The 57,405-nt window shown below is 45.2% G+C and carries 57 protein-coding genes (1 of these 57 only partly in view); 33 read left to right on the top strand and 24 right to left on the bottom strand.

The features are described 5' to 3' along the window. The 9 genes from ACHA99_RS21410 to ACHA99_RS21370 all read left to right on the top strand — a co-directional run. Window positions 1-402: the 3' portion of a conjugal transfer protein TraG N-terminal domain-containing protein gene (locus ACHA99_RS21410; protein ID WP_393944856.1), read on the top strand. 3,003 nt of this gene lie to the left of the window's left edge; only the last 402 of its 3,405 coding nucleotides appear in the window; its start codon lies off the left edge, out of view; it ends in the stop codon at window positions 400-402. Continuing rightward, entirely contained in the window at window positions 402-656 is a 255-nt protein-coding gene (locus ACHA99_RS21405; RefSeq protein ID WP_000091004.1) for a hypothetical protein, read from the top strand. The genes ACHA99_RS21410 and ACHA99_RS21405 overlap by 1 nt, the downstream gene beginning before the upstream one ends. Window positions 657-1,152: 496 nt before the next feature. Continuing rightward, on the top strand, window positions 1,153-1,362 hold the full coding sequence (locus ACHA99_RS21400) for a hypothetical protein (RefSeq protein ID WP_393944854.1): 210 nt from the start codon (window positions 1,153-1,155) through the stop codon (window positions 1,360-1,362). Continuing rightward, complete coding sequence (locus tag ACHA99_RS21395) at window positions 1,362-1,973, top strand: hypothetical protein (protein ID WP_393944852.1); 612 nt, start codon at window positions 1,362-1,364, stop codon at window positions 1,971-1,973. The genes ACHA99_RS21400 and ACHA99_RS21395 overlap by 1 nt, the downstream gene beginning before the upstream one ends. 2 nt (window positions 1,974-1,975) lie before the next feature. After that, a complete protein-coding gene (locus ACHA99_RS21390; protein ID WP_393944850.1) occupies window positions 1,976-2,509 on the top strand; it encodes a FlhC family transcriptional regulator in 534 nt (177 codons plus the stop codon). A 96-nt stretch (window positions 2,510-2,605) separates the two neighbouring features. Next, window positions 2,606-5,305, top strand: coding sequence for a conjugal transfer mating pair stabilization protein TraN (gene traN, locus ACHA99_RS21385; protein ID WP_393944848.1), 2,700 nt, complete (start codon window positions 2,606-2,608; stop codon window positions 5,303-5,305). A 147-nt stretch (window positions 5,306-5,452) separates the two neighbouring features. Beyond that, on the top strand, window positions 5,453-5,680 hold the full coding sequence (locus ACHA99_RS21380; protein ID WP_237584756.1) for an AlpA family transcriptional regulator: 228 nt from the start codon (window positions 5,453-5,455) through the stop codon (window positions 5,678-5,680). Continuing rightward, on the top strand, window positions 5,667-6,620 hold the full coding sequence (locus ACHA99_RS21375; protein ID WP_046821264.1) for a replication protein RepA: 954 nt from the start codon (window positions 5,667-5,669) through the stop codon (window positions 6,618-6,620). The genes ACHA99_RS21380 and ACHA99_RS21375 overlap by 14 nt, the downstream gene beginning before the upstream one ends. A gap of 360 nt (window positions 6,621-6,980) precedes the next feature. After that, window positions 6,981-7,307 (top strand): helix-turn-helix domain-containing protein, encoded by a 327-nt coding sequence (locus ACHA99_RS21370; RefSeq protein ID WP_001158411.1) that lies wholly within the window; start codon window positions 6,981-6,983, stop codon window positions 7,305-7,307. Between the two features lie 30 nt (window positions 7,308-7,337). Here the strand turns inward: ACHA99_RS21370 and ACHA99_RS21365 are convergent, their stop codons facing one another. The 6 genes from ACHA99_RS21365 to rpmH all read right to left on the bottom strand — a co-directional run bounded on the left by ACHA99_RS21365 (window position 7,338) and on the right by rpmH (window position 12,523). Further along, window positions 7,338-8,495, bottom strand: a complete 1,158-nt coding sequence (locus ACHA99_RS21365; RefSeq protein ID WP_393944845.1) for a site-specific integrase — start codon at window positions 8,493-8,495, stop codon at window positions 7,338-7,340. Between the two features lie 197 nt (window positions 8,496-8,692). Then, window positions 8,693-10,054, bottom strand: a complete 1,362-nt coding sequence (gene mnmE, locus ACHA99_RS21360) for a tRNA uridine-5-carboxymethylaminomethyl(34) synthesis GTPase MnmE (RefSeq protein ID WP_131524518.1) — start codon at window positions 10,052-10,054, stop codon at window positions 8,693-8,695. Between the two features lie 106 nt (window positions 10,055-10,160). After that, a complete protein-coding gene (yidC, locus tag ACHA99_RS21355; protein ID WP_105250801.1) occupies window positions 10,161-11,789 on the bottom strand; it encodes a membrane protein insertase YidC in 1,629 nt (542 codons plus the stop codon). A gap of 3 nt (window positions 11,790-11,792) precedes the next feature. Further along, the gene (gene yidD / locus ACHA99_RS21350; protein ID WP_006083829.1) at window positions 11,793-12,047 is read right to left on the bottom strand and encodes a membrane protein insertion efficiency factor YidD; all 255 of its coding nucleotides are present in this window, start codon (window positions 12,045-12,047) and stop codon (window positions 11,793-11,795) included. Next, window positions 12,014-12,370, bottom strand: coding sequence for a ribonuclease P protein component (gene rnpA, locus ACHA99_RS21345; RefSeq protein WP_105250802.1), 357 nt, complete (start codon window positions 12,368-12,370; stop codon window positions 12,014-12,016). The genes yidD and rnpA overlap by 34 nt, the downstream gene beginning before the upstream one ends. Before the next feature lie 15 nt (window positions 12,371-12,385). Then, window positions 12,386-12,523: a 50S ribosomal protein L34 gene (gene rpmH / locus ACHA99_RS21340; RefSeq protein ID WP_006083827.1), complete on the bottom strand. Its 138-nt coding sequence runs from the start codon at window positions 12,521-12,523 to the stop codon at window positions 12,386-12,388. A 445-nt stretch (window positions 12,524-12,968) separates the two neighbouring features. Between rpmH and dnaA the strand changes: the two genes are divergently transcribed. The 5 genes from dnaA to gyrB are packed head-to-tail and all read left to right on the top strand — an operon-like array spanning window position 12,969 to window position 19,195. Beyond that, on the top strand, window positions 12,969-14,357 hold the full coding sequence (gene dnaA / locus ACHA99_RS21335; RefSeq protein WP_113941415.1) for a chromosomal replication initiator protein DnaA: 1,389 nt from the start codon (window positions 12,969-12,971) through the stop codon (window positions 14,355-14,357). A gap of 19 nt (window positions 14,358-14,376) precedes the next feature. Further along, window positions 14,377-15,477, top strand: coding sequence for a DNA polymerase III subunit beta (gene dnaN, locus ACHA99_RS21330; protein WP_105250803.1), 1,101 nt, complete (start codon window positions 14,377-14,379; stop codon window positions 15,475-15,477). Beyond that, complete coding sequence (locus tag ACHA99_RS21325; RefSeq protein ID WP_393944841.1) at window positions 15,452-15,682, top strand: hypothetical protein; 231 nt, start codon at window positions 15,452-15,454, stop codon at window positions 15,680-15,682. The genes dnaN and ACHA99_RS21325 overlap by 26 nt, the downstream gene beginning before the upstream one ends. Then, window positions 15,679-16,761: a DNA replication/repair protein RecF gene (gene recF, locus ACHA99_RS21320; RefSeq protein WP_105250804.1), complete on the top strand. Its 1,083-nt coding sequence runs from the start codon at window positions 15,679-15,681 to the stop codon at window positions 16,759-16,761. Before ACHA99_RS21325 ends, recF begins: the two co-directional genes overlap by 4 nt. Before the next feature lie 16 nt (window positions 16,762-16,777). After that, window positions 16,778-19,195 (top strand): DNA topoisomerase (ATP-hydrolyzing) subunit B, encoded by a 2,418-nt coding sequence (gene gyrB, locus ACHA99_RS21315; protein ID WP_113941413.1) that lies wholly within the window; start codon window positions 16,778-16,780, stop codon window positions 19,193-19,195. Between the two features lie 112 nt (window positions 19,196-19,307). Here gyrB and ACHA99_RS21310 read toward each other — a convergent pair whose 3' ends face one another. Continuing rightward, entirely contained in the window at window positions 19,308-19,970 is a 663-nt protein-coding gene (locus ACHA99_RS21310) for a glutathione S-transferase family protein (protein ID WP_393944838.1), read from the bottom strand. A gap of 240 nt (window positions 19,971-20,210) precedes the next feature. Here ACHA99_RS21310 and ACHA99_RS21305 point away from each other — a divergent pair, with 240 nt between their 5' ends. The 4 genes from ACHA99_RS21305 to ACHA99_RS21290 are packed head-to-tail and all read left to right on the top strand — an operon-like array spanning window position 20,211 to window position 22,456. After that, window positions 20,211-20,513 (top strand): hypothetical protein, encoded by a 303-nt coding sequence (locus tag ACHA99_RS21305; protein ID WP_006083821.1) that lies wholly within the window; start codon window positions 20,211-20,213, stop codon window positions 20,511-20,513. A gap of 1 nt (window position 20,514) precedes the next feature. Continuing rightward, window positions 20,515-21,741 (top strand): sulfite oxidase, encoded by a 1,227-nt coding sequence (locus tag ACHA99_RS21300; RefSeq protein WP_393944837.1) that lies wholly within the window; start codon window positions 20,515-20,517, stop codon window positions 21,739-21,741. Then, entirely contained in the window at window positions 21,741-22,124 is a 384-nt protein-coding gene (locus tag ACHA99_RS21295) for a cytochrome C (RefSeq protein ID WP_393944835.1), read from the top strand. Before ACHA99_RS21300 ends, ACHA99_RS21295 begins: the two co-directional genes overlap by 1 nt. Further along, complete coding sequence (locus ACHA99_RS21290; RefSeq protein ID WP_173496103.1) at window positions 22,121-22,456, top strand: c-type cytochrome; 336 nt, start codon at window positions 22,121-22,123, stop codon at window positions 22,454-22,456. Before ACHA99_RS21295 ends, ACHA99_RS21290 begins: the two co-directional genes overlap by 4 nt. Before the next feature lie 93 nt (window positions 22,457-22,549). Here the strand turns inward: ACHA99_RS21290 and ACHA99_RS21285 are convergent, their stop codons facing one another. After that, the gene (locus tag ACHA99_RS21285; RefSeq protein WP_393944833.1) at window positions 22,550-23,470 is read right to left on the bottom strand and encodes a biotin-dependent carboxyltransferase family protein; all 921 of its coding nucleotides are present in this window, start codon (window positions 23,468-23,470) and stop codon (window positions 22,550-22,552) included. Between the two features lie 333 nt (window positions 23,471-23,803). Between ACHA99_RS21285 and ACHA99_RS21280 the strand changes: the two genes are divergently transcribed. Then, a complete protein-coding gene (locus ACHA99_RS21280; RefSeq protein ID WP_393944831.1) occupies window positions 23,804-24,844 on the top strand; it encodes an HDOD domain-containing protein in 1,041 nt (346 codons plus the stop codon). 102 nt (window positions 24,845-24,946) lie between these two features. Here the strand turns inward: ACHA99_RS21280 and glyS are convergent, their stop codons facing one another. Both glyS and glyQ read right to left on the bottom strand, forming a co-directional pair. Further along, a complete protein-coding gene (gene glyS, locus ACHA99_RS21275) occupies window positions 24,947-27,016 on the bottom strand; it encodes a glycine--tRNA ligase subunit beta (protein ID WP_393944829.1) in 2,070 nt (689 codons plus the stop codon). Between the two features lie 10 nt (window positions 27,017-27,026). Then, a complete protein-coding gene (glyQ, locus tag ACHA99_RS21270) occupies window positions 27,027-27,932 on the bottom strand; it encodes a glycine--tRNA ligase subunit alpha (protein ID WP_006084781.1) in 906 nt (301 codons plus the stop codon). Between the two features lie 117 nt (window positions 27,933-28,049). On the opposite strand from glyQ, the gene ACHA99_RS21265 reads away from it, so the two are divergent. Next, complete coding sequence (locus ACHA99_RS21265; protein ID WP_393944827.1) at window positions 28,050-28,646, top strand: DNA-3-methyladenine glycosylase I; 597 nt, start codon at window positions 28,050-28,052, stop codon at window positions 28,644-28,646. Window positions 28,647-28,833: 187 nt separating this feature from the next. Here the strand turns inward: ACHA99_RS21265 and ACHA99_RS21260 are convergent, their stop codons facing one another. From ACHA99_RS21260 to fadB, 6 genes are all read right to left on the bottom strand, one after another. After that, window positions 28,834-32,022, bottom strand: a complete 3,189-nt coding sequence (locus ACHA99_RS21260) for an amidohydrolase family protein (RefSeq protein WP_393944825.1) — start codon at window positions 32,020-32,022, stop codon at window positions 28,834-28,836. A 243-nt stretch (window positions 32,023-32,265) separates the two neighbouring features. Further along, on the bottom strand, window positions 32,266-32,712 hold the full coding sequence (locus ACHA99_RS21255; RefSeq protein WP_113941403.1) for an MOSC domain-containing protein: 447 nt from the start codon (window positions 32,710-32,712) through the stop codon (window positions 32,266-32,268). A gap of 48 nt (window positions 32,713-32,760) precedes the next feature. Further along, entirely contained in the window at window positions 32,761-33,006 is a 246-nt protein-coding gene (gene tusA / locus ACHA99_RS21250) for a sulfurtransferase TusA (protein WP_338258956.1), read from the bottom strand. Between the two features lie 175 nt (window positions 33,007-33,181). After that, the gene (locus ACHA99_RS21245) at window positions 33,182-34,348 is read right to left on the bottom strand and encodes a diguanylate cyclase domain-containing protein (RefSeq protein WP_105250818.1); all 1,167 of its coding nucleotides are present in this window, start codon (window positions 34,346-34,348) and stop codon (window positions 33,182-33,184) included. 243 nt (window positions 34,349-34,591) lie between these two features. Then, window positions 34,592-35,755 (bottom strand): acetyl-CoA C-acyltransferase FadA, encoded by a 1,164-nt coding sequence (fadA, locus tag ACHA99_RS21240; RefSeq protein ID WP_393944821.1) that lies wholly within the window; start codon window positions 35,753-35,755, stop codon window positions 34,592-34,594. Between the two features lie 22 nt (window positions 35,756-35,777). Beyond that, window positions 35,778-37,928, bottom strand: a complete 2,151-nt coding sequence (gene fadB / locus ACHA99_RS21235) for a fatty acid oxidation complex subunit alpha FadB (protein ID WP_393944819.1) — start codon at window positions 37,926-37,928, stop codon at window positions 35,778-35,780. A gap of 490 nt (window positions 37,929-38,418) precedes the next feature. Between fadB and pepQ the strand changes: the two genes are divergently transcribed. From pepQ to hemG (ACHA99_RS21215), 4 genes are all read left to right on the top strand, one after another. Then, window positions 38,419-39,741 (top strand): Xaa-Pro dipeptidase, encoded by a 1,323-nt coding sequence (pepQ, locus tag ACHA99_RS21230; protein ID WP_393944817.1) that lies wholly within the window; start codon window positions 38,419-38,421, stop codon window positions 39,739-39,741. Between the two features lie 27 nt (window positions 39,742-39,768). After that, window positions 39,769-40,383: a YigZ family protein gene (locus ACHA99_RS21225; RefSeq protein ID WP_105250820.1), complete on the top strand. Its 615-nt coding sequence runs from the start codon at window positions 39,769-39,771 to the stop codon at window positions 40,381-40,383. A gap of 77 nt (window positions 40,384-40,460) precedes the next feature. After that, window positions 40,461-41,918 (top strand): TrkH family potassium uptake protein, encoded by a 1,458-nt coding sequence (locus tag ACHA99_RS21220; RefSeq protein ID WP_105250821.1) that lies wholly within the window; start codon window positions 40,461-40,463, stop codon window positions 41,916-41,918. Window positions 41,919-41,920: 2 nt separating this feature from the next. Continuing rightward, window positions 41,921-42,445: a menaquinone-dependent protoporphyrinogen IX dehydrogenase gene (gene hemG, locus ACHA99_RS21215; protein WP_263183818.1), complete on the top strand. Its 525-nt coding sequence runs from the start codon at window positions 41,921-41,923 to the stop codon at window positions 42,443-42,445. A 63-nt stretch (window positions 42,446-42,508) separates the two neighbouring features. Here the strand turns inward: hemG (ACHA99_RS21215) and ACHA99_RS21210 are convergent, their stop codons facing one another. After that, window positions 42,509-42,817, bottom strand: a complete 309-nt coding sequence (locus tag ACHA99_RS21210; RefSeq protein ID WP_105250823.1) for a metalloregulator ArsR/SmtB family transcription factor — start codon at window positions 42,815-42,817, stop codon at window positions 42,509-42,511. A 199-nt stretch (window positions 42,818-43,016) separates the two neighbouring features. Between ACHA99_RS21210 and hemG (ACHA99_RS21205) the strand changes: the two genes are divergently transcribed. Further along, a complete protein-coding gene (hemG, locus tag ACHA99_RS21205; RefSeq protein WP_105250824.1) occupies window positions 43,017-43,571 on the top strand; it encodes a menaquinone-dependent protoporphyrinogen IX dehydrogenase in 555 nt (184 codons plus the stop codon). 54 nt (window positions 43,572-43,625) lie between these two features. Here hemG (ACHA99_RS21205) and ACHA99_RS21200 read toward each other — a convergent pair whose 3' ends face one another. Genes ACHA99_RS21200 through def form a run of 5 tightly spaced genes read right to left on the bottom strand, consistent with a single transcriptional unit; the run spans window position 43,626 to window position 49,280 of the window. After that, window positions 43,626-45,068: a TrkH family potassium uptake protein gene (locus tag ACHA99_RS21200; protein ID WP_113941395.1), complete on the bottom strand. Its 1,443-nt coding sequence runs from the start codon at window positions 45,066-45,068 to the stop codon at window positions 43,626-43,628. Between the two features lie 20 nt (window positions 45,069-45,088). Continuing rightward, on the bottom strand, window positions 45,089-46,498 hold the full coding sequence (trkA, locus tag ACHA99_RS21195) for a Trk system potassium transporter TrkA (RefSeq protein ID WP_105250826.1): 1,410 nt from the start codon (window positions 46,496-46,498) through the stop codon (window positions 45,089-45,091). Window positions 46,499-46,513: 15 nt separating this feature from the next. Next, window positions 46,514-47,800, bottom strand: coding sequence for a 16S rRNA (cytosine(967)-C(5))-methyltransferase RsmB (rsmB, locus tag ACHA99_RS21190; protein WP_286992716.1), 1,287 nt, complete (start codon window positions 47,798-47,800; stop codon window positions 46,514-46,516). A 2-nt stretch (window positions 47,801-47,802) separates the two neighbouring features. Further along, window positions 47,803-48,759, bottom strand: coding sequence for a methionyl-tRNA formyltransferase (gene fmt, locus ACHA99_RS21185; RefSeq protein WP_131524501.1), 957 nt, complete (start codon window positions 48,757-48,759; stop codon window positions 47,803-47,805). An 8-nt stretch (window positions 48,760-48,767) separates the two neighbouring features. After that, window positions 48,768-49,280 carry a peptide deformylase gene (def, locus tag ACHA99_RS21180; RefSeq protein WP_263238753.1) on the bottom strand — a complete coding sequence of 171 codons (513 nt, stop codon included), beginning with the start codon at window positions 49,278-49,280 and terminating at the stop codon, window positions 48,768-48,770. A 125-nt stretch (window positions 49,281-49,405) separates the two neighbouring features. On the opposite strand from def, the gene ACHA99_RS21175 reads away from it, so the two are divergent. The 6 genes from ACHA99_RS21175 to hemF all read left to right on the top strand — a co-directional run bounded on the left by ACHA99_RS21175 (window position 49,406) and on the right by hemF (window position 54,443). Then, window positions 49,406-50,536, top strand: a complete 1,131-nt coding sequence (locus ACHA99_RS21175; protein ID WP_393944812.1) for a LysM peptidoglycan-binding domain-containing protein — start codon at window positions 49,406-49,408, stop codon at window positions 50,534-50,536. An 83-nt stretch (window positions 50,537-50,619) separates the two neighbouring features. Then, complete coding sequence (gene dprA, locus ACHA99_RS21170; protein WP_393944810.1) at window positions 50,620-51,636, top strand: DNA-processing protein DprA; 1,017 nt, start codon at window positions 50,620-50,622, stop codon at window positions 51,634-51,636. A 2-nt stretch (window positions 51,637-51,638) separates the two neighbouring features. After that, on the top strand, window positions 51,639-52,112 hold the full coding sequence (locus tag ACHA99_RS21165; RefSeq protein WP_006083793.1) for a DUF494 family protein: 474 nt from the start codon (window positions 51,639-51,641) through the stop codon (window positions 52,110-52,112). 119 nt (window positions 52,113-52,231) lie between these two features. Then, window positions 52,232-52,795 (top strand): type I DNA topoisomerase, encoded by a 564-nt coding sequence (locus ACHA99_RS21160; protein WP_105253028.1) that lies wholly within the window; start codon window positions 52,232-52,234, stop codon window positions 52,793-52,795. Between the two features lie 147 nt (window positions 52,796-52,942). Continuing rightward, window positions 52,943-53,509, top strand: a complete 567-nt coding sequence (locus ACHA99_RS21155; protein ID WP_168827564.1) for an L-threonylcarbamoyladenylate synthase — start codon at window positions 52,943-52,945, stop codon at window positions 53,507-53,509. A 25-nt stretch (window positions 53,510-53,534) separates the two neighbouring features. Beyond that, window positions 53,535-54,443, top strand: coding sequence for an oxygen-dependent coproporphyrinogen oxidase (gene hemF / locus ACHA99_RS21150; protein WP_393944807.1), 909 nt, complete (start codon window positions 53,535-53,537; stop codon window positions 54,441-54,443). Window positions 54,444-54,477: 34 nt separating this feature from the next. Here hemF and ACHA99_RS21145 read toward each other — a convergent pair whose 3' ends face one another. After that, entirely contained in the window at window positions 54,478-54,915 is a 438-nt protein-coding gene (locus ACHA99_RS21145) for a group II truncated hemoglobin (RefSeq protein WP_263183830.1), read from the bottom strand. Between the two features lie 153 nt (window positions 54,916-55,068). Here ACHA99_RS21145 and aroE point away from each other — a divergent pair, with 153 nt between their 5' ends. Next, window positions 55,069-55,917: a shikimate dehydrogenase gene (gene aroE, locus ACHA99_RS21140; RefSeq protein ID WP_113941388.1), complete on the top strand. Its 849-nt coding sequence runs from the start codon at window positions 55,069-55,071 to the stop codon at window positions 55,915-55,917. 5 nt (window positions 55,918-55,922) lie between these two features. Next, the gene (locus ACHA99_RS21135; protein WP_113941387.1) at window positions 55,923-56,198 is read left to right on the top strand and encodes a DUF1488 domain-containing protein; all 276 of its coding nucleotides are present in this window, start codon (window positions 55,923-55,925) and stop codon (window positions 56,196-56,198) included. A gap of 134 nt (window positions 56,199-56,332) precedes the next feature. Here the strand turns inward: ACHA99_RS21135 and ACHA99_RS21130 are convergent, their stop codons facing one another. Beyond that, window positions 56,333-56,881, bottom strand: coding sequence for a gamma carbonic anhydrase family protein (locus tag ACHA99_RS21130; RefSeq protein WP_173248524.1), 549 nt, complete (start codon window positions 56,879-56,881; stop codon window positions 56,333-56,335). Window positions 56,882-57,405 lie beyond the last annotated feature (524 nt).

Here is a 57,405-nt window from a genome sequence, read left to right as displayed (position 1 = left end):
TCAGATCTTTCAGAGGCAGCACAGGGAATGTCTGTTAGAGAAAGAGGGATGTTTTTTGCTTCGGCATTAGCAAGTGCAAGCGAGGCTGGAGCTGGAAAGGCGGCTGAGTTTGTTCAGCAATATGGTGACGAATTCAGGCAGATAGCAATGGATACTGCAAGATATGATTATGGTTTGAATAGTCAGGCAGGAGCAGAATTGTTTGCTGCATCGTTGATGGGCGGCGATTCATCGCGCTCTGGAGAACTAAGAGAAAATCTCAGAGAAGAGGTTGGTGATAACGCATTGGCAGATAAAATGGCTGCGATTATTGAAAGTTCTGCGGGGGCAGGTAAAGACCAAGCGGGCGGATATTTAGCGCCTGTATCAAGGTATTTGTCCGTAGCCAAAGGAGGCCGTTAATGAGCAGACGAGCTGAATATAGACGCGCAATTAAAGAGCTTAAAGTGATGATATTACTGGGGGAAGGGAGATGGCTAAACGAAAAGCCAATCTCCTGTGGAAATAAAAAATTTATCGTCGATGGTTCGGTGTTGAACAATGTAATCAGAGAGCATCCGGAACTTAATAAACACATTTTGATAGGTTTTTTTTCGTCGCCTCAACGGTATCCGTTATTAAGATATAAAGATAGGCAGTTAACGTTAAGTCTATAATTAATAAAAACAAAGGCTCTCAGGAGCCTTTGTTTTTATTCAATCCATAAAAGCTTCCGGATACATCTACGTCACTTACCATTGGAGATCCTGTGGCAGGGTTGTATGTGACGTCTGCAAACAGATCTAGCCCAGATAATGTGTTCGTTTTACTCCCGGAATTACTGATTAGATAGGCTCTTCTACCAATCTTTAAAGATGCCAGCAGAGAAACTCCGACTACAAAAAATATGAGCGACCATAGGCCAAGAAGTTTGTACGAATAGAACAAACTTACGATTAAAAACAAAGAGAATAGCGCCTTTTTCATTTACGCCTCCTGATTAATATGTAACCGATTATAGATTATCGTTCAGAAATGCAAATCTTCATAGCACCATAAAATGATACTGTAAAAAAACACAGTGTTTGGCGTTGCATTATCAAAAAGTCATGGTATTTATGATTGATAACAAAGTTAATCAGTGAATAAATCAGGTGTGTTATGGAGAAAGATATGAAGCATTTAGATCGTGAAACTGAAAAGCGATTAAACATCGTCGTTAAGGCAATCGGAACGTTGTTTATTCTAAGCTTTCTTGCTCACTTAGTTATCTCGTCGTGGAGAGATGACCAATATGGATTTACCTTACTAGCGTTGATTGCAGGGGGCGCGTTAGTTTCAATCAATCTGGGCCGCAGAAAAAAAGGTAAGGAGAGCTGCTGATGTATGCGCTAGAGCCGCTAGAACGTGATGTAATTGGTAGATTTGACAGATTTGCTGTTCAATTGAGCGAAGAGAAGCCAGATCAAGATGTTCTTGAGTTCGATTTAACTCTATGGACGCTGCTAAAGCTCCTATCAGCCAATGCGCCATACGAGGTGAGCAATCATTTTTCTATTCCAGAAGATCTTGTTAAAAAACTGGCCTCAGCTCCTGACAGTAGTATTTTACAGTTAGCGAGTGGAGTTCTATTAAGCTTTAAACTTGAAACAGATCAAATAGAAGTGATCGACAAACTTACCGGTAGCTACGATTCTGTAATATGCCTAAGAAATGTTGTGGACGACTTTGACGCAGCGTACTGGCTATTGCTTAATAAGTTAGCTAGTAGAAACTTGGACATGGCGATGCAAATTTTTGGTGTATCTTCTGGTCTTGCTTCCTCAGTCGCCGCCTCCTCAAACAGCCAGTTAAGGTCGTTATCGCATAGGGTCGTTATTAGATTTTCATTGAGATTTGATATTGGCGTACTCGATCAATTCTTATCAGCAGCTCTTGCCGATACAACGCCGATTTTATTAAAAAAAATTCAGCAATCTTTGGTGTGGAGATAATCATGAGTGAATGTTTTACATCTGGTTCGTTATCTCGCTGGGTAAAAGCAAGGCACATGGCATTGGCGGGTTATATCACAAAGATAATTATCCTAGAGACTGGTTTGACTTATAAGCAAGTTCGCAGGCTGTACGCTGAGCTTGAATATTCCGGATATGATGTGAAGGATAAGAAATCCAGGACATTCCGTGGTGGAGCGACGCTGATCCACAGTCAGACATCTAAAATTCAAGCATCGATTTTAATGCAGCTCTATGCAAATCTTGGAGGGGAAAAGGTTAAGCGTTCTGTAGATATTAGCGCTCTGAATAAAGCGTTTAGGATGTATCACGCTATCCGTAAAGAAGTACCGGGTATGAAGGGAGGGAAATGGGAGCCCTTCGATATTACAGACGCTTGGTGTCTTGCCTCTGAACTGCGCAGTGAAGAAGGAATGATAGAGTACTGTGAGCAATGCCAATGCACTTTCTTCACGTCAATTAATCAACGAACATGTGTTGAATGCCCATTCTGTCGGGTCTCAAAAGCTGCCTGAATACAGCCGCGTATGCCGCAAAAGGGCAAATAGCGATGCTAATTTTTATGAGAGAGCGACATAGCATTATCCAAACTAAAAAGCTGGAGAAATGCTATGTCCACTATGCCGCCCATCATGACGAGGTTTGTTGCCTCGCTCCTATGTTTAACCATCTCAGTTCTTCCGATACATTCTTATGCGGGTAATCAGGAACCTAACATCGGAGCTGTTGGTCGTGATGCCAAACAATTTGGTTTATCTATTGCGAACGGAGTTAAGCAAAACTCTGCTCAGATTCAAGATGGTAAAATTTCTCTACCAGTCGGTAATGGCCAATCAACATCCATAAACATAAATGAACTGTTTCCTGGAGTTCAACCTGGGCAAAATACCGCAGAGTATTTCCCTGATGCAGCATCTCAGGAGGAGCTAGAACAGATATTCAGTGATGCTGATGCTATGGATCAGTTTGGTAATGAGGCAAAAGCCAATTTATTCCAAGACGCCAACAGCTCCAATCCCTCAATATCAGGTTCTGCATATCAAGTTCTTATGGATGCGGCCAATCGCTCACGCCCTGATTTCAGTAATGACCCGGTACTAAATCTAAGCAAAAAGACCTATGAGGATATGGACCTCATCGCAGATGGCTTTGGGGATTGTTCTGCCGAAACAACTATCAGCAAAGGGAATATAAAAGCTCATATTCCTGATTATGAGCGATGCCAGCGAGTAATTAAACCAACAGGGGACTGCGATATAATTCACTCTCTTGGGATCAGTAGCACAGTTGAAAATGTTTACGTCGCCTCACAAGGTAGAACATGGTACACGGTAAAATTTGATCTAAAAGATGGGTCATGGAAGGCTATATCCCCATCAGATGGGGAACATAAGGTTGCCCAGATACCTACTGTTGATTACAACGCTATGTGCAGCGGAGCTGTAAATTTCAAAACAGATCTCATTGGTTCCTGGGACTGGCCTGAGCACGGTATTCCCGGAAAGATCGATTCCACTGTTATTTATAGGGTAAATCAGTATCCCACTTGTGATAATGGGTTGGTCGGGATCGTTCAAATACAAGACACGACGGCCTCTGATGACCTTGATTGGGTTCTTGGGGGGCGATTTTCATTTAGATTCACAAAGCAAGAAGAGGATAAATGGATACCGCAATCTTGCATTGACGACGCTCAAAAACTACAAGACGGTTTTTGCACCGGCTCACTGAATGTGGTTGAAGGTGCTCAGAATGATGTTGATTGTATTGTTGTTAATGGTGCAACGATATGTCCTGAAGATTCCTTTTACAACACGTTAAAACCCTCGCCACTTCCTGGTGTTCCGAGGCTAGCCCAAAAAGTTCGTCTGTCTAAATTGCAGTGCGATTTTAACGTCGGTCAGATGGAATGTTGGACAGACCCTCAGGGTGTCGAACACTGTCCAAGTAATGATGGCTCTAACTTAAACTCTTGCGCTGCACTGGAAAGTAACCCTCAGTGTGGTTTCATCAGCTCTGAATGTGTTGATGGTGCCGCAGGTTCTTCGGGGCAATGTTATGTATTCAAAGACACCTATGATTGCGGTACCAATGTTGATGTTCCTACATTAGAGAAAAATACTGAGTATCAATGTGGCGGACCTATACGTTGCATGGGGGATGATTGTCTTGATGTGACAAAAACTCAAAGTGCAGATTTTGCAAGGGCAACAGCTCTGCTTAATGCGGCTCAATTCATGACTCAGGACATGAGTTGCACTGATAGTGCAACAGAAGAAGGAGGGGATCAAAATATAGACCAGGGATGCGCCGTATTTGGAGGGGAGTCTGGAGAATGCAAAATTGCTGTCGGTGGTGTTTCAGATTGTTGTGAGAAACCGACGAATATTTCGTTTGCTGATTATCTCAATTTGATTATGGCCGTGCCTAAGCTAGACGGTGCCGTTATGGGACTCTCTGATGGCAGTGCCGTGAAAGGAGCATACCAAGTATTAAGAGACCCCGTAATGTCTGGCTGGACCGAAATAACACAGCCTTTTGCAAGTTATATAGAAAATATTAGTGGAGCGGTTGATAGTTTTCTCCAGCCTGTTCAACAGTTTGCTGAGGAGACTATTGGCGCATTAAAGGAGCAAATTACCAAGCTGACTTCTGAAGCTCTAGGAAATGCTTCTGCGACGGGAGCCGCTGGCGTACCTGCAGGGGCTCCTGAATCAATGACTGAACAAATCCTCGGCCAACAAGGTGCCGCCATGCTAAGCACCGTCATGACTGTTTACACAGTGTATGTTGTGTCGATGGTCATGATCCAGATGATATGGAAGTGTGAGGAAAAGGAATTCACCATGAATGCTAAAAGGGCGCTGAATAGCTGCACATACGTTGGTTCTTACTGCAAGTCCAAAGTATTGGGAGCGTGTGTCGAGGAGAGAGAGTCCTATTGCTGTTTCAACTCGCCACTGTCTCGAATCATCCAAGAGCAAGTTCGGCCACAACTTGGCCTTAACTTTGGTGATGCGCGCGCACCTCAATGCGGCGGAATTCCATTGGATCGAATAGCGGATATTGATTGGAGTAAGGTCAACTTGGACGAGTGGTTGGGGATACTTCAGCAAAATGGAAAACTTCCTGATCCCGCATCGTTAAACTTGGACGCTTTAACGGGAGCTGGAAGTGATTTTAATATTGATGGTACTCGGCAAGACGCATCGCAACGAGTCATGGAGCGGCTGGAAGGGATTAATGTAGACAAAATTAGAAACGACAAAGCGCGTGAAATTTTTCCTGACTTGGATGGCAATGGTGGTTGATGTTTATCAATAAGAAACTTTCACATGTGAAAGTTTTTGTGCCGGAATAAATCGCCTAGGTGCCCAAATAGGGCACTTCCAGAGGCCATGTTTACGGGGTTTCACCCTCAAAATTTCTCCAGTAAATCAATGATGCTGGAGAAAATTATGCAGCAAACTTTAAATGAAAAAGATTACAGTCACCTGCAGATGGTCTCTGTTTACGAGGTGACTGCCCTTCTTAAAATATCTGCGCCAACGCTTCAAAGGATTCGCACAAATGACCCATCATTCCCTAAACCATATAAGATTAGTGGTGAGAAAACACTCAGATACAGATTAGATCAGTTGGAAGCATGGCTTGATTCACGCAGGATCAGTAATGAAGTCATTTAGCCAACTTTTTTCACAGTATCAGTCAGATATTGAAGTAAAAAATAATAGTAGACCACAAGGCTTGAGTAGGGCTGAGTCTGAATTAATAGATGCATCTGTAAGGATCAAATCAGATCCGCCCTCGTCCAATGATTTCACTTTTATGCACTCAATAATGTGCCAAGTTGGTTTACCTCGCTCACGAGTTAACGGAACAGAGTTTGAGAGACGCTGCGGTGCTGTTGGTCTGTATGTTCGTGCAGGCAAAATTTGGGACGGTAAACAGTTTGTTCAGCAGCCCGTTCCTTATGGGCCAATGCCCCGTTTGGTAATGGCGTATCTGAACACTCAGGCGTTGCGTTCAAAATCACCAGAAATTGATGTAGGCAATAGCGCCAGAGGCTTCCTTAAACAACTGGGTAAGGAGTCATCAGGAGGCAAAAACGGGAGCTATACAAACTTCCGTAAACAGCTTATGGCGTTGTCTGCTTGTAGTATTACGCTGGGTTTTAGTACCGCTGAAAAAGCGATTACTTACGATGGTAAACCAATCCAAAAGTTTGAGGCTTGGATTGGTAACAATGATAATCAAGGTGCATTATGGCCCGGTGTTATTACATTTTCGCAAGAGTACTTTACGACGCTAAGCGAACATGCTGTACCGCTTGATTTAAGAGCTATAAATGAGCTTACCACCAGTGCTCTTGCTATGGACATTTATGCCATGCTTGCGGATAGATTGCATCGAATTAGTGGTAGGCCTGTTGTATTACACTGGCATAATTTGCGGGAGCAGTTTGGTCAAGAATATACTGGAGAAGAGGCAGACAAGAATTTTAAGAAAAAATTCCTTCCTGCACTACAGCGAGTTCTTGCTGTTTATCCGGATGCAAAAGTTAAGAAAGTGACAGGCGGGATTTTGATGATGTCCAGCCCCCCACCAATACCCTATCGTGATTGAATTAATAACCGGCCAATGTGCCGGTTTTTTTATCTTATTGCTCAACAAAGTTGTGGAAAACCCTGTTGGTTTGAATTTTATCCACGCATAGTTAGACCCCCCTTGTTACGCATAGTTAGACCCCAGTAAGTTAAATTTTTACGCATAATCGGGCCCCCTTACCGCGCATAATTGGCCCCCCCCTAAACCTATAGGTATTGCCTTTAAAAAATATCCTATAAATATCCCTATAGTTGAACCATGTTAAGGTGTTAATAACTCTCTTTGCGCCCTAAAAGGGCAGTTCCAGAGCCGAGGATCTGAAACCTGTGTTGGTAGACTAAACCAGTCGATTATTTATGGGTTTCAGTAGATATGACTATGCAAGAGACAGAGTTGCTTAATAGTGTTTTGAAAGAACTGGCTGAGATAAAAAACATGCTCGCTAGATCGTCAGGAGCAGACAAAGTTAATTTGGAAAAGGTAATGCTGAACATTGATGACTGTGCTGAGCTGACAGGGTTGTCAAAAGGTCATTTATATAAGTTAACCAGTCAAAATGTTATTCCGTTTTACAAACCAAATGGTTGTCGGATTTATTTTAAGCGGGAAGAAGTGATCGATTGGCTGCAGTCCAACCGGGTCAAGACAAACACAGAAATTTCAAAGGAAGTGAGTTCGAGAATAATCAGGGGCCAAAGAAATTAATTTTTTTGGCCCTATGTCTATTGTTCTGTTTTAAAGACTGTCGGCAAAAATATCAGGAAAGCTCCGCATTGCGTCCCTTCTTCTTTGATCTAAGATATCAGCATAAATCTCAGTTGTTTTCAGTTCACTGTGGCCCAGCAAGCGTGATAATGAATAAATATCTAAGCCCCGCGCAAGCTGGTTAACTGCAAACGAGTGGCGACCGGCATGGAAAGTTACATGTTTGGTTATTCCAGCAAGCATTGCCCAATGAAGTAGCGCTACGTTGGTATAGCTGCTGTATCGCAATGCTTTAAACACGCGTTCATCGTTATCCTTGCGCTCTCCCATCAACCTTACCGCTGAATCTGGTAAGTCGAGGTATTGAAGTGCCGTTCCTCTATTCTGGATTTTTTTCTGCTTAAAAATGATTCGAAAATGGCCTTGCTCAAATTCTTCCACTTCTGACCAAACTAGCTTCTGTATGTCAGACCAGCGCAGTCCTGTTGTGCAGCTAAACAGAAAGGCTCGTTTGAGGACGTCGTAGCGACATTCAGCTTTTGCCATAGCCTTTATCTCTTCCAGAGTCAGATAAACCCTTTGGTTTGTTTCTGGTTTAACGCTTTTCACAGTCCGAACAGGGTTATCTCTGATAATCCCATCTTGGTATGCCTGGTTCAGGGCCGCCCTTATTTTATTGAAGTAACTGCTTACTGTATTTCTTGACAGCAGTTGATCAGATTTCGTCGTTGCACTTTTCAAAAGATGAGTTTTAAAACCCTCAAGAAAGGCTCTATCAATATCTTCGAATGTGAGTTCTGCTCGCCCATGGTAGCGTCTTAGATGATGTCCGGCTGAGACCCAAATTGAATAATTGGATTTACTGCCAGAAGCTTTGCTATCAGTAACTGAATCGTAATAATCGAAGAAACTGGCAGACAGTTTAGTTCGATCCTCCAGCTTATGCCTTGATGTTTCGCTTTCAAGCAGTCTCTTAGAGCGCACCGCTTCAGCGATCCTTAATGCTTCTTTATTGTGCTCTCGCTCAGATGGAGACCGTGGTTTGTCATAGATGAAGATGTCTAATGGCTCGTGTGAGCGTTTCAGTTTACGTTGCCCGTCTTCAACGCTGGAACCGTAGTAATACACCAAGCGCAAGGAGCGTTTTCCTTCGCGGTCTGGCTGTCGCTTTTCGATAGATACTTTCATTGATGGTTTTCCCCCATGTTCCCCACGATTATATGGCTGGGGAACAAGCAGGGCAATATATGACCAAAAGAACATAGTAAAAGTAAAAAGAAAACCAATAAAATGCCGTTACATTTTTAATTTATCAATCTAAATCAATTATTTATATTGTTTTCTTTTGGTGTCTTTTGACTTCTTTTTCTTTAAAGTCTATTGCTTCACTTCCCGATACAGAAAGAGCTGAAAATCTTGCCTAAGAGATCATCTGAGGTGAAGCGGCCAGTGATTTCCGATAGCGCTAATTGGCACATGCGTAACTCTTCTGCCAGCAGTTCTCCAGCTAGGTACACTTCTAACTGTTCTTTCCCCAATTGCAGATGGCTTGCGGCGAGTTCAAGGGCTTCTAAGTGACGACGACGGGCGATAAAGCCACCTTCGAGGTTACTCTGGTAGCCCATGAGTGACTTTAAATGCTGCTTTAACTGTTCGACACCTAAGCCCGTTTTAGCCGAGATCCGGTAAACACTATAACCTTGTTCCTCTGTCATCATTAAGTCTTCGCCAGTGAGATCGGCTTTATTGCGGATCACTGTCACACCTAAATTTGAGGGCAGGCGATCGACAAAGTCAGGCCAAATATCATGGGGATTAACGGCGGCAGTGGTGGTGCCATCAACCATAAATAACACCCGATCGGCACTGTTTATTTCATTCCAAGCGCGTTCTATACCAATTTGTTCAACGGTATCTGTCGTATCACGTAGGCCTGCAGTATCGATAATGTGCAGCGGCATGCCATCTAAGTGGATGTGCTCGCGTAATACATCCCGTGTTGTACCAGCAATTTCGGTAACGATAGCCGATTCTTTACCGGCTAAGGCGTTTAATAAGCTGGATTTTCCAGCGTTAGGACGACCCGCGATCACGACTTTCATGCCTTCGCGGATGATAGAACCTTGTTTAGCACTGGCTTGCACTAGGTCAAGTTTGTCGATGATTTTGTAGAGTGCATTGGCAATTTTACCATCACTTAAAAAGTCGACTTCTTCATCGGGGAAATCAATCGCAGCTTCTACATATAAACGTAGGTTAGTGACTTGATCCACCAGCTCATGGACTTCCTTAGAAAATTCACCCTGGAGTGATTGCAGCGCACTTTTAGCCGCTTGCTCACTGGTGGCATCGATAAGATCGGCAATCGCTTCGGCTTGGGTCAAGTCTAGCTTATCGTTCATAAAGGCTTGTTCGCTGAACTCACCGGGTTTGGCTATTCGAATACCACCGACTTCCATTACACGTTTGATCAGCATGTCTAGAACGATTTGGCCGCCGTGGCCTTGAAGTTCTAATACATCTTCGCCAGTAAAGGAATTGGGGCCTTTAAAAAACAGCGCTATGCCTTGGTCGATTACTTGGCCTGTTGCACTTTTAAAGTCGCAATAATCGGCATATCTTGTTTTAGGAAGATGACCCAATACGGCCATAGCTACATCACTGGCCTTGTTGCCTGAAATTCGGATGATGCCAACGCCGCCACGTCCGGGCGCGGTGGCTTGAGCCACGATAGTGTCAGTTGTCACGGAAATACCCACCAAACTAATATCTACCAAATCATGTAAAGGAAAAGGCGGCTAATTAAGCCGCCTTTAGTATTATTTTCACTTTATGCTTTGCTAAAGGTAGGGCTTATTTTAAGCCTTTTTTCTCAAGACCTGCATAAATAATCTTCTGCTGCGTGATGGCAACTATGTTACCTACTAACCAGTACAGTACTAGACCTGATGGGAACCACAGGAAGAATACGGTAAAGATTACTGGCATCCATTGCATCATTTTCACTTGCATTGGATCCATTGTCGGCGCAATTGGCTGCATCTTCTGCATTACAAACATGGAGACGCCCATCAGCAGCGGCAGTATGTAGTAAGGATCTTGTACCGATAAATCGTGGATCCACAGCATAAATGGTGCATGACGTAATTCGAAGCTTTCTAGCAATACCCAGTATAAGGCAATGAAGATTGGCATCTGTAAAATAATAGGTAAACAGCCACCCATAGGGTTAACTTTTTCTTTCTTATACAGTTCCATCATGGCTTGACCCATCTTTTGACGGTCATCACCAAAGCGTTCTTTCAAATCTGTCAGCTTAGGTTGCAGATTACGCATCTTAGCCATTGAGGTGTACTGCGCTTTTGTCAGCGGGAACAGTAAACCACGAACGGTTAATGTGATCAGAATAATTGCCACACCCCAGTTACCGACGAATGATTGATAGAACATCAATAGCCAGTGAATAGGAACCGCTAACCACCATAAGAAACCGTAATCGACCACTAGATTTAAGGTTTCAGAAATCGCTGACAGTGCCGCTTGATCCTTAGGACCAACATAGAACTGTGAGCTAATTTCTTGGCTGGCACCAGGTGCAATATCGTATACCGCGCCGCGGAAACCAATATTAGCTAAACCACCAGCACTGACACTAGAAAAAATGGTGTTGCTGTCAGTTGCGGGTGGTACCCAAGCTGAAACGAAATAGTGTTGTAACATGGCTGCCCAACCGCCTAAAGTGGCTTGGTTCAGGTTACTTTTGGCCATGTCGTCAAAGTTGTATTTTTCATAGCGCACATCATTCGTTGAGAACGCACCACCACGATAGGTAGGCATCATCATGCTGCTTTCAGATGGCTTGATCGTTTGTTTAATCTGACCGTACATCTGAACTTGCAGCGGTGCTGCTGAAGTGTTGTTGATTTTATAGTCAACATCTATGTTGAACTTACCGCGATGGAATACGAACACTTTAGTGTAAGTCACACCATTGTCAGCGATATAAGTTAACGGTACTTCTAAGGTATCTTGGCCTTCGGCTAAGGTATATTCAGTTGCCGTTGTGCTAAATGCGGCACGGCCTTTTGCGCTGCTATCGATACCATCGCGACCAATTAGGCCGCTTTGAGCGATATAAGTGAAATCATTCGTTTGCTCAAGCAATACGAATGGTTGATCTTTCTCTAGTTCTTTTTTGTGCGAAACTAACGCAGCAAAAACGATGTCACCACCCACTGGATTGATTTGAATGTCTAACTGATCTGTTTTTACCGTAATCAGTTTGCTGTTTGCAGTAACTGCAGCAGCAGGAACACCTGTATCAGCTTCTGGAACATCGGCACTGTGCGAACTTGCCGCGTTCGCCACTAAGGACGATTCGGTTGCAACGGGTTTAGGAGCTTTGTCTGCTTGCCACTGTTGCCACAGCAAAAAGCTGACAAACAGTAGTCCTATGAGCAATATATTGCGTTGAGATTCCATAGCCTATTTATTACACCTATCATTTTTAGGGGGGACGGGATCACTACCGCCGGGATGTAAAGGGTGACATTTTAATATGCGTTTCAATGCAAACCAACAACCTTTCGCGGTTCCATGCACTTTTATTGCTTCAATAGCGTAGTGAGAGCAGGTGGGATTGAAACGGCATCGAGGGCCCAGTATAGGGCTTATGAATACTTGATAGCCACGAATTAACGTGGTCGCTAGCCATTGTAGCGGCGACTGAGTTTGCGCCATAGCTTTTCTATCAATTTGTTGATTTCAGCGTTTTCCATTTCCATCACGCCATTTCTGACAAGCACAACAATATCAAGATGAGGAATGTCGTGTTGATTTAAGCGAAAACTATCTCTGATCACGCGCTTAATACGGTTACGTTGATTGGCGCGTTTTACATAGCGTTTAGCAACAGTAAGGCCCATACGCGGATGTTGTTCCGTGTTAGGAATAGCGAGCAAGGTAATTTCAGCAGAAGATGCTTTGATGGGATTGGAAAATACAGATTTAAATTGCGCGGGAGTTAACAAACGTAACTCCCGCGAAAAGGTATAGCTAGTCAACTAGTTACCCACTTATTAAGCAGATAAACGAGCGCGACCTTTCGCACGACGACGTGCAAGCACCTTACGGCCGCCTACAGTAGCCATACGAGCGCGGAAGCCGTGAGAACGCTTGCGCTTCAGGTTGCTAGGTTGAAAAGTACGTTTACTCATGATGGCAATCCGTCTTTGTTATTAGTGAACATATCCTTATCTCTAGGATAGAGGTAAGGGCAAAAAAGAGGCCGAATTGTAATCACAATACTTAGTCACGTCAACAACGAAAGTAAGTAAGTGCTTTATTTCTGCCAGCGTACCCTTAGATCAATCCCCAGAATACACCATAAGATGTGGATAACTCTGTGTACGGACACTACATGTAGTAGTGAAGGGGATCTTCGAGCCGATCGAAGGGGCGCCATTATAGATCAATGTGGATCGCTTAATAAAGCAGGATTTGCGGTTAGTGCTGAATAAAAGGATCGTTTTGGATCTTTGATGATCGAGGATATCCACATAGAATGATCTCGCTGGGGATAAATATTTTTTAAGGATAGCGATCCTTGAGATCTCGCTATAGAATACACCTCTTTTTTGATGATCTTTTGGGGATAACTAAGTGGCTGTTTCACTTTGGCAACAATGTATCGGACGACTGCAAGATGAGCTTTCTGCTCAGCAGTTCAGTATGTGGATCAGACCGTTACAAGCCGAAATGGATGGAGATACTCTGGTGCTTTATGCGCCCAACCGCTTCGTGCTTGATTGGGTCAGAGATAAGTACATCAATATCATTAATCAGTTCTTTACTGAGCAAATGGGTAGCGACGCGCCTAAATTGCGTTTCGATATCGGTAGTCGTCCTTCGGCGAAAAAGCCAAGTGTACCGGCACCGATTGCGCCAACTCGAGCACCCAATACTCAAACGAAAGCGACTGTGGGCACGACCTTTAATGTCCAAGCCGAGCCTATGGCGAACGCGAATCACCGCAGTAACATCAATCCGAGCTACCAGTTTGATAACTTCGTAGAAGGTAAGTCGAACCAATTAGGTAAGGCTGCGGCGTTACAAGTGGCTGAAAATCCGGGTGGTGCTTATAACCCACTATTTTTATATGGCGGAACAGGTCTAGGTAAGACTCACTTGTTGCACGCTGTCGGTAACGGGATCATTAAAAATAATCCTAATGCCAAAGTGGTTTACATGCATTCCGAGCGTTTTGTCCAGGACATGGTTAAAGCGCTGCAAAACAATGCGATCGAAGAATTTAAACGTTACTACCGTAGCGTCGATGCCTTGTTTATTGATGATATTCAATTTTTTGCCAATAAAGACAGATCCCAAGAAGAATTCTTTCATACCTTCAATGCGTTACTTGAAGGGAATCACCAAATTATTTTGACTTCAGATCGTTATCCAAAAGAGATCGACGGTGTTGAAGACAGATTGAAATCGCGTTTCGGTTGGGGTTTAACTGTGGCTATTGAGCCACCAGAGTTAGAGACCCGCGTAGCGATCTTGATGCGTAAAGCTCAAGAGAGCGGCATTAACTTGCCCGATGAAGTGGCTTTCTTTATTGCTAAGCGTTTACGTTCAAACGTACGCGAGCTAGAAGGGGCATTAAACCGCGTTATCGCCAACGCTAACTTCACGGGTCGGCCAATTACTATTGATTTTGTTCGTGAAGCCTTACGTGACCTCTTGGCACTTCAAGAAAAATTAGTCACTATAGACAATATTCAGAAAACCGTAGCTGAATACTACAAGATCAAGATGGCTGATATGTTGTCTAAGCGTCGTTCACGCAGTGTTGCGCGCCCAAGGCAAGTGGCAATGGCGTTATCCAAAGAATTAACTAACCAAAGCTTGCCGGAAATTGGTGATGCTTTTGGTGGTCGAGATCACACCACAGTGTTGCATGCCTGTCGTAAGATTGCTCAGCTACGGGAAGAGAGCCACGACATTAAAGAAGATTATGCTAATTTGATTAGAACCTTATCTTCTTAAAACAAGGAATTTGGACACGATGAAATTCTCAATTGATAGGGATGCCCTATTAAAGCCGTTGCAATTGGTGTGTGGTGCGGTAGAAAGACGCCATAACTTGCCCATTTTGTCTAACCTCCTTGTAGAAGTAAGTGGTCACTCACTTAAGCTGACTGGTACAGATTTAGAAGTCGAACTCGTGGGCCAAGCTGTGGTTCACGGTGATATCGAAGAAGGTCGTACTACGGTTCCGGCGAAGAAACTGCTCGATATTGTTAAGTCTTTGCCAGAACAAAGTGAACTGAAAGTCGAACAACAAGATAATAAATGGTTGCTGCGTTCAGGCCGTAGCCGTTTTTCCTTAGCGACTTTGCCCGCAGAAGAATACCCCAACGTTGAAGCCTTCCAAGCTGAGATTGAATTTAGCTTGAAGCAGGGTGTGTTGAAGTCAATTATCGATTCGACGCAGTTTTCGATGGCTAACCAAGATGTACGCTATTACCTCAACGGTTTATTGTTTGAAACTGAAGGTAATGTGTTGCGTGCGATAGCGACCGACGGCCATCGTTTAGCCTTAAGTCATCGTACGATTGAAGCACAATTACCGGAAAAACAAGTCATTGTGCCCCGTAAAGGCGTAATTGAAATGGCGCGCTTATTGGAGTCAGACGATCTCGATATCACCATTGCTATTGGTGATAATGCTATTCGTGCCACCACGGCTAACACAGTATTTACCAGTAAATTAGTCGATGGCCGCTTCCCTGATTATCGCCGTGTATTGCCAAAGGGCGGTGATAAAATTGTGATTGCGAGTCGTAATCACTTGAAGCAAGCGCTGACGCGGGCTTCTATTTTATCCAATGAAAAATTCCGTGGTGTGCGTATTCAACTCGAAAATGGTCTGCTCAAGATCACCGCTAATAATCCTGAACAGGAAGAAGCGGAAGAAATCATTGATGTGGAATACAACAATCAGGCCTTAGAAATTGGTTTTAACGTCAGTTACTTACTGGACGTGCTCAACAACCTTAAGTCCGATGATGTGCGTATCACGCTCATTGATGGTAACTCCAGCGCCCTAATCGAAAACCATTTGGAAGAAGATTCCATGTATGTGGTTATGCCGATGCGCTTATAAACCATCGATTTTTACGTTACCCGTGTCTGTACTTCTGTCTTCGATGTCTATGCCGCTTAACGGCGGCACAGTGTTTAATGCACAGCATTGGCCATTCTTTCACTCATTTACCGATAGTCTTAGCCTGTGGCAGCGATTGAGTTGCTCGTTAAGTGCTATGAATCCTTGTCTACGCCGTTTACGCGGCTTAATGAGTAATGCATGAGCCTGACCCGTCTCAATATCGAAGCGTTTCGCAACATTCAGTCCGCACAGTTAATCCCCGCACCTGGGATTAACGTGATTTATGGTCAAAATGGCAGCGGAAAAACCAGTATTTTAGAAGCCATTTATTTCCTCGGCATGGGGCGCTCGTTTCGCAGCCATTTATCCCAACGAGTGATTAATCATGATGACGATAAATTAACGCTATTTGCGACTTTAAATTTAGCGCGCGGTGACAGTAAAATTGGTTTACGCCGATTTCGCAATGGTGAGACGGAAGTGAAAATCGACGGCGAAAAAGTCAAACGTCTGTCGACCTTAGCCGAAGCTTTACCTATTCAAGTGATCACACCTGAAAGCTTTTCTTTACTGTTTGAAGGCCCAAAATCCCGTCGACAATTTATCGATTGGGGCGCATTTCATGCTGACCCCCAGTTTTATGGCGCTTGGACGAATGTTCGCCGCGTTCTTAAGCAAAGAAATCAATTGCTTAGAAACGGTTCGGCTTACAGTCATATTCAATTTTGGGACCAAGAGTTTGTGCGCTATGCCGAGCAGGTCACCGAAATACGAAACCATTATGTAGACTCGTTAAATGAGCTACTTAAGGGTATAATCGGGGAGTTTTTACCGAGTGTAGATGTGAAGGTTTCATTTACGCGCGGCTGGGATAGTAAAACGGATTTTGCAGAACTACTCGAAAACCAATATTCCAGAGATTTGGCCACAGGTCATACCGTCAGCGGTCCCCATAAAGCTGACCTTAGACTTCGTGTAGGCACTTTGCCGGCGCAGGATGCCCTGTCCCGTGGTCAATTGAAATTATTAGTCTGTGCACTGCGTATTGCACAGGGAAAGTTGCTCAAACAACAAATAGATAAAAACAGTATTTATCTTGTGGACGATCTTCCGTCCGAGTTGGATGCACAGCATAGGCAGCTATTGCTTAAGCAGTTAACGGATACCGGAGCACAAGTTTTTGTGACCGCCATTGATCCTGCTGCAATAGTCGATTCGTTACACACGCCTCCCAGTAGGATGTTTCATGTGGAACAGGGACGTGTAACGGTAATTGAATAACCATTGAGAGAATAATATGTCAGAGAATAGTTACGATTCTTCGAGTATTAAGGTCCTTAAGGGCCTTGATGCAGTACGTAAGAGACCTGGGATGTATATTGGTGACACCGACGACGGTACGGGTCTACATCATATGGTGTTCGAAGTAGTCGATAACTCTATCGATGAAGCCTTAGCCGGCCACTGTAGCGATATTACGATTACTATCCATGTAGATGGTTCGGTTTCTGTTAAGGATGACGGCCGTGGTATTCCGGTCTCTATCCATGAGGAAGAAGGCGTATCGGCGGCAGAAGTTATTATGACGGTATTGCATGCCGGCGGTAAGTTCGACGATAACTCCTATAAAGTGTCTGGCGGTCTCCACGGCGTGGGTGTATCGGTTGTAAACGCTTTATCTAAAAAGCTGCAAATGACCATTCGTCGTGCTGGCAAAGTATATGAGCAGTTTTATACTCACGGTGTGCCTGATGCGCCGATCAAAGAGATTGGTGATGCAACCAAAACCGGTACCGAAATCCGTTTTTGGCCAAGTGAAGATACCTTCAGCGATGTTGAGTTTCACTTTGAAATTCTGGCAAAGCGTGTGCGTGAACTGTCTTTCCTTAACTCAGGCGTGGGTATTCGTCTGGTTGATGAACGCGACAATAAAAATGAATTTTTCAAATACGAAGGCGGTATTAGCGCATTCGTCGATTACCTGAACCGTAATAAAACACCCGTCAACAAAGACGTATTCCACTTTATGCAAGAGCGTGAAGATGGCATTACCGTTGAAGTGGCTATGCAGTGGAATGACGGTTATCAGGAAAATATTTTCTGTTTTACCAACAACATCCCACAGCGTGATGGTGGTACTCACTTAGTCGGTTTCCGTAGTGCGTTGACACGTAACCTCAACAGCTACATGGAAAACGAAGGCTATAACAAGAAAGGCAAAACCAGCGCGACTGGCGACGATGCCCGCGAAGGCTTGACTGCCGTTATCTCTGTTAAAGTGCCAGATCCTAAGTTCAGCTCGCAAACCAAAGACAAACTGGTTTCTAGTGAAGTGAAAACCGCGGTTGAACAAACCATGGGTGAGAAGCTGAACGATTATCTGCTGGAAAACCCAGCCGATGCGAAGTTGATCGTCGGTAAGATTGTTGATGCTGCCCGTGCCCGTGAAGCGGCGCGTAAAGCCCGTGAAATGACCCGTCGTAAAGGCGCACTCGATTTAGGTGGTTTGCCAGGTAAGCTGGCCGATTGCCAAGAAAAAGATCCTGGTCTTTCAGAAATTTACATAGTGGAAGGTGACTCTGCTGGCGGTAGCGCTAAGCAGGGACGTAACCGTAAGAACCAAGCGATTCTGCCACTGAAAGGTAAAATTCTAAACGTTGAGAAGGCCCGCTTCGATAAGATGTTGTCTTCTCAAGAAGTGGCCACACTGATCACGGCACTTGGCTGTGGTATTGGTCGCGACGAATATAACCCAGATAAAACCCGTTATCACAACATCATCATCATGACGGATGCTGACGTCGACGGCTCGCACATTCGTACTTTGCTGTTGACCTTCTTTTTCCGTCAAATGCCTGAATTGATTGAGCGTGGTTATGTGTATATTGCTCAACCGCCTTTATTTAAAGTGAAAAAGGGCAAGCAAGAACAGTATTTGAAAGATGAGCCAGCATTGACTCAATACCTCACGACTCAAGCATTGGATGGCACTGTTGTGTATCCAACGCAAGGTGCGATTGGTATGTCAGGTGAGCCGTTAGAGCGTTTAGTGACTCAGTATCGTGAAGTGGAAGCCATTGTTGCTCGTTTAGAGCAGCGCTATCCAACGCACATTACTAACCGTATGCTTTACCATCCAATGATCACCAACGAGATGTTGGCCGATGAAGGCAAGATGAAAGAGTGGATCGATGCCTTTATCCATGAGCTGGTGGAAATGGAAAACAGCGGTGTACTGTATTCTGCTGAGCCGATTCTCGATCCTGAGCGTAAAGTGTATCTGCCTAAGATCACCATTCGTAAACACGGTATCGATACTAACTATCTGTTTACTTATGACTTCTTCCAATCAAGCGATTATCAACGTATCGGTAAGTTAGGTGCGGCGTTAGATGGCATGATTGAAGAAGGCGGCTATGTACAACGCGGCGATCGTGTTAAAGAAGTCGGCAGCTTCCTCGAAGCGCTAGATTGGACGATTTCTGAAGCCAAACGCGGCTTATACATTCAACGTTATAAAGGATTGGGTGAGATGAACCCTGAGCAATTGTGGGAAACTACAATGGATCCTGAATCACGCCGTATGTTGCAAGTCACGATTGATGATGCTGTGGGTGCCGATCAGTTGTTCACTTGTTTGATGGGTGATCAAGTTGAACCTCGTCGTGAGTTCATCGAAGCGAACGCATTGAACGTGGCTAACTTAGACGTTTAATGCTAGATGTATAATATTAGACGTGTAATGCGTGTTAAGTGACACGCGTTAGTACTTGAATGATTAAGGGAAAGCCAAGGCTTTCCCTTTTTTATCTCTATGATTTATCTCTTTATCGATCAATACCCGCTTCATCCGCCGCAACAATTTCAGTCTCTGCTTTAGCCGCATTAATCCACGCCTGCATTTCCGGACAGCTGATCACATGCTGCATATAGGCACGGCTTGCCTGCGAGACTTCAATATCGTAGGTAAGAAAACGCATAACCACAGGGGCAAACATCATGTCGGCAATCGACCATTGGCCAAATAACCAAGTACCTTCGGAATTTGATGGGGCAAACTCGGCCATCTGTGCAGACCAAATCGCATCGATGCGCTCAATGTCTTTGCGGACCGCATCTGTGAGTTCAACATAGCGCCTCGCGCGTATGTTCATTGGTAGAGCGTTACGCACGGCATTAAAGCCTGAATGCATTTCACTGGCAATCGATCTGGCCTTGGCTTTTTGTTTAGGATCTTGCGGCCATGCGCTACCTGCAAGATAGGTGTCGTTGAGGTATTCACAAATTGATAGTGAATCCCATACCCTAATGTCACCATCGACTAATGTCGGTACTTTTAAAGTCGGCGAAATGGCTTTGAGTTGCTGATAGAAGCTGTCGGTATCGAGTTGCAGTAATATTTCGTTGAACTGCACGCCAGATTTTGCGGCCATAAACCAAGCCCGCAGTGACCAGCTAGAGTAGTTCTTATTGCCAATATAAAGATCCATTGTTTGTCCTTGAGTGAAATGCCGAGTGTTTCTGCAAAGCTACTATATGGACTCATTTCACCTATGACTAATGAATATTTTACCCTTTCTATATCCGCTAATACGTGTCATTTCTCTTGAGCTTACGAGTCACTTTTATTGAATTTAAACGACTCACAGCATTGAGATAATTTAACCATATCTTAATTACTTTGTTCGATGGATTCTGTCGAGATGAAGGCTAATTGGCGAGATAAATGGATGTGGCAGCGAGTAATTTACCCCGTAAGTGCACTGATTTTTATGCTATCGGCGGTGGCAAACGCCGATGAGGCAAATAAGTTATTGAATATGTGTAAGGCCTGTCATGGCGAGTCCGGTGTGAGTCGTTTTGAGCATATTCCTAACATCGGATGGCAAAACTCAGAATACCTATTGAAGCAGCTTCGAGCCTTTAAGGCGGGGAATCGCCAAGATCCCACTATGACTAAAGTTGCCCAACTCTTGACTGAGGCTGATATGCAGCTGATGGCGGATTACTTTTACCTCGGAAAGGATAAATAACATGGATCTTAATCGTCGGTTTTTTATTAAAGGTGCGGTAGCGACGTCTGTGTTATCAGCTTTACCCGTTAAGTGGGTATTTGCCGATCAGCTTCCCGCAGAGGTCATTCCTCTGGATATATCAGCATTAACTTGGACTAAGGGTGAGGACTTGCCGAGTTATTTCAAAGTGTTAAACACTCATCCACTGAATGCGTTTCCGCCGGAGCATAAGCTCGCTCCTGCTGTGACGCCTGCCGATGCCTCGTTTATCCGTTGGAATGGCATAGTGCCTGATTTTAAGGCGCTGGATGCTAAGACTTGGACTTTTAAAGTGGATGGCGAGTCCGTTGCTACTCCGAAAACCTACACAATCGATGAGCTCAAGCGCCGCTTTAAGCATTACACATTACAGTTACTGATTGAATGTGGTGGTAATAGCCGTTCAGGCTTCTTTCCTAGCACTAAAGGCAATCAATGGAATAATGCTGGCGTATTTTGCTCCGAGTGGACAGGTGTCTTAGTGAGTGATGTGCTTAAGGATTGCGGTATTAAAGCTGATGCTGTTTACACTGGCCATCACGGTGTTGATCGGCATTTGAGCGGCAAAGGTGAGGCGATTTCACGCGGCATACCAATAAAGGCGGCGCTCGAAGAGCTTGGGCTTATTGCATGGTCGATGAATGGTGAGGACATTCCTTATCTACATGGATATCCCTTACGTATTGTGTTTGGTGGACGGCCAGGATCCGTTTCGCAAAAAGCAGCGACGGGGATCAGTGTGCGTAATAAAGTCCATGATGGACATAAAATGGAAGCACCAGCGTATCAACTCCCTAAATATCCGATAGCGCCAGGTGAGTCTGTTGATGATAAAGACTATAAAATCATTGAAGAAATGATAGTGAAGTCATTGATCACTCAACCCCAATCTGGAACCGAATTAGCTGTGGGTCAAAAGATGACTATCGCAGGCCATGCTTGGGCGGGATTACGGGAAGTGGTTAAGGTGGAAGTCAGTTACGATTATGGCACCCGTTGGTTTGCCGCTGAATTAGAAAAACCTAAAAATATAACAGCATGGCAGCAATGGAAGATTGAATTGCAATTACCGTCGCAGGGCTATTATGAAATCTGGGCCAAAGCGACCGATAGTGAAGGTGATAGTCAGCCTGTCGTACAACCGCAATGGAATCCTAAGGGATATATGTTTAACGGCTGCCACCGTATTGCCGTTAGGGTGGTGTGATGAAGTCACATATCAATAAACTGATATTGCTTGGGTTAGTGGCATCCAGTATTTCGCTAGCTGCTGAGTATCCAGTGGACCCTAAATCGGGTTTGATCATGGCTCCTGGCTGGGAGTTAGTGAATTATCAATGTAATGCCTGCCATACCAGTATGATAGTCGTGCAAAACCACGGCGATAAAGCCTTTTGGAAAGAGACTTTGCAGTGGATGATAGACACTCAGGGTTTATGGGACTTGTCGGATACTTGGGAGCCGACCTTGAGTTATCTAAGCACTCATTATGGGCAGGCTGAAATGGATATGACGATCTTCAGACGTCTACCTTTAGAACCGAACCTGCAGCCTGTGCTAGTTAAGCCTTTCCCTAAGGAACCAAAATGAAAGCGATTATCATAAGTTTGATTGCGCTATGTGGCTTATCTACAGAGGTTAATGGAGAGGTTTATCAATCAGATATAGAGCGAGGTCAGGCATTGGCTACGGCACAGTGTGAGTCATGCCATGGCAATGCGGTGATCGCTATGGCCAAGCAATTCCCAAACTTAAAGGGACAAAAATTAGCTTATCTTAATAAACAGCTCGTCGATTTTAAAACCGGTTTACGACTCGATCCTTTGATGCAATCACAAGTCAGCGCGTTAAGCTCTGAGCAATTACAAGATGTGGCGCTGTTTTATAGCCAGCAAGTTACACCGAACCTAAGTGCGAATTAGCGCGAGCATAGTGTGTTATTTGAATTAAACCGATATAGGGTTTAGTAGGGAATACGGGGTGATATTTTGTAGATTTGATTATGTAGTCGTTCGTTAACCTAGGCTACGTTGTAGTCGATAGAAGTAGTCATGCCATTCTGCTTGCGCCGTTGCGGCTTGTTCATCGTCGACTAATTCGAATGTTACTGTCTGCCCTGGGCGAGTTTGCGCGAGTTTCCACAGATCGGCTTCAATAATCACGGCGATTTGAGGATGATTGCTGGTGGTCTTAGCATCGGCAAGTAACACTAAAGGTTGCCCTGAAGCTGACACTTGAATGACTCCTGGCTTGACTGTATGTGATTGAATGGGAAATTGTTTTGCTAAGGTCAATATTTCCCCGTTGAGTATTGCACTTGCACGATTGCTTTCTGCCGAAAGTTGCCACTGTGTTTGCCAGAATATTTGCTGAGATTTCAACGAGAAGGCTTGGGTGTGCTTTGTTGCGAGTGCGCGAATATGCCCATTCCAACTTTTTTGAATTGCGCCAACTTGCCTTCTTAGTGGATGTGCGGAACCTAAGGTCAGGTTATCGCCAGCTTCTAATGCGCGACCATGAAATCCACCGATACCTGAGGTTAAATCAGTTGCAGCAGAATCCATCACTAACGGCACTCTAACGCCGCCATCAATCGCAACATAGGCACGCATGCCTTTATTTCCCCCTCTAAGACTGAGTTTTTGTCCTGCCTTAATGGAGTAGCGCCAGCCGCAAACTATGGGTTTATTGTCTATGCGAGCATCGAAATCGGCACCCGTTAAGGCAATCCAAGCATCACGTTTAAACAAAAAAATCGATTGGCCGAAGGTCAATTCCAGTACGGGTGTATTGTCTGGATTTGAGAGTAGGCGGTTTGCTAAACACAGTGCAGGTCTATCTAAGGCACCAGCTTGGGTTACGCCTAAATGTCGATATCCCATGCGTCCGATATCTTGAACTGTGGTTAGTGCACCAGCTTTTATTACCTCGATCATCAAATTTTCCGTTGTTAGCTCGCGAGTAGATTGTTAATCACTTAAAGGGAGACAAAATACGTATCCCTTTATGAATGGTAGGCATATTGTCAGTTAAATGATGCTGGAATGTAAGTTTTTTGAGGTTTCAACTTGTAACCAAGATTGTCTTTGTAAAAGCAGTAATGGTGGGATAGAAGAAGTCCGAAATGAATTGAATATGTTACACTTAAGCTAAGTATTAGCCTCTCTACAATGCCTTAATACATGGCTTGAGCTGATCAAAATGGATTTATGATGGGCAATATTTAACTGACTTTTTAACAATTATTTATAATGACAGGTTGATGCTTCTTGATTAAATCACTTTTTAATAAACTCTTTAATATTCGCGATACGGCGACCGTTGAGAGACCCAAAAGTTTTTCAACGACGGACTTAGGTAAGTCGCTTGAACCTGCGCGAAAGCCTGCTAAACCTCTCGAAGACATTAGCGTGGTATCTGTCGATTTATCTGCACTCTTTTATAGTTTGTTATTTCCGACACGGGTTAAGGACACTGGCGGTGTAGCGAATAATCTTGAACGTAGAGTCATGGCGGAGATAGAGCAGGCCTTAGCATCGCCACAAGTCATCGCCGAAAAAGTGTTAAAGCTGCCGTCAAAGGTATTGGAGTTAGATCGTAAACTGGCCGACCCTCAGTTTGATATTAAGGATCTATTAGCGCTTATTGAGCGAGACCCTTTACTGAGTATTGAGGTGCTTAAGCTGTGTAATTCTCCCGCGTTTAAACGTAGCGATAGGGATATCACCAGTTTACAGCAGGCTTTGGTACAGCTTGGGCGCGAACAGTTGAGAAAATTTGTCACCACTTGTTTAGTGCGTGAAATGTTGGATATCAAACCAATCTATTTTCGTCGTTTTGGGGCTGAAATTTGGCGCCATTCGATGCAGGTTGCTTTTCTTGCCAGTGAGTTAAGCGATGAAGATCAAGATACGGCTTTTTTATTGGGCCTATTACACGATGTCGGCAAGTTGGCCATTTTTAAAATGCTACTCGATGCGTTTGTACAGGCAGAGCCGGGAGAACAGCCTAATTCTGGATTATTTAGACAAGTGATGACGACGAAATCGTTAACCTTGAGTTCATTGCTTGCTAAGCATTGGCAGTTACCCAATACCTTTGAAACAGAATTAGACAAGCTTGCCAGTGTGAACTCGCGCCCGCAAGCGGGGCTCGCCTCAGTGGTATGGCGGGCGAATGTGATTAGCGAGATTTCTATGCTGCATCAAGCAGGGCAATTATCCCCTGAGATACTGGCGAATTTACTGCAGCAAGTTAACTTAGATCAAACTCAATTTGATAGCTTACATCAAAAACTGCTGCAGTTCTGATTGGGCAATTTAATACGTTTGGTATAAGAAATCAGGACAATAAAAAACGCGCTATTGAGCGCGTTTTTTTATAAAGCGATAATTTAAAAAACCTTAGTATCGTTATTGCAGTAGTGATATATCCGCTACGTGCAGGAACTGCTCGCGTAGATTATTCAACAATGCTAAACGATTGTTTTTCAAAGCTTCATCATCCGCCATAACCATTACATCTTCGAAGAACTGATCCACGCTTTCACGTAGGGCAGCTAACAAGGTTAAGGCTTGTTGGTAATCGGCATTGGCAAACAAAGGCGCCAATTGCGGTTGCAGCTCGTTCAATTTGGCCGCCAATGCTTGCTCTGCGGCTTCGGTCAACAAACTCGCATTGATCGTTGTCGGTAAAGCGCCTTCAACCTTAGCCAGAATGTTAGATACACGTTTGTTCGCTGCTGCAAGTGCGCCAGAAGCTTCTAGGCTTCTAAAGTGTGATACCGCATTGATACGACTATCAAAATCAGCTGGGCGTGTTGGGCGACGTGCTAGCACGGCTAAGATCACATCAACACCAATACCTTTATCTTGATACCAAGCGCGGAAGCGAGCCATTAAGAACTCTAACACTTCGTCGCTTGCATTGGCGTTGCTTAAGTTAGTACCGTGGAGCTCCTGAGCTTTAGCAATCAGCGTTACTAAGTCCAGTGGCAGTTTGTTCTCAACGATAATACGCAGCACACCGATGGCGGCACGGCGTAGGGCAAAGGGATCGGCTGCGCCTTTTGGTGCTTGGCCAATACCAAAGATACCGACTAAAGTATCGAGCTTGTCTGCTAATGCGACTGCGCAAGATACACCAGCACTAGGCACTGTATCGCCAGAGAACTTAGGCTTGTATTGCTCTTCCATTGCAACCGCAACGGCTTCGGTTTCACCATCGAGGCGGGCGTAGTGCATGCCCATAGTGCCTTGAGTGTCGGTAAACTCCATCACCATATTGGTCATCAAATCGGTTTTAGATAACAAACCTGCACGAGCTGCATCAACCGCATTCGCGCCAGTTTGCTCGGCAATAAAGGCGGCTAGGGCAGAAATACGATTCACTTTGTCTTTTAAGGTACCGAGCTGCTGTTGGAACAGGACGGTTTCAAGACTCGGTAAACGCGATTCCAGCGTGTGTTTTTTATCGGTATTAAAAAAGAACTCGGCGTCGGCAAGACGTGGGCGAACGACTTTCTCGTTACCAGAGATAATTTGCGCGGGATCTTTAGATTCGATATTGGCCACAAAGATAAAGTTTGGCAGTAACTTGCCTGCATCATCAAAGACTGGGAAGTATTTTTGGTCGCCTTTCATGGTATAGACCAAAGCTTCAGACGGTACACTTAAGAATTTTTCTTCGAAGCTAGCGGTCAATACCACAGGCCATTCAACCAAAGAGGTGACCTCTTCAAGCAGGCTATCTTCGATATCCGCTGTGCCACCAATCTTAGCCGCGGCTTTTTCGGCATCGGCTTTGATTAACGCTTTACGACTTTCGTAATCGGCGATGACTTTGCCTTTTTCTTTTAGGTCGGCAAGGTAGTGATCAGCATGGGCTAATTCAAACTGCTTTAGGCCCATAAAACGGTGACCGCGAACAGTGCGCGCCGATTTAATACCCAGCAATTCACCTTCAATCAACTCACTGCCTAACAAGATAGTGGCAGTATGAACGGGGCGAATAAATTGGGTTTTATTATTACCCCAACGCATTGGCTTAGGAATGGGCAATTTATCGAGGGCACGTTGCGCCATAGCGGCGATCAAACTTTTGGTTTCGACGCCTTCAACTTTGGCGTTATGGACTAACCATTCGCCTTTATCTGTGACTAAACGTTCGGCTTGCTCAACGGTAATGCCATTACCACGTGCCCAACCTTCAGCGGCTTTAGTCGGTTTGCCTTCAGCATCGAATGCTGAACTCACGGCGGGGCCACGTTTCTCAACCACTTTGTCAGCTTGCGCAAGGGCAAGTTCAGTGACGTTAATTGCCAGACGACGTGGCGCTGCGTACCAAACGGCTGAGCTGAACGCTAAATCGGCTTTGGTGAGTTCTTCAGTAAAGTTAGCTAAAAAGGATTCAGCCAGTTTACGCAGTGACTTAGGGGGTAATTCTTCCGTACCTAACTCTATGAGTAAGTTTTCAAAATTCATGTTTTTACCTCTACTTACACATTGGGAAGCCAAGCGCTTCGCGTGCCTGATAATAAGATTCAGCGACCGCTTTCGCCATAGTACGAACACGTAAGATGTAGCGTTGGCGCTCTGTAACTGAAATGGCATGGCGGGCATCGAGCAGGTTGAAGGCGTGTGAGGCTTTCATCACTTGCTCGTAGGCGGGCAGAGGTAAAGGTTTTTCTAGCGACAATAAATGCTGACACATTTTTTCGCACTGATCGAACAGGGTGAACATAAAGTCCACATCGGCGTGCTCGAAGTTATAGGTCGATTGCTCGACTTCGTTTTGATGGAACACATCGCCATAGGTGATTAGGCCTAGTGGACCATCGGTCCATACGAGATCATAAACACTATCTACGCCTTGGATATACATGGCCAGACGCTCTAGGCCATAGGTGATTTCACCTGTGACTGGGCTGCATTCGATGCCGCCGACCTGTTGGAAGTAAGTAAACTGAGTCACTTCCATGCCATTAAGCCAGACTTCCCAGCCTAAGCCCCAAGCACCTAGTGTTGGTGATTCCCAGTTATCTTCTACAAAGCGGATATCGTGGATTTGAGTATCAATACCCAGTGCTTGTAGTGAGCCTAAATACAGCTCTTGAATATTGTCAGGTGAAGGCTTCAACACGACTTGGAATTGGTAGTAGTGCTGCAGGCGGTTAGGATTTTCACCGTAACGACCATCCGTAGGGCGGCGCGATGGCTGCACATAGGCACTGCTCATAGGTTCAGGCCCTAAAGAACGTAGGAAAGTTTGTGGGTGGAATGTACCAGCGCCGACTTCCATATCTAGAGGTTGAACAATTGCACAGCCTTGCTGTGCCCAATATTCCTGCAGGGTGAGAATGAAACCCTGAAATGTTTTTACGTCGTGTTTTGTCGTCATGTCTACTTGTCTACTGCCGTCAGCCTGAATAGAAAATGGGTTCGATTATACCTTGTAGATATCTGCTTATGTAGGTTATTTTTTACCTTCTTAATTAAAACAATAAGGTTATATACCATGGAAGAGATCCGCTGTGGCTGGGTAAGTGATGATCCCTTGTATCGTGAGTATCACGACAAAGTGTGGGGGCGACCTGTTTATGATCCAAAGGAGCTGTTTGCTAAGTTGTGTTTAGATGGTCAACAGGCCGGATTATCTTGGATAACTATCCTGAAGAAGCAACAAAACTATGAACAGGCCTTTGCTAATTTTGAACCTGAGATTATTGCTACTTTCGATGAGGCGAAAGTAGAGGAGCTCATGTTGAATCCCGGTATAGTGCGCAATCGCTTGAAGGTGAACTCTATCATCAAGAATGCTAAAGGTTATTTAGCCTATACTGCCGACGGGAAGGATTTCTCTGCATTTTTATGGAGCTTTGTGGGCGGAAAACCCATAGTTAATCAGATTACGGCAATTTCGCAGGTTCCTGCACAAACACCAGAATCTGAAGCCATGTCAAAAGCGTTAAAGAAGCTTGGATTTAATTTTGTCGGCCCAACCATTTGTTATGCCTTTATGCAGGCGGTGGGTATGGTGAACGATCATCTTGTCGAGTGTATTTCCTATCAGGCCTGTGTCGATTCTTGTGCCGGACTGCATAACCACGAGTAACATTAATCGCAGAGCTTGCCCGATATTGAAGTAGGGTTGGGGCTTGTGGTATTAGAAGCCTAGAGATAAAAAAGCATGTTCCACGTGGAACATGCTTTTTGTTATTCGCAGGAGTTAGTCATCCCTCTTATAAAGTCTAAATGGCCTTATAGAAAAGCGACAATTTCATTTTTCCTTGAGGTCGAACTTAGATTTTCTCAAAGAAAAACGGCTTACGCTGTGCTTTATCCCCATTAAGTTCATTCATAGTCTCTGCATCAAATAACTTACCATTGACCATAGTATGAGTGACTCTGTCGGTGACTCGAATGTCGGCTAATGGATCACCATCAATAACGATCAAGTCTGCGAGCTTACCTTCTTTGATAGAACCGAGTTGCTGCTCCATGCCAAAGGTCGTCGCTGGATTAATGGTGGCCGTTTTCAACACTTCCATATTGCTCATGCCGCCTTGGGCAAACATCCACATTTCCCAATGTGCCGCTAAACCTTCACGCTGACCGTGGGCGCCAATATTTGGGTGAACCCCTAACTTATTGAGCTCGTTAGCAACCTTAGCAACATTGAAATGATTGTAGTGGCTCTCTGGAGCATGGGGGCGTCGCATTGATCTTGCTTGCAAAATATCGGCTGGCACATACATGGATAGGCGTGGATGGGCCCACACATCGGTTTTATCATACCAGTAGTTTTCACCAGAAATACCACCATAGGCGACCACTAAGGTTGGCGTGTAACCAACTTGAGTCTGACTCCAAAACTGTTTGATATCGTTATAGATTGAACCAACGGGGAGTGAGTGCTCAATCGTAGTATGTCCATCGGCGACCATGCTTAAATTATGTTGCAGCAAGCTGCCACCTTCAGGGACAACCATCATTTCAAGTTCACGTGCTGCAGCTATGACTTGCTGTCTCTGATTGCGGCGCGGTTGGTTATAGCTTTTTACGCTAAAGGCTCCGACTTTTTTCAGGCGTTCAAGATGGAATTTGGCATCATCCAGTGAGTCTATGTGCGATGTGTAGCCAGGCGCATTTGCGCCATAGAGTATGGTGCCGGTGGAGAATATTCGTGGGCCAACAATATTGCCTGCTTTTTGTTGCTCAGATGCGGCAAAGATTTCTGTGGTGTCATTCGAGGGATCGTGAATCGTGGTGACACCCAAGGATAAGCCTGAATACAGCGCCCAGTTCTGTTGTGGCACGATTTCATCATCCGCTTGCGGTCCATGGGCATGGGCATCGAATAGTCCTGGCATAATGGATTTGCCTTTGATGTCGATGATCTGCGCATCCTTGGGAATCGTAATATTGGCATTGCCTACGGCGACAATATGATTGTCTTTGACTATGACCACACCATTATCAATCACCTGGTCATTTTCCATCGTAATCACTTTACCGCCGACGAAGGCGATTGTTCCACGTGGAACGTCGGCCTTTTCGGTAAAGCCTAAATCGATAATGCTTGGTTGTGCCTTTCCATCTTTGTCGCGATATTGAGTGTCAACCTTGGCTTGGTACAGCTCGGGGCCAAGAGTCCAATATAGTTGGTCGCTTTTACTGTTCCAACTGATACTTTCGCCCGCACGTGCACTCAATTGGCTTACAGGTAGATTGCTGGCATTGGGGCCAATCTCAACTGTCTCGCCGTGTTTTGCAAAAGGTGTTACCCAAACTTTAAAGCGTTCAGCAAAGGCGAGTTGCTCACCATCGGGTGAAACCCTAAATTCAGTTGCATGTTTGCTGCTGTAATGAACCCGTTTATCGAAGCCGTCTAAATTGATCGATGATAATTGTGGCGTTTCATCTTCGCTGCTATTCATAAAAAAGACGCGATCGGCATTGGCACCGAATTGAGCTTGATAGCCATCGGCACTGATCTTGCTATTTTGTTTACCTTTTATATCGACTTTATATAGCCCAGGTTCCTGCGACCAAGTTCTTGGTGTGAGGTTACCGTCTTGAGTTTTACGATACACTACGAGTTCACCATTGGGTGAAAAGGTGGGTTCGACATACTTTCCTGGCTCAGATGTTAGCTGCTTAGGTTTGCCACCTTTGGCGCTAATCATTTGCACTGTGCCTTGGTCTTGGTCATTCCAAGTGGTGAAAACAATATTTTTACCATCGCGCGACCATTGGGGATAAAGTTCTGCAATATTTTTGTCTAGATCAGTTAAGCGCGACATTCTGCCATCGGGTAAGGATTTTAACCAAATTTTCCCCAGTGCTTCGAAGGCGACTTTGCTACCATCCGGTGAGACTTGCGCCATACGTAGCATTTTTACATCGAAAACGTCTTTATCGATATCTTGCTTAAAGCGCACCGAGGGTTGTATGGCTAACTCAGTTTTTACACTAAAGGGGATATCTGTGAGTGTTTTATTGGCAACATTCAGACGATTAATTTTTCCCTTAGCCCAGAAGAAAATATCCTTGTTATCTTGTGTCCATGCCATTGTTGGATAGACGCCATGAATGGCCCAAGTCTCTTGCATATCACGGTCAAGTTCGCCAAACAGTTTAGTCGTCTCTCCCGACTTAAGGTCGAGTAGGTAGAGTGATGACTGAAAATCATCGCGCTTAATATAGGCGAGCTTAGTGCCGTCTGGGCTCGGCGTTGGCCGAATTGCACCACCCGTGCCTTCGATTAATACTTCAATCTCACCAGTTTGAGTATCGTAGCGTTTTATTTTGTAGATACCGTTGACCGAATCCTTTGAGTAATGGAATGTTTTACCCGGCGTGTCATCCTGACTAAAGTAGATATAGCGACCATCGGGTGAATACGCGGGTTCACCTAAATCTTTCTCATCATTAGGACGTTCGGTCAATTTAACGCCTTCACCACCCGCAACGTGGTATAGCCACACTTCGCCCGCACCCAAACTACGACTGGCGGTAAAGTGCTTACGGGCAACCAGATACTGGGAGTCTGGGCTCCACGCTGGACTGTTTAGCAGCCTGAAGGTTTCTTGGGTGACGGTTCTTGGGTTTTTACCATCGGCATCCATAATCCAAATGTTATCACCACCATCGCCATCGGACGTAAAAGCAATGTGCTTGCCATCAGGGCTATAGACGGGCTGCATCTGCCAAGCTATGCCTTGGACTAATGGCTTAGCTTCACCGCCTGTTACTGGAATTTGGTAGATGTCACCGAGTAAGTCGAAGACGATATGCTTACCATCTGGACTGACACTTAAGTTCATCCAAGTGCCTTCATTAACATCAACTTTGACTTGCACTAAGGGAGCATTCGCTGGAGCGTTAACATTCCAAGTCGATTCTTTCGTTTCTGTGGCGTTAACTGCGAGGGTATTCATCCCAAGAGTGAGGGCAATATAAAGCGGGGTAAGTTTAGAGTTCAACATGTCACTTCCTGTTATCGTTCTTATGGGCTACATGAGCGGTATTAATCACAAGATAAAGTTTTGTTAATACTTGGTGTAGTTATCGCATAAATAGATAGGAAGGAAAACGTAAATACTGTTTCAATTGATGTTCGAGTTAGAAAGCTGATTTTTATATTAGGATTGGGACAACAGAAATAGAACCAAGTTATTTGGTTCTATTTATAGAGGAATATGGATAACTAGCTGAGATAGGTGATTGGATTAGCGAGGAAAGAAAATTGCTATCTCATCACCTAGGTGGATCATGGCATCATTTAATACCCTGCATGTTACACCTCCTCGCCAATCTGGGGTGAGTGCGGCTTCTAAACCAACATGTGCAATTTCCATTTTTTTACAGGGATCGGTCTCACCTGTAATTTCAAGTAGTAACTCACCAATTTGTAAATGTTTACCAACATCTGCACTGCTAAATACCAGACCATCAACGAGCAGATTTGCTCTGCGAGTCGTCCAAGGCAATTCTGCCTCGATAGCACGACAGGCTTGTTGCCATTGTAGTTTGGAAAGCACAGTGACTTGGCGTTTGCCAGGACGACCAAATACATCTTTCTCTACACCATTTAACTGGGTGACATTGGCACAGAGAACCTCATTCATTGGGCCGCGCTTTACAGTTTTATATGCAATTGCCAGCAGTTTTGGCATAGTTCCTCACATCCTTTTTTAATGATTAAGTCGCTAAAACGATACGACTTAAAGTCCTTTTTTGATCAAATATTGGTATGGCGTCTGAGCCGTTTCGCTGGCGATAAGGGTGTGATCCATAAACTCACAGAAGCTTGGAATATCGCGTGTCGTTGCAGGGTCATCGGCAATGATCAGCAGTGTCTCGCCTACAGCCATTTGTCTTACCGTTTTACGCACCATCATTACAGGTTCTGGGCAACGTAAGCCTAGTGCATCGAGCCTATGCTGTGCGGTTGAGAAAGCGTCGTTCATATTACCTCTACTGAACGGTTAAGCAGAATTAGCTAATGTTACTCCAGCCCCCATGATAAACCAAGTTGGTGGTCTCAATTTGTGATGTGGTTTGATTGGTGTGCTTTTTGTCGTTACCAAAGCTAGAGATAAAATGTTCCACGTGGAACAAACTTATGGCTTATGATAATTAACATTACTCAACGGCTTTATCAGCAGCGCTTTGAGATTGAGAGATTGGATGGATGACAGCTGTGCTATTCTCTGGTGCTAAATCATTTGCTGCCGCCATAGTTTGTTGCTGCAATTTGGACGCCCGTTTGTAGCTATACATTTTTTGATCGGCTTTATGAATTAAGCTATTGGCTTCTTCATATTCATAGGGGCCAGTATCTGTAATGCCAAAGCTTAAGGAAATATTGTTTAGACTGAGTTTTATTTTTTGATTAAACCGAGTGATGAAATTCTCTCGAGCTTGTTCCTCACGACAGTTAGGCATGATGATACAGAACTCATCTCCACCATATCGAAAACAATGATCTTCAGCACGAGTGGTTTCTTTAATCGCTTTTGCGACAGCACAAAGTACTTCATCACCTGATCTATGGCCTTGAGTGTCATTAAATAATTTAAAATCATCTACATCTAAGTAGATGACACATACGGGCTCGGCGCGTCTTTGGGCAGCTCTGAGTATGCGAGTTGCTGTTTCTTGCAAGTGCCTTACATTGAGTAAACCTGTTAAGGGATCGGTCTGCGAGAGTTCTTCTAACTGCTGGGTGCGCTCTTTGACTTTGCTTTCCATGCTTTGGGCATATTTCTCGGCCTTATCTTTAGCGTTCTCAATCTCGGAGACTAAACTGCGAATATAAGTATCGAATACTAGTGTGACATCAAACAGCACGAGTTTATCAATTGCGGCTCGAATACGTTCGGCTTGACGTACATCTTGTACTGAGCCGTTGATCACTGCATAGATCAATTCCTTCAGTGTGTGTACCGCAGACAGGTAAAGTTTGGGCTCAACACCAATGCGTTTATGGACTAAACCAATCCGTAGGCGATTGTTTACGTACTCAAGATCATAAACACCATTAAATAAATCAAGTACATATCTTCTCTGTGCGGTACGCAGGCGGGCAAGGGTGTCTGAGTCTCCAATCAAGAGCGCAATTTCTGACACACTGGTTTGTAAGCCGTAAAAGTCATCGACAATTTTATCGATGTTTTCTTCGATGATAGGCTTAAAGGATTGTAGGGCCTTTACATCGCCCCCAGTAAAAGAGAAGAGCGCCTTACGAGACTCGATCTCCAACTCAGTGATCCGCATTTGTTCGAAAAGGGTCTGTTCCGTTTGTAGCATCAGGCATTCCTCTGGTAAAACAACGAATTGCATCCTTGCACTACACTGCCTAGATTTGGCTGATGATTGCTTGCCTGTTGTCGTCCACAATAGCCAGTAATGCCCTTGTAGTTAAGTCGATAACGGACTGATTTTCAAATGAACAGCAGAAGAAATGAGAAATATTAATATTTACGATGGCAGAAGATTTGGCATAAAAAAACCGGAACAAGTTCCGGCTTTGATAATTATTCGATTAACGAATTAAACGCGTTCGAACACGGTTGCGATACCTTGGCCTAAACCAATACACATGGTCGCTAACCCTAAGGTCGCGTCTTTGTCTTCCATCAAGTTGATCAGCGTCGTAGAGATACGAGCGCCTGAACAACCCAGTGGGTGACCTAGTGCAATTGCGCCGCCGTTGAGGTTGATTTTGTCATCAACCACATCTGCTAAACCTAAATCTTTCACACAAGGTAAAGACTGAGCTGCAAACGCTTCGTTAAGTTCAATCACATCTAAATCGGCAACTGTGATACCAGCACGAGCCAGTGCTTTTTGTGTGGCTGGCACTGGGCCGTAACCCATGATAGCCGCGTCACAACCTGCAACCGCCATAGAGCGAATGCGTGCACGAATTGGTAAGCCAAGTGCGCGCGCTTTAGATTCTTCCATGATCAACATGGCTGAAGCGCCATCAGACAGTGCTGAAGAAGTACCAGCAGTTACAGTACCGTTGACTGGATCAAATATGGGACGCAGTGCAGCCAGAGATTCCATTGTGGTTTCTGGGCGGATCACTTCGTCTTGCAGTACTTTAATTAAGGCACCGTTAGCATCGTGACCTTCAATGCCATAGATTTCCTTGGCAAAACGGCCTTCAATCGTCGCAGCATAAGCACGTTGATGAGAACGTACTGCAAAAGCATCTTGCTGTTCACGGGTAATACCGTGCAGTTTACCCAGCATTTCAGCAGTTAACCCCATCATGCCAGAGGCTTTTGCCACGTTATTAGCAAGACCTGGGTGGAAGTCGACACCATGGCTCATAGGCACATGGCCCATGTGTTCTACGCCACCAATAATAAAGGTGTCGCCCATGCCAGTCATAATCGCACGCGCCGCTTGATGGATAGCATCCATTGACGAACCACATAGGCGGTTAACCGTCACAGCGCCAGCGGTCTTTGGAATGCCGGCTAATAGTGAAGCATTACGGGCGATGTTGAAGCCTTGCTCTAGGGTTTGTTGCACACAACCCCAAATCACGTCTTCAATCAAGTTTGGGTCGAGTTGCGGATTACGCAGCAACAGACCTTTCATCAATTCGGCAGACAGAGTTTCTGCACGCACATTACGAAATACGCCAGCCTTTGAGCGGCCCATCGGAGTACGGATGCAGTCTACGATAACAGCTTGTTTCATGATTAAATTCCTTTCCCGCTAATTAGACTTGGTAGTAGCTACCGTTATTGGCTGCTAATGTGCGCATCGCATCTGTGACTTGATACAGACCACCCAAGTGAGCATATTTGTCTGCTAAGGCCACAAAATTTGCGACACCCATGGTATCCAAGTAACGGAACACGCCGCCTCTGAATGGCGGGAAACCTAAGCCATAAACTAGGCCCATATCCGCTTCGGCAGGCGATGCGACAATACCTTCTTCTAAACAGCGCACGGTTTCGATGATCATAGGGATCATAGTACGGGCAATAATGTCATCGGCTTCGAAGGCTTTTAACTCGCCAAAGGCATCTTTCAATAGGCCGTAGCTCGTTGGATCGACATCTTTCTTCGGTTTGCCACGGCTATCGACTGAATAGACATAGAAACCTTTGCCATTTTTCTGGCCAAGGCGCTTGTTCTCAAACATCACATCAATCGCATCAGTGCCTGATTTACCCATTCGATCAGGGAAACCTTCAGCCATAACGGCTTGGGCGTGATGACCTGTGTCTAAACCCACTACGTCGAGCAGGTAAGCAGGGCCCATTGGCCAACCGAATTGTTTTTCCATTACCTTGTCGATTGCAGCAAAGTCGCCACCTTCGGCAAGTAAGCCGTTAAAGCCTGCAAAGTAAGGGAAGAGTACGCGGTTAACGAAGAAACCCGGGCAATCGTTTACCACGATTGGGGTTTTGCCCATTTTGCTGGCGTAAGCCACAACAGAGGCGATGGTTTCTTCAGAACTGTGCTCACCACGGATAACTTCTACCAACGGCATTTTGTGCACTGGGTTGAAGAAATGCATACCGCAGAAACGCTCAGGTTTCTTCATGCTCTTAGCGAGCAAGTTGATTGAAATCGTTGAGGTGTTTGACGCGATAATCGCATCTTCACTCACATAACCTTCAACTTCGGCTAAAACCTGTGCTTTAATTTTTGGATGTTCAACAACGGCTTCAACGACGACATCACTGTGTTTGAGCGCAGCATAATCTAATGAAGGCGTGATGTTGTTCAGCACTTTGGCCATTTTTTCTGGCGTTGAACGGCCACGAGCAACTTGGGCAGACAGCAGTTTGGCGGCTTCATTGAGGCCTAAATCTAATGCTGGCTGGGCAATGTCTTTCATGACAATCGGTGTGCCTTTGCTGGCGCTTTGGTAGGCGATACCGCCGCCCATAATGCCAGCACCTAATACGGCAGCGTTTTTCACTTCTTTGGCTAACTTACCCGCTTTTTTCGCTTTGCCTTTAACGAATTGATCATTAAGGAAGATACCGATAAGCGCTTTAGCTACGTCAGTTTTAGCCAGTTTGATAAAGGCTTGATGCTCGATTTGGAGTGCTTCGGTGCGGCCTTTAGTCGATGCTTGCTCAATCACGCTTACTGCGGCCATTGGTGCAGGGTAGTGTTTACCCGCAACAGCAAACACCATGCCTTTAGCTGTGGTGAATGACATCATAGCTTCGAGTTTTGGCAGTGTTAGTGCAGACAGCTTGCGGTTACGACGCGCTTGCCAATCCAACTTTTCAGCAACAGCATCTTTGAGCATTTGAATCGCAGCCGCTTCTAATGCTTCTGGCGCAACCACAGCATCCACAGCACCGACTTTCAGTGCATCTTCAGCGCGTTGGTCGTTACCTGTGGTGATCCATTCAAGTGCGTTATCTGCACCAATCACACGTGGCAGACGAACTGTGCCGCCAAAGCCTGGGATGATGCCGAGTTTAGTTTCAGGTAAACCGATTTTGGCTGTGGTATCTGCGATACGAAAATCCGTTGCCAGAATGGTTTCACAGCCGCCACCTAAGGCAAAGCCTTTGATTGCAGATGCGGTTGGGAAAGGTAAGTCTTCGAGTTTGTTGAAGACAGCGTTGGCTTGTTCAACCCAAGAGAGCAGTACGGCATCATCTTGTGCAAATAGGCCTAAAAATTCGGTAATGTCGGCACCCACAATAAAGGTATCTTTACTTGAGGTCAGCACTAACGCTTTGATATTGGAATTTTGCTTGATGCTGTCTAATGCGGCATCGAGCGAAGCGAGGGTTTCTCTGTCGAATTTGTTCACCGAACCGGGTGCGTTAAAGCACAGCTTGGCAATATTATCCTCGAGTAACTCAACTTGAATTGTAGGACTTTGGTAGATCATTGCTTGCTTCCTTTTGGCTTAAAAGTGATACCCACCATTATGTGTTGGTGCTAGTACGACTCTCTATCTCACAGCAGCTTCGGCCATCATTTGACCAGTTGTGTGCCAGTGTGCTTCGAAATTCGATAAATTACAACACCCAATTTAAACGACTGTTTAATTTCTTGTCGGCTAGAGTGATTTTTCACCTTTGTGATACACTGCACAGAGTGTAGAACACCTAGAATGCGTTAAATCACTTTGCGGATAAATAGGTCTTTGTGGCTGTTTTCCTTAGACGTTTAAACGCTGTAGCCATGCTAGGGTTGAATAGAATTATTAAAAATAATCATGATGTTATCGCTTTAATGTTCTTTGTTTAGCAGCCATGTATTTTAGATTGAGTGACAGTTTAACGTTTTGATTGAATCTGTTGTTCATGATCAGATTAAGATTATGTGGGCAAATTTGGCTCATAATATTAACTTTTATTCATTGCAGGAGATGACAAATGGATCAGTTGGCTCATCACTATCGTGCCCATATTGCCGAGTTAAACCGCCGAGTCGCAGAGATTTTGTCTCGAGAAGCCTTGTCTGGTTTAGTGATCCATTCGGGTCAGCCGCATCGGATGTTTTTGGATGATATCAATTATCCCTTTAAAGCAAACCCGCACTTCAAGGCATGGTTGCCAGTGTTGGATAATCCGAATTGCTGGTTAGTCGTCAATGGTCGCGATAAGCCGCAGCTGATTTTTTATCGTCCTGTGGATTTTTGGCACAAAGTATCCGATGTGCCGGATATATTCTGGACCGAGCATTTTGATATTAAGCTGTTAACTAAGGCCGATAAGGTCGCTGAGCTGTTACCTAAAGACACAGTTAATTGGGCTTATTTGGGTGAGCATTTAGATGTAGCCGAAGTGCTGGGTTTTACCAGTCGCAATCCCGATGCTGTGATGAGCTATTTGCATTACCATAGAACCACTAAAACTGAATATGAGCTGGAATGTATGCGCCGCGCCAACCAAATTGCGGTGCAGGGACATTTGGCGGCTAAAAATGCGTTTTATAACGGTGCGAGTGAGTTCGAGATCCAACAGCATTATTTATCTGCCGTGGGCCAGAGCGAAAATGAAGTGCCCTACGGCAATATTATCGCTCTTAATCAAAATGCGGCGATTTTGCATTACACCGCGCTCGAGCATCAAAGCCCTGCGAAACGTTTGTCTTTTCTTATCGATGCGGGCGCGAGCTACTTTGGTTATGCGTCTGATATCACTAGAACCTATGCATTCGAGAAGAATCGTTTCGATGAGTTGATCGCTGCGATGAATAAGGCACAGCTTGAGCTTATCGACATGATGCGCCCCGGCGTGCGTTATCCTGATTTACACTTAGCGACTCACGCTAAAGTCGCGCAAATGCTATTGGATTTTGATTTAGCCATGGGGGATGCCCAAGGTTTGGTTGATCAAGGCATAACCAGTGCTTTCTTCCCCCATGGTTTAGGCCACATGTTAGGTTTACAAGTGCATGATGTGGGTGGCTTCTCCCACGATGAGCGCGGTACACATATCGCGGCCCCCGAGCCCCATCCATTCCTACGTTGCACCCGCATTTTAGCGCCAAACCAAGTGCTGACTATGGAACCTGGGTTATACATCATAGATACTTTGCTCAATGAGCTTAAACAAGATAGTCGTGGCCTGCAGATCAACTGGCAAACGGTTGATGAATTAAGGCCTTTTGGCGGTATTCGTATCGAAGATAACGTCATAGTGCATCAAGACAGAAACGAGAATATGACCCGTGAGCTCGGCTTAGCCGATTGATGTTTGAAAATAGATTAGGGCGAATTCGTGCTCGAAAGTTATAACGTTCCCTGTGATGAAATCGTCATTGAAGAAGAGATAAAGCATAGTCGCTTTATCTCTTTTCTCTTTCATTGCGATAGCGTCGATAAATTAAAGTTAGTACTTACTGACATAAAGCGTGACTATCCCGGCGCAAGTCACTATTGCTCAGCTTTTGTTGCGGGCGCACCGGATGATAGCGTCTTGATTGGTTCGAGTGATGACGGTGAGCCCGCTGGCAGTGCTGGTCGCCCTATGTTAGCTGTGTTGCAAGGGGCACATATTGGCGAAGTTGGCGCTGTTGTCGTGCGTTACTATGGCGGTACTAAGCTAGGCGTAGGTGGACTCGTTCGGGCTTATACGTCGGGCTTAAGGCAAGGCTTGATTCAATTACCGACGCGACTCAAACAGTTACGGTATCCTGCCAAGTTGCATTGTGATTATGCGCAGCTGCGCGATGTCGAGCATCTATTACAGCAAGTGGATGCCGTGATCATCGATAAGCAATTTGCCGCAGCGGTCGATATTGTGTTTGAGATAGGGCGAGAGCAACAGGCATGGCTTTGTGAGTCGCTGGCGACACTGAGTCAAGGAAGTTTGAGGCCCGAGTTTGAGCTGTGATGCCTGCGTAAATTATGCCAAAATAGCCCAAATGCTGAAAATACCTTTACAGCCAATGGAATAATTGAACTCGCGTAATGCAATATAAAACCATAATTAGAATCATAGGCCTGCTGATTGGTTTATTTTCAATCACTATGCTGCCACCAGCACTGATCGCTGTTTGGTATAACGATGGCGGCGGCACGGCGTTTATGCAGGCATTTTTTGTTAGCCTATTTATTGGTTTTTGGCTCTGGTATCCGAACCGCCACTGCAAAGAAGAATTGCGTACGCGAGAGGGCTTCCTGATTGTCGTGCTGTTCTGGACTGTACTGGGTTCTATTGGTGCCTTGCCGTTTATCTTTTCGAGTCAGCCAGACTTAAGCTGGACAGACAGCTTCTTTGAATCTTTTTCTGCGTTAACCACCACCGGAGCCACTGTCATTGTCGGGCTCGATTTCCTACCTAAGGCCATTTTGTTTTACCGCCATATGCTGCAATGGCTTGGCGGCATGGGGATTATTGTGCTCGCAGTGGCTATTTTACCTGTGCTCGGTGTGGGAGGAATGCAGCTTTATCGCGCAGAAATTCCGGGGCCAGTGAAAGACAGTAAGATGACCCCGCGGATAGCCGAAACTGCTAAAGCACTATGGTATATCTATTTACTGCTAACGATTTCCTGTGCGACGGCTTATTGGTGGGCGGGCATGAGTATTTTTGACGCCATTTGTCATTCATTTTCGACCATAGCCATCGGAGGTTTTTCGACCCACGATGCCAGCATGGGCTATTTCGATAGTCCTACTATTAATCTTATTTGTGTGTTCTTTTTAATTGTTTCTGCGGTTAACTTTAGCGTGCATTTTGCGGCATTTTCACGACGTGGGATTAACGTTAGAGTCTATTTTAAAGATGCTGAATTTAAGATGCTGGTGGCGATTCAACTTATTCTCACCGCGATTTGTTTCTTCACGCTTTATCGTTCTGGTATTTATGATTCGCCAGAAGAAACCTTAGATCATGCTTTATTTCAGGCAGTTTCAGTTGCCACTACGGCTGGATTTGGCACTGATAGCTTCCATCTGTGGCCATTATTTTTACCCATACTATTAATGTTTTCGAGTTTTATCGGTGGCTGTGGTGGCTCAACTGCGGGTGGGATTAAGGTCATTCGAGTAATTTTACTGCTGTTACAGGGTTCCCGTGAATTGAAACGACTCGTTCACCCTAAGGCAATGTTTTCGATTAGGATTGGCTCTAAAGCCTTACCCGACCGCGTGGTTGATGCTGTTTGGGGATTCTTTTCTGCCTATGCGCTGGTGTTTGTGATTTGTATGCTTGCACTCATGGCGATGGGATTAGATGATATTACGGCTTTTAGTGCCACGGCGGCATGCTTAAACAACCTAGGCCCAGGTTTAGGTGAGGTAGCGAGCAATTATGCCAGTATTGGTGATGGAGCCAAGTGGGTATTGGTCGTGGCTATGCTGTTTGGTCGCCTCGAAGTATTTACCTTACTGATTTTGTTTACGCCAACTTTTTGGAAGAATTAATCATGCAGACGTTAATAATCTATTCGACGATAGATGGCCAAACATTGGCAATTTGCCAAAAAATGAAGACGATTGCTGAACAGGCGGGAGAGCAGGTTTCGCTCGCCACATTAGAGCAGGCGGAAGCGTTGAGCTTAGTGGATTTTGATAAAGTGCTGATTGGTGCCAGTATTCGCTATGGTAAACATAGACCAGAGCTTTATCAGTATGTGAATCGCCACCATGCAGTGCTAGATACTAAGATTAATGGTTTTTTTACCGTTAACGTAGTGGCGCGCAAACCCTTAAAAAATACGCCTGAAACCAATCCTTATATGCAAAAGTTTCTCAAGCTTTCACTGTGGCAACCCCAGCTGTTAGAAGTGTTTGCGGGCAAGATTGATTACCCTAAATACGGTTTCTTCGACCGGACCATGATACGTTTTATCATGTGGTTGACTAAAGGGCCAACTGATATTACAGGTACTTTTGAGTTTACCGATTGGGCAAAAGTCGATGCCTTCGGTAACCGTTTTAGCCGACATTAAAAACCATTAAGCCCTAATCACTTGCAAGAGGTTAGGGCTTAAATTTAGGCTAATTTTACAGTGTTAGGCTGCGCAATAGCGGCTATGCAGAATCGAAATCACTTGGGTGACTTGCTCGTTCTTGAGTTTATAGTAAACAATTTGCGAGCTCTTACGGGTATCCACGAGATCTTCTGCGCGTAATACGGCTAAATGCTGGGATAGAGCCGACTGGCTTAATGGCACTGTGGCGTTGAGCTCGGTTACGCTCAACTCTTTGTCTAGTAATAGACATAAAATCATTAGGCGATAAGGGTTCGCTATGGCCTTGAGCCATTTAGCCGCACTTTCCGCATTAGTTACCATTGCATCTACATCTATATCATTTTGCATAAGGTCACTCACTTTATCGCTTTTGATTAGATAATTCTAATTGAACACATGTGTTTACGCAATCATACTGCTCGGCAATGCAGATCTCAATTTTTGCATCTCAGAATATGAGATACGACTGATTTGTGATCCTATCAGAGGTTTATTTAACGTAACCTTGCCACAATGGTGGTATTACTCAGTGGATCGGGAATTGCCTATGACACGCGTCCTCGTACTTTATTTTACCCGTGGTGGCCATACGGCCAAGATTGCCAGTGCAATTGCCGAGCAATTAAGATTTCGTGACGCTAAGGTTGACCTCATCGATATCAACAGTGCTGCCGCAACTTGTATTAATTGGCCTGATTATGATGTCGTTGCCTTAGGTGCCTGCGTGCTCTATGGCACCTATGATAAGAGCGTTTTTCAATTTATTGAGCAGCATGCACAGGCTCTGGGCGCATTGCCAAACAGTTTTTTCTGCGTCAATGTTGTGGCGAGAAATCCTGAAAAACGTATCCCTGCAAATAATAAATATCTGCAAAAGTTCATTGCGTTATCGCCATGGACGCCTGCTGATCTTAAAATTATTGCGGGCAAAGTGGATTATCCTTCATGGCCTTGGTATGACAGATTGGCGATTCAGTTGATTATGAAGATGACTAAGGGTCCAACTGATCCTAAGTCAGTTATCGATTATACCGACTGGGCAGATGTGAAAGTCTATGCTGATCATCTGTTGGAATTAGCTGACGTTACTGCAACAGCTTAATAAAAAAGGCGCTTAACAAGTTAAGCGCCTTTTTAGTATTCAAGCTCTACTGAATTAGTACTTCCAGAAACTCGGGTGGAACAACACCGCCACGGTTAAGATTTCTAAACGACCGAGGAGCATGCCGAGTGACAACGCCCATTTAGCGACATCGGGTAGCGTTGAGAAGTTACCTACAGGTCCAATAATCGGGCCTAAACCAGGGCCCACGTTAGTGACTGCCGTAATCGCGCCCGTGAAACTGGTCATAGGATCGAGACCCGTGAGCACTAAAATCACTGACAAGCCTACAATCACCATCACAAACAGCAGTACGAAAGTGATCAGAGAGCGCACGATATCATCACTGATGATGCGGTTGTTGTAACGTTCCCTAAAGATACCGTTTGGATGACATTGCTGTTTCAATTGCTCGCGCATAATGGCCCCAGCAATTTGAAAACGGAAGATCTTAATCCCGCCCGAAGTTGAACCAGAGCAACTACCGACAAACATTAAAAACAGGAAGGCGATATTGGCAAAGGCGCCCCAAGCACCGTAGTCCGTTAAGCCATAACCTGTAGTGGTGACTACCGATACCACGTTAAAGCTGGATAAACGCAGTGCATCTAGAAGCTCAATGTCGCGGGTTTGCCACAGCCAGAAGCCAATAGAACAAGATACAAATGTGAGGAAAAATAAGAAGCCTTTGACCTGAGCATCGTTCCAAATCCGTAGATCCCTTTGCTGTATGGTTTGTACAAACATGAGCAGTGGCAAGCCACCTGCTGCCATAAAGAAAATCCCAACCCAGTGTGCAGAGTTGGAGAACGCCGCCATTGAGCTATCTGAGGTCGAGTAGCCACCAGTCGAGAGGGTGGTCATTGCATGATTGATGGCCTGAAACCAAGTCATTCCCGCCAGATGATAGGCAACACAGCAGATACTCGTTAGTAAAATATATATAAAGAATAAATACTTAGCCATGCTTTGGGTGCGAGGCACTGCTTTATCGCTCCAATCGGATGATTCAGTGCGGAATAACCGCATCCCGCCAACGTTTAAGAAGGGCAGAATCGCCACCGCCATTACGATAAAACCAATCCCACCTAGCCATTGCAATAAAGAGCGCCAGATTAAGATACTGTGATCCATAGTATCCAACCCTGAGAGTACAGTAGAACCTGTGGTCGTGATGCCGGACATGGTTTCAAAGAAGGCGTCGGTATAACCAATACCGTGATAAAGGGTAAATGGCATGGCCGCGAATAGGCTTACGATCAACCACGTTAGGCTGGTTAGCAGGAACATATCGCGGATATTGAGGTTAATGCTTTTGCTCTGGCCATTGTGTAAACACAGGCTTGAGCTAATGCCTGTGACTAATGCCGACACCATAAAAGAGCCCACGGTTTCCTCACCTTTGTATGCGGCGAGGAGCAGAGGGATCAGCATGAAAGCTGTCAGCATGGACAAAAAAAGCCCTAAAATAAACAATAGCGGTCTAAAGTTCAGCATAAGTTGGCTTACTAAGGTTCTTAGAAGAAGAAAGCACTTGGTTGGAAAAGCTTCTCGACTTCGCCGACAAACTTTTTATTCACTAAGAACAAGATCACGTGATCTCCTTGCTCTATCACGGTTTTGTCGTGGGCCATCAGCACTTCATCATTGCGGACAATGGCGCCAATCGTTGTCCCTGGTGGCAACTTAATATCACCAATGGCTTTGCCAACGACTTTAGAAGTGCTGGCATCTCCGTGGGCAATGGCTTCAATTGCCTCGGCCGCCCCACGACGTAGAGAGTAAACGTTACAGATATCACCCTGACGAATATGAGTTAATAGTGCTGAAATCGTCGCTTGTTGTGGTGAGATTGCAATATCGATGTTGGCTTCTTGCACTATATCCACATAGGCTTCGCGTTGAATAAGCACCATGACCTTTTTCGCGCCCATACGTTTTGCTAGCAGGGCGGACATAATATTGGCTTCGTCGTCATTGGTGACCGCAATAAATACGTCGGTTTGGTCTATGTGTTCTTCGAGCAGTAATTCTTGATCTGAGGCATCACCGCAGAACACTGTGGTATTTTCCAGCTGCTCCGATAAGGCTTCTGCACGTTCTAATTTATGCTCAATCAGTTTGACCGAGTGGGTGCGCTCAAGGCGTTTTGCTAAGCCTAGGCCTATGTTACCGCCACCGGCGATCATAATGTTGCGGTAGGAGTTATCGAGCTTTTGCATTTCGCTCATGACAGCGCGAATGTGGCGACTGTCTGCAACGAAGAAGACTTCATCATCGGCTTCGATAATGGTCGTTCCGCGAGGCATAATAGCGCGGCCTTGGCGGAAAATCGCCGCGACCCGGGTATCAATATTGGGCATGTGTTCGCGAAGTGCTGCTAATGCATTCCCCACCAGTGGGCCGCCATAATAGGCTCGAACAGCCACTAGGCTCAACCGGCCTTCCGCAAATTCAAGCACTTGCAATGCGCCTGGATATTCTACGAGTCGCTGGATGTAAGCGGTCACTAACTGTTCAGGGGCGATTAATTCATCGATCACGAAGCCGCCACGGGGACGACCATCGCTATTTTTGGTTTCACTGTCGATAAAGAGTTTATCGCGCATCGCCAAATACGGTTCTGAGCGGATACGGGCAATTTTAGTCGGCGTACCAAAAAGGGTATAGGCAATCTGGCAGGCAGCCATATTGCATTCATCACTATTGGTTACGGCGATAAGCATGTCGGCATCTTCTGCGCCCGCTTCTCTGAGCACATCAGGGTGAGCGGCATGGCCCGCTACGACGCGAAGGTCATATTTATCTTGCAGGGCGCGTAATCTGGATTTGTCATAATCGACAATGGTGATGTCATTGTTCTCACCCACCAAATTTTCGGCCAAGGTTCCCCCAACTTGACCCGCACCTAATATGATAATTTTCATGGCCTTGCTTACTTCCTAATCAGTCGCTTTCAATAAACGGGCATAATAAAACCCATCCATATTGTCTTGTCCTGGCGTGATTTGCCAACCTATATCCTGTGGCGAATTTTGCTGGGCAAGTGTGTCTAGCTTAGCATCTACCGTTCTATCTAAAAACGCACTGATCTGGTCGCGGTTTTCCTGCGGTAAAATCGAACAAGTGGCATAAAGAAGCGTGCCACCGGGTTTTAGCCACTTCCAGCAATGATCGAGAATTTGCTGTTGTAGTTCAGCCAATTCTTCAATGTCATGGTTTTTTCGCAACCATTTAATATCGGGATGGCGGCGGATCACTCCTGTGGCTGAGCAAGGCGCGTCCAGTAAGATACGATCAAATTGTCCGCCTTGCCACCATGAGTCTATGTTGGCCGCATCACCATGGATAAGCTCCGCTTTTAATGATAAGCGGTCAAGGTTCTGTTGCACACGTTCAAGGCGTTTAGCATCAAAATCAACAGCGACTAATTTGATACTCGGCTCAAGTTCGAGTAAGTGACAACTTTTGCCACCGGGTGCCGCGCAGGCATCGAGTATTAATTCATTCGCTTGCGGGGCAAGTAATGTCGCCGCCCATTGTGCCGCGCCATCTTGCACTGATGCAGCACCTTCATGAAAGTGTGGCAGTGTGGCGACATCCTTTGGATGCGCTAGGAGAATGGCATCGGCACTGCTGCCTTCGCTCGCTTCAATGTCGATTTCGGCTAGGGCTGCGAGGTATTCGGCACGGCTCTGGGATAAGCGATTGTTACGCAGCCACATGGGCGGGCGTTCATGGCTTTGTTGAATGATGTCTTGCCACTGCTCGGGATAGGCTTCTTTTAAGCGCTTAATTAACCAAGCGGGTGTGTTATAGCTTAAGGTATCTGATTCTGTGTTTAGCGGCGATAGCTGGCGCTGAATATTGCGCAGTACACCATTAACCACTTTGACCATGCCTTCAAATTTTAATTGGCGACAGGCTTCGGCGGTTTCTGAAATTGCGGCGTGGCTTGGAATTCGAGTGAAGTACAGTTGATAGCAACCTACGATCAGGAGCTGGTGGATAATCCTTTGTTTGCCTTTAAGTGGTTTCTCTAGGCATTCACTGATGCGTTTTTCTATTTGCGGCAGAGTGCGCATCACGCCATAGCAGATCTCGGCAAGTAGGGCTTTATCTTTGCCGCTGGCAAGATGTTTTTGTTGATCAGGCAATGCCACTGACAGTGACACGCCTTTTTCTAATACTTCGAAGATGGCTTTCGCAGCTAGCGCGCGCAAGTTCATGATTATTGTGCCTCGTTTGCGAGGCGAGTATTAGGGCTAAACCATTCACCTCGAGCATTGAGAATATCGGCAACATTGAGTGGCTTTTTCCCCGGAAGCTGCATACTCAGCAGGGTTAACACACCATCAGCGGTGGCGACGTCGATGCCTTTTTTGCTGGCGCTGATAATAGTGCCCGGAGCAGCTGTGCTGGTGGTTTCGCTGACTTGGGTTTGCCACACTTTAATAGTGTTACCTTGGTGCTCAAAGTAACTCACAGGCCAAGGATTAAAGGCGCGGACTTCTTGCCAGAGTTGTTTGGCAGATTTATTCCAATCGAGTCTGGCTTCTTCTTTGCTGAGTTTTTCTGCGTAGTTCGCTAAGGCTTCATCTTGTTTTTCAGCGGCTAAGGTACCGTTTGCTAAACCCTCGAGGGCTTGCAATAGGGCAACGGGACCTTGTTCTGCCAGTTTCTCGTAAAGGCTGGCTGACGTGTCGTTATCTTCGATTGGCAGATAGGTTTTAAGCAGCATGTCACCAGTATCTAAACCCACATCCATCTGCATAACGGTTACGCCAGTTTCTTTGTCGCCGGCCCAAAGCGCGCGTTGGATCGGTGCGGCACCACGCCAGCGTGGCAAAATAGAACCATGAACGTTAATACAACCTAAACGCGGTGTATCTAATACGACTTTTGGCAGGATAAGACCGTAGGCAACTACCACCATAATATCGGCGTTGAGTGCGGCAAGTTCTTGTTGCGCGGGTTCTTTACGTAATGAGCCGGGTTGAAACACTGGAATACTATTGGCGATAGCGAGTTCTTTTACTGGGCTGGCGGTCAGTTTCTTGCCGCGGCCAGCGGGTCTATCGGGCTGAGTGTAAACGCCAATCACATTGTGGTGTGAGTTTAAAAGTGCTTGTAAGTGGCGAGCGGCAAAATCCGGTGTTCCGGCAAAGATGATGTTGAGTGGTTTCAAATCTGATCCTATGCTTCTTTGGCGTCCAATCGGGCCGCTTTTTCAAGTTTTTGTTTGATCCGCTGACGTTTTAGCGGCGACAAATAATCGACAAACAATTTGCCTTTGAGGTGATCCATTTCGTGTTGAATACAAATGGCAAATAACTCATCGGCCTCAACTATAAATTCGTTACCGTGCCTGTCTAAGGCTTTTACCGTGACAAATTCGGCGCGATCGACTTTGGCGTAAATCCCCGGAACCGACAGGCAACCTTCTTCATTGCAGAAGTCACCGCTGCTGGCGATAATTTCGGGGTTGATAAACACTTTGGGTCGTTCGACTTCATCCTGTAAGTCCATGACAATAAGTTGTTTATGGTAATCAACTTGGGTCGCGGCCAGACCGATACCTTTTTCTTGGTACATGGTTTCGAACATATCATCAATGTGAGTCTGCAGCTCGGCATTAAACTCTGTGATGGGTGTGGCTTGTGTTCGTAATCTTTCGTCAGGGAATTGTAATACTTTTAATAGTGTCATACATAAACTCTTAACAAGTCTGTCAAATCTCTGCCAGTTAGTTATACTGACTGATGCTAATGAGTTAATTTTAATCTTTAGTGCCTACCAATAACAGTAAAAGCTCAAACTAAGAGTTAAACAACATGGAAATACCCATGAAACGGTTAATTTTACTCGCGTTAATGACATTCAATTGCACGTTTGTTGCCGCAGATACCCTGACGCTTAAGGCGGGGCATCCTGAGTCATATGTAGTGAAAAAGGGCGATACACTTTGGGATATCTCCGCCGCGTTTCTGAATGACCCATGGAAATGGCCGAGTCTTTGGGATGTAAACCCACAGATTGCTAACCCCCACCTTATTTACCCTGGCGATCAACTCACTCTGGTATTTATTGATGGTCAGCCGCGCCTTGTGCGTAATGGTGCTACTGTCGATAGTGCTAAACCCCATGTAAGAAAGAGTCCCGAGGGACGTGTCATTGCTAAGAGTAATGCTATTCCAGCCGTTGATTTAGCCTTGATTGAACAATATTTAGTGCAGAATCGGGTCGTCGAGACTCAATGGCTTACTGAGCAACCTATGGTGCTGGCAGGTGAAAGTCCATCGCGTCACCATATTGTGGGTGATGTGATTTATATTGATGCTGAACTGCCAATAAACCAAAAGTATGGTATTTACGAACGCGGTCGCGAGTTTTTCAATAAAGAGTCAGGCGAAGCGTTAGGACAAGAAGCCATTTTGTCGTCTACTGGTCAAGTGATTGAGTCTGGTAAGGTTTCAAAAATTAAGTTGCTAACGAGCTTTCGCGAAACCAAAGCGGGCTTCAGAGTATTGCCGATGGAAAGTGATTCCTTGATGTCAGCTTACTTTACTCCTAAACCTGCGGAATTAAAGATACCGGCTTTAGTGTTAGCGACAGAATCAAATTTGCGTGAAGCGGGTAAGTTGAATGTCGTGTACTTAGATAAAGGCACTCAGGATGGCGTCGAGCCTGGGGTGGTGTTTTCTATTTACCGTGATGGTGAGGTTATTGTTATCAATAATGACGGTATACCGGTTCCTGCAATTGAACGTACTGCCTATGATAACCTAATGGCGTCAGTCTCTTCGGATCGTGCAGTTAAGATGCCGGATGTTTATCATGGTAAGTTGTTAGTGTTTAAAGTGTTTGATAAGGCGAGCTTAGGTTTGATTGTCTCCACCGAGCGGCCTGTTCGTGTCGACGATAAGTTAATCGCCCCAGAATCTTTAGCCTTAAGAGGTCTATAATCTCTGAAAATTTGGTCGATTGGTTAGTTGTTTGTGCTGTATCTGGGCTAGGACCCGCTCGGATCCAACAATTATTAACGCACATGGAAGTGGACGACCTCAGACAAAGGTTAGAGCATGAGAGACAAGCGCTACCTTTATCTGATCATCTGCTCCATAGCCTTGTTATTGATTATCAAAAAGTGGATGTCGCCCTCGAATGGCAACAGCAAGCCGCCGATCATCATCTGCTTTGTTTCTCTGATCCGCTTTATCCCCCATTATTAAAACAACTCTCAGATCCGCCCGCCGTCCTGTTCGTTAAAGGTTGCTTAGAGGCGTTAGCCCTTCCTTATCTTGCGATTGTTGGCAGTCGTAATGCTTCTCCTGGCGGATTGCAGGTCGCTTACCAACTGGCTGCTGAGATGTCCTCAATGGGATTTGGTATCTGTAGTGGCATGGCGATGGGGATTGATGGGGCGGCCCATAAAGCCTGTGTTGACCATCAAGGGCGCACTATTGCCGTACTAGGAACGGGCATAGAGATCATTTATCCACGAAAACATCGACAGCTTTATCATGATATTCAGCGGCAAGGCTGTATACTTAGCGAGTTTTGGCCAGATGTCGGTCCCTTTGCGGGTAATTTCCCGAAACGAAATCGCATTATTAGCGGTCTATCTTTAGGTACTCTTGTGGTTGAAGCCTGTCGCAAAAGCGGCTCTTTAATCACTGCTAGGTTGGCGATGGAACAAGGGCGTGAGGTGTTTGCCGTTCCGGGCTCAATCTTAGGTGGTTACCATCAAGGCTGTCATGATTTATTACGTGATGGAGCAAAGCTTGTGGAAACCGCTGCCGATATAGTGGAAGAGTTGGCAAGTTTAACCGCTTTCCACCTTGAAGAATTGAAGTTATGCCACCATATACAGCAAGGCGAGATTTGTAATTTGCCATTTTCGTCTCTGTTAGCTAGTGTAGGTTATGAAACTACATCAATTGATGCAGTCGTTGAACATAGTGGAAAAACGATAGATCTGGTGTTAGAACAAATGCTTGAACTTGAGTTGCAAGGTTGGGTAATAGCAGTACCCGGTGGTTACGTCAGAGTAAAGAGGAGCTAGCCATGTTTGATATCCTCATGTATCTATTTGAAAACTATGTTCACAGTGAAGTTGAACTACTAGTTGATGAAGACGAGTTAACCAAGGAACTCACTCGTGCCGGATTTCATCAATCCGAGATTTTAAAAGCGTTAACTTGGTTAGAGCGCTTAGCTGAATTACAAGAAGGGGATAAACCTTATCTTTGTAATCACGATCAGCATTCGTTTCGTATCTATACAAAGGACGAAATGGACAAGCTGGATGTAGAATCCCGCGGTTTCTTGTTGTTTTTAGAGCAAGTTAAAGTGCTGAATGTCGAAACCCGTGAAATGGTGATCGATAGAGTTATGGAGTTGGATGAACCAACCCTGATTTTAGAAGATCTCAAATGGGTTATCTTAATGGTGCTGTTTAATGCTCCTGGCCATGAGTCCGCTTATGAGCAAATGGAAGATTTAATCTTCGAACAGCCCGAAGGCCGACTGCATTCTTAATTGTTGTGAAAGATGAATTATGAGAGAAAGGAGGCTAAGACCTCCTTTTTTGATGCCATAAATTCCTTGATGGCACTGCGCTTGATATCCTAATGCGCTACGACAGGTGGTGAATGATTATGTCTAAGATTGATGAACAATTATTTAGTGCCCACGAACACGCACTGGAAAAAGAATACGAACTTTGCCCTGAATGTGGCAGCGAGTTATCGGTCAAACACAGTAAGCACGGCGGTTTTATTGGCTGTAATAATTACCCTAGCTGTAATTACACTCGTCCCTTAGTGCAACACGAATCCATTGAAACTCAAGTGATTGAAGGTTCTGTATGTCCTGAATGCGGCCACGAGCTGGCGGTAAAATCTGGTCGATTTGGGATCTTTATTGGTTGCACTCAATACCCTAGCTGCACGCATATTGAAAAACAGGATCAAGCGAGTGACAAGCCTGACATTCCTTGCCCTGAATGCAAAGCGGGTAAGCTTGAGCACAGAACGAGTCGCTTCGGAAAGAGTTTTTATGCCTGCAGTGCTTACCCTAAGTGTAAGTTTATTGTGAATTATCCTCCGGTTGCTGAAGCTTGCCCGAGTTGTGGTTTTGGGATCTTAGTCGAGCGTAAAGGTGCGGCTGGGATGCGTTTAGAATGCCCGCAAAAAAGCTGTAAATACAAAAGACCACTTTAGTTTATTGTGTGACCTGCATCTTAATATTTGGCCGATGAAAGTGGCTTGCGTATAATCCTCGGCTGACCGCTGATGGGGCGGTCAGTATTCGAATTTATCCAATAATTTGATTGTTGAAATCGACAATACTCAAAAGGTGATCCTAAGATGTTGCAGCTGCACCCATCTGACATAAAAGATATTGTGCTTAACGGTGGTGTTATCGCTTATCCAACCGAGGCCGTTTATGGCCTAGGTTGCGACCCAGATAATGACACCGCTATCCAAAAGTTATTGGCGGTAAAACAGCGCCCATGGCAAAAGGGACTGATCTTAGTCGCCAGTGATTTTCAGCAGCTTTTAGCTTATGTTGATGAATCGCAATTAACGGCTGAGCAGCTCGAGTTTGCATTTTCCAAGTGGCCGGGGCCTTTTACCTTTGTAATGCCAATCAAAGCGCAGGTTTCAAAATACCTCTGTGGTGAATTTGACTCTATCGCAGTGCGAGTATCTGCCCATGCTGGAGTGCAATCCCTGTGCCGCGCGCTCAATAAACCTTTAGTGTCGACCAGCGCTAACCTTGCGGGTGAAGAGCCAGCATTAACTGCCGATGAAATTCTTGCAGATTTTACAGGTAAAATTGATGCACTCGTATTAGGTGAACTCGGCGAACAACGTCAGCCCTCGACCATTATCGATGCGCGAAGCGGTAAGATTTTACGAAATGGACAATGAGCAAACCAATAATAAGGATAACAAGATGAGTGTGCCTGATGTTGCAGTGGTAAAAGCGTTTTTAATCGATCTACAAAACCGAATTTGTGCTGGTTTACAGGTGCTGGATGGTGAAGCAACGTTTGCCGCCGATTCATGGACTCGCGCCGAAGGCGGTGGTGGTACGAGCCGAGTATTAACCCAAGGTGCAGTGTTCGAGCAAGCTGGGGTTAACTTTTCCCATGTGACTGGCGCTGCTATGCCTGCGTCGGCTACGGCGCATCGCCCTGAGTTAGCGGGCCGTAGTTTTGAAGCTATGGGCGTTTCTTTAGTGATTCATCCTAATAATCCTTATATCCCAACGACTCATGCCAATGTGCGCTTCTTCATTGCTCAAAAAGAAGGTGCCGATCCCGTGTGGTGGTTTGGCGGTGGTTTTGATTTAACACCTTATTATCCATTTGAGGAAGATGTGCGCGAGTGGCATCAAACGTCTAAGGATATTTGTGCGCCTTTCGGGGATGAGGTTTATCCCAAGTATAAGAAATGGTGTGATGAGTATTTCTTCCTACCGCATCGTAATGAAACCCGCGGCGTGGGTGGATTGTTTTTCGATGACTTGAATCAAGCAGGATTCGAGCAAAGCTTTAGCTTTATGCAAGCCGTGGGTAATGGCTTCTTAACGGCCTATGCGCCGATTGTCGAGCGTCGTAAAGAGACTGAATTCGGTGAGCGTGAGCGTCAGTTCCAACTCTATCGTCGTGGTCGTTATGTTGAGTTCAACTTAGTCTACGACAGAGGCACGTTGTTTGGTCTGCAGACCGGTGGACGTACCGAGTCTATCTTAATGTCGATGCCGCCATTAGTGCGTTGGCAATATGCTTATACGCCAGAGGCGGGAAGCCCAGAGGCAGATTTGTACGATAACTACCTCAAACCCCGCGACTGGGTTTAGCCAGTAATCTTAAAAAGTGGATGCGATGTCCACTTTATTGATTACGCATATGATCAGCCAGAGTTGAAATCGCCTCAAAGATGGCGGCTCGATGCTCTGGCTTATTAATGTTTTCTTCAATCGCAAATTTCATACAAAACAGCCATTGATCCCGCATCGCCTCATCGACGGCGAAATGCATGTGTCGTGCTCGCAATGCGGGATGACCATATTTCTGCTGGTAGAGCTGCGGTCCGCCGAGCCAACCACTTAAAAATTCGCACAACTTCTGCTCTGATTCCGCAATTGGCGCTCTATGAATGGCAAGCAGTGTTGCCGTTTCTTCAGAGCTTGCCATCTTCTGATAAAAACTCTTTGCGATAGCACGTATCACCTGTTCGCCACCGATTAAATCATAGGCGTTAGATTGACTCGGATCGCGATCATCCTGTGGCGGAGTGTGTTTACTAAAAATCTTTTTAAGCCAGTTCATTGGAATAGTCGTTCACTAAAATAGAGAGTATTGAGCCGATGGCGCATTATAGCGTGAAACCCAACGTGAAATTTAGTTGAACATAATTCGTCTTGCCTAGGCTCAAAAGCGCGGTAGACTGCAAAGCCATTGAACCTAAAATTTAATATCGCTATGACAGACAGATACGCAGTGTTTGGCAATCCAATTAGCCACAGTAAATCGCCGTTCATTCATGGACAATTTGCCGCGCCCACCCAAGAGTTATTAACCTATGAAGCCATTCTTGCTCCGGTCGATGGTTTTGAAGCCTCACTGACGGCGTTTTTCAATGCGGGCGGCAAGGGCGCGAATGTGACAGTGCCTTTTAAGGAGCAAGCTTTTGCGCTGTGTGACAGTCTCAGCCCAGAGGCCAAGCTTGCTGGCGCGGTAAACACCTTAAGTTTATTGGCCGATGGCACTATTCGCGGTGATAACACCGATGGTTTAGGGCTGGTGGCCGATCTCATCGCTAACTTAGGCAGCCTGCAAGATAAGCGCGTGTTACTTATTGGTGCTGGTGGTGCGGCGCGCGGTTGTATTCTGCCGTTATTAAATGCGGGAATTGCGCAGATGATCATCAGTAATCGCACTCACACTAAGGCACAGCTTCTGGTCGATATCTTTACTTCGGTGGATAACGGTGCTTTCGCAAATAGAGTCACCGCCGTAGAAATGAATGAGCTTGTGGGCGAGTTCGATGTCATCATCAATTCAACCTCGGCCAGTCTTGCGGGCGAGTTGCCAACTTTGCCAGCGCATATCATCACCACCCAAACTGTTTGTTATGACATGATGTATGGCGCCTCGGTCACCGCGTTTAACCAATGGGCGCTATCTCAAGGTGCAGCTAAGGTTATTGATGGGCTCGGCATGTTAGTCGGACAAGCGGCTAAGAGTTTTACCCTATGGCGAGGTATCGAGCCCGACACTCAAGTGGTATTAAATCTTTTGCGGGATAAACTCATGGCCGAGCCTAAGTAGGAAGCATGAATCAAAGTATTCTTTTCCCCGAACTGCAATATTGGGACGACGCCCACAAGCGAGTCTGCTTTATCGCGCAGTCACAGGGGATGAACATCAAGTGCTATATCAGTGTGAATAAGTTAGCCGAGCTGAATGATTTCTCTGAACAGCCGAGTGCCAATGAAGCCGCCGCTATGCTGGCATTGTTTGATGCGGTGAGATTTGATGCCGAAGAAATGGCGGAAGACTTAATTGAAGCCGAAGAGTTTGATGAGTTTGGGGCAGTACACTTAGGCTAAACTTATCGAACTTAGATAGTTTTCTGAATCAGCGAATAGCAAAAGGCGGTAGAGACTCAATGAGTCTCTACCGCCTTTATTATATAGCTATAGTGACACTAAGCGACTAACTATAAGAGATTGGCTATAAGTGATTAGATGTTTTGTAACTCAACTAAGTATTCGTTTTTCAGTCTGACATAGTTGTCGGCAGATTCTGGCAAAAAGGCAATTTCGGCAGTCGTTAATGGGCGAGCCTGCTTAACTGGGCTGCCTACATATAAATAGCCACTCTGTAATACCTTGCCCGGTGGCACTAAAGAACCAGCACCTAAGATCACATCATCTTCTAAAATCGCACCGTCGAGAATAATCGCACCCATGCCCACTAATACTCGGTTACCGACTTTGCAACCGTGAAGCATAGCCTTGTGACCAATAGTCACATCATCACCAATAATCAGTGGATGACCATCGGGACGAGCAGCTGACTTACGCGTTACATGCAATATGCTACCGTCTTGTACGTTCGAGCGTTTACCAATACGAATATGGTTAACATCACCACGCGCCGCCACCATAGGCCAAATACTGGCATCAGTATCTAACGCAATATCGCCAACAAGCACCGAAGCTTCATCTACATATACGTTATTGCCTAATTGAGGATGAATACCTTGGTAAGTTCTGAGTGGCCCTGACATAGAAAAGTCCCTAATTGAGTGGTTTTTAGCATTATAAAGGTTAAAAACTAGCGGGTCAGGTCAAATATCCAACGAACAGTGAGAAAATGACAATTATCTTAAAAATAGGGGTTGCGGACTTTCTTAATCTCCCTATAATGCGCATCCACTGACACGGCAGACAGCGAAAGCAAGCTGACGAGTTAGGTTGAATTGAGTCGCTTTTAAGCACTTAATTCAAGCACAGCAAGAAGTTGTTAAAAACTCCTTGACGCTAAACGGGAAATGCGTAAAATGCACGACCCTGAGCTGATGAAGCATCAGCCCGACCCGCCGGCAACGGTATGTGGTCAACGCTCTTTAACAAGATAAAACAAGAAATCTGTGTGGACACTCACAGGTGTTGAGTTAATCGAAACTGCTTAACCTTCGGGTTGGCAGTCAAAAATTTAAATCAATGTAACAATGAGTGTTCATAGTAATATGTACAGTTTGTTTCTGCTTTTAAGTGGGAACAAAAAATCAGAATTCATTGAGCCGCTGAA

This window comes from Shewanella sp. S23-S33 (assembly GCF_043359565.1).
In the GTDB taxonomy this organism is placed as follows: Bacteria; Pseudomonadota; Gammaproteobacteria; order Enterobacterales; family Shewanellaceae; genus Shewanella; species Shewanella oncorhynchi.
Note: the sequence above shows the minus strand (reverse complement) of the source record. Positions and strands in the feature narration are given on the sequence as shown.

What these genes read in the sequence shown, in the direction of transcription:
- ACHA99_RS21220 (WP_105250821.1), top strand. Translation starts at nt 40,461, where the DNA reads ATGCAATATAAAACCATAATTAGAATCATAGGCCTGCTGATTGGTTTA.
- ACHA99_RS21160 (WP_105253028.1), top strand. Translation starts at nt 52,232, where the DNA reads ATGTCTAAGATTGATGAACAATTATTTAGTGCCCACGAACACGCACTG.
- ACHA99_RS21305 (WP_006083821.1), top strand. Translation starts at nt 20,211, where the DNA reads ATGTGGCAGCGAGTAATTTACCCCGTAAGTGCACTGATTTTTATGCTA.
- ACHA99_RS21165 (WP_006083793.1), top strand. Translation starts at nt 51,639, where the DNA reads ATGTTTGATATCCTCATGTATCTATTTGAAAACTATGTTCACAGTGAA.
- ACHA99_RS21390 (WP_393944850.1), top strand. Translation starts at nt 1,976, where the DNA reads ATGAGTGAATGTTTTACATCTGGTTCGTTATCTCGCTGGGTAAAAGCA.
- ACHA99_RS21370 (WP_001158411.1), top strand. Translation starts at nt 6,981, where the DNA reads ATGCAAGAGACAGAGTTGCTTAATAGTGTTTTGAAAGAACTGGCTGAG.
- ACHA99_RS21175 (WP_393944812.1), top strand. Translation starts at nt 49,406, where the DNA reads ATGGAAATACCCATGAAACGGTTAATTTTACTCGCGTTAATGACATTC.
- hemG (WP_263183818.1), top strand. Translation starts at nt 41,921, where the DNA reads ATGCAGACGTTAATAATCTATTCGACGATAGATGGCCAAACATTGGCA.
- trkA (WP_105250826.1), bottom strand. Translation starts at nt 46,498, where the DNA reads ATGAAAATTATCATATTAGGTGCGGGTCAAGTTGGGGGAACCTTGGCC.
- ACHA99_RS21310 (WP_393944838.1), bottom strand. Translation starts at nt 19,970, where the DNA reads ATGGATCTTTATATTGGCAATAAGAACTACTCTAGCTGGTCACTGCGG.
- ACHA99_RS21260 (WP_393944825.1), bottom strand. Translation starts at nt 32,022, where the DNA reads ATGTTGAACTCTAAACTTACCCCGCTTTATATTGCCCTCACTCTTGGG.
- recF (WP_105250804.1), top strand. Translation starts at nt 15,679, where the DNA reads ATGAGCCTGACCCGTCTCAATATCGAAGCGTTTCGCAACATTCAGTCC.
- rpmH (WP_006083827.1), bottom strand. Translation starts at nt 12,523, where the DNA reads ATGAGTAAACGTACTTTTCAACCTAGCAACCTGAAGCGCAAGCGTTCT.
- ACHA99_RS21135 (WP_113941387.1), top strand. Translation starts at nt 55,923, where the DNA reads ATGAATCAAAGTATTCTTTTCCCCGAACTGCAATATTGGGACGACGCC.
- ACHA99_RS21395 (WP_393944852.1), top strand. Translation starts at nt 1,362, where the DNA reads ATGTATGCGCTAGAGCCGCTAGAACGTGATGTAATTGGTAGATTTGAC.
- gyrB (WP_113941413.1), top strand. Translation starts at nt 16,778, where the DNA reads ATGTCAGAGAATAGTTACGATTCTTCGAGTATTAAGGTCCTTAAGGGC.
- ACHA99_RS21365 (WP_393944845.1), bottom strand. Translation starts at nt 8,495, where the DNA reads ATGAAAGTATCTATCGAAAAGCGACAGCCAGACCGCGAAGGAAAACGC.
- ACHA99_RS21285 (WP_393944833.1), bottom strand. Translation starts at nt 23,470, where the DNA reads ATGATCGAGGTAATAAAAGCTGGTGCACTAACCACAGTTCAAGATATC.
- ACHA99_RS21405 (WP_000091004.1), top strand. Translation starts at nt 402, where the DNA reads ATGAGCAGACGAGCTGAATATAGACGCGCAATTAAAGAGCTTAAAGTG.
- ACHA99_RS21290 (WP_173496103.1), top strand. Translation starts at nt 22,121, where the DNA reads ATGAAAGCGATTATCATAAGTTTGATTGCGCTATGTGGCTTATCTACA.
- ACHA99_RS21265 (WP_393944827.1), top strand. Translation starts at nt 28,050, where the DNA reads ATGGAAGAGATCCGCTGTGGCTGGGTAAGTGATGATCCCTTGTATCGT.
- ACHA99_RS21295 (WP_393944835.1), top strand. Translation starts at nt 21,741, where the DNA reads ATGAAGTCACATATCAATAAACTGATATTGCTTGGGTTAGTGGCATCC.
- hemG (WP_105250824.1), top strand. Translation starts at nt 43,017, where the DNA reads ATGACACGCGTCCTCGTACTTTATTTTACCCGTGGTGGCCATACGGCC.
- ACHA99_RS21245 (WP_105250818.1), bottom strand. Translation starts at nt 34,348, where the DNA reads ATGCTACAAACGGAACAGACCCTTTTCGAACAAATGCGGATCACTGAG.
- dprA (WP_393944810.1), top strand. Translation starts at nt 50,620, where the DNA reads ATGGAAGTGGACGACCTCAGACAAAGGTTAGAGCATGAGAGACAAGCG.
- yidC (WP_105250801.1), bottom strand. Translation starts at nt 11,789, where the DNA reads ATGGAATCTCAACGCAATATATTGCTCATAGGACTACTGTTTGTCAGC.
- ACHA99_RS21325 (WP_393944841.1), top strand. Translation starts at nt 15,452, where the DNA reads ATGTGGTTATGCCGATGCGCTTATAAACCATCGATTTTTACGTTACCC.
- ACHA99_RS21155 (WP_168827564.1), top strand. Translation starts at nt 52,943, where the DNA reads ATGTTGCAGCTGCACCCATCTGACATAAAAGATATTGTGCTTAACGGT.
- ACHA99_RS21145 (WP_263183830.1), bottom strand. Translation starts at nt 54,915, where the DNA reads ATGAACTGGCTTAAAAAGATTTTTAGTAAACACACTCCGCCACAGGAT.
- ACHA99_RS21210 (WP_105250823.1), bottom strand. Translation starts at nt 42,817, where the DNA reads ATGCAAAATGATATAGATGTAGATGCAATGGTAACTAATGCGGAAAGT.
- fadB (WP_393944819.1), bottom strand. Translation starts at nt 37,928, where the DNA reads ATGATCTACCAAAGTCCTACAATTCAAGTTGAGTTACTCGAGGATAAT.
- ACHA99_RS21130 (WP_173248524.1), bottom strand. Translation starts at nt 56,881, where the DNA reads ATGTCAGGGCCACTCAGAACTTACCAAGGTATTCATCCTCAATTAGGC.
- yidD (WP_006083829.1), bottom strand. Translation starts at nt 12,047, where the DNA reads ATGGCGCAAACTCAGTCGCCGCTACAATGGCTAGCGACCACGTTAATT.
- hemF (WP_393944807.1), top strand. Translation starts at nt 53,535, where the DNA reads ATGAGTGTGCCTGATGTTGCAGTGGTAAAAGCGTTTTTAATCGATCTA.
- pepQ (WP_393944817.1), top strand. Translation starts at nt 38,419, where the DNA reads ATGGATCAGTTGGCTCATCACTATCGTGCCCATATTGCCGAGTTAAAC.
- ACHA99_RS21380 (WP_237584756.1), top strand. Translation starts at nt 5,453, where the DNA reads ATGCAGCAAACTTTAAATGAAAAAGATTACAGTCACCTGCAGATGGTC.
- ACHA99_RS21375 (WP_046821264.1), top strand. Translation starts at nt 5,667, where the DNA reads ATGAAGTCATTTAGCCAACTTTTTTCACAGTATCAGTCAGATATTGAA.
- aroE (WP_113941388.1), top strand. Translation starts at nt 55,069, where the DNA reads ATGACAGACAGATACGCAGTGTTTGGCAATCCAATTAGCCACAGTAAA.
- ACHA99_RS21200 (WP_113941395.1), bottom strand. Translation starts at nt 45,068, where the DNA reads ATGCTGAACTTTAGACCGCTATTGTTTATTTTAGGGCTTTTTTTGTCC.
- def (WP_263238753.1), bottom strand. Translation starts at nt 49,280, where the DNA reads ATGACACTATTAAAAGTATTACAATTCCCTGACGAAAGATTACGAACA.
- dnaN (WP_105250803.1), top strand. Translation starts at nt 14,377, where the DNA reads ATGAAATTCTCAATTGATAGGGATGCCCTATTAAAGCCGTTGCAATTG.
- rsmB (WP_286992716.1), bottom strand. Translation starts at nt 47,800, where the DNA reads ATGAACTTGCGCGCGCTAGCTGCGAAAGCCATCTTCGAAGTATTAGAA.
- fadA (WP_393944821.1), bottom strand. Translation starts at nt 35,755, where the DNA reads ATGAAACAAGCTGTTATCGTAGACTGCATCCGTACTCCGATGGGCCGC.
- tusA (WP_338258956.1), bottom strand. Translation starts at nt 33,006, where the DNA reads ATGAACGACGCTTTCTCAACCGCACAGCATAGGCTCGATGCACTAGGC.
- ACHA99_RS21400 (WP_393944854.1), top strand. Translation starts at nt 1,153, where the DNA reads ATGAAGCATTTAGATCGTGAAACTGAAAAGCGATTAAACATCGTCGTT.
- glyQ (WP_006084781.1), bottom strand. Translation starts at nt 27,932, where the DNA reads ATGACGACAAAACACGACGTAAAAACATTTCAGGGTTTCATTCTCACC.
- glyS (WP_393944829.1), bottom strand. Translation starts at nt 27,016, where the DNA reads ATGAATTTTGAAAACTTACTCATAGAGTTAGGTACGGAAGAATTACCC.
- ACHA99_RS21300 (WP_393944837.1), top strand. Translation starts at nt 20,515, where the DNA reads ATGGATCTTAATCGTCGGTTTTTTATTAAAGGTGCGGTAGCGACGTCT.
- traN (WP_393944848.1), top strand. Translation starts at nt 2,606, where the DNA reads ATGTCCACTATGCCGCCCATCATGACGAGGTTTGTTGCCTCGCTCCTA.
- ACHA99_RS21255 (WP_113941403.1), bottom strand. Translation starts at nt 32,712, where the DNA reads ATGCCAAAACTGCTGGCAATTGCATATAAAACTGTAAAGCGCGGCCCA.